The 44,415-nt window shown below is 31.2% G+C and carries 39 protein-coding genes and 4 tRNA genes (1 of these 43 cut by a window edge); 22 read left to right on the top strand and 21 right to left on the bottom strand.

Translation table 11 applies throughout. The features are described 5' to 3' along the window. The 4 genes in view from M9Q43_RS11405 to miaB are tightly spaced (at most 45 nt apart) and all read right to left on the bottom strand, a layout consistent with a single transcriptional unit that may run on beyond the window. Positions 1 to 241, bottom strand: partial view of an LptE family protein gene (locus tag M9Q43_RS11405; RefSeq protein ID WP_262319024.1) — the beginning only. Its footprint begins 263 nt before the window's first position; only the first 241 of its 504 coding nucleotides appear in the window; it begins with the start codon at positions 239 to 241; its stop codon lies beyond the left edge, outside the window. After that, positions 241 to 1,500, bottom strand: a complete 1,260-nt coding sequence (locus M9Q43_RS11410) for a sigma-54 interaction domain-containing protein (RefSeq protein ID WP_262319025.1) — start codon at positions 1,498 to 1,500, stop codon at positions 241 to 243. Before M9Q43_RS11410 ends, M9Q43_RS11405 begins: the two co-directional genes overlap by 1 nt. Before the next feature lie 45 nt (positions 1,501 to 1,545). Next, complete coding sequence (locus M9Q43_RS11415) at positions 1,546 to 1,917, bottom strand: GxxExxY protein (RefSeq protein WP_262319026.1); 372 nt, start codon at positions 1,915 to 1,917, stop codon at positions 1,546 to 1,548. Between the two features lie 41 nt (positions 1,918 to 1,958). Continuing rightward, positions 1,959 to 3,407 (bottom strand): tRNA (N6-isopentenyl adenosine(37)-C2)-methylthiotransferase MiaB, encoded by a 1,449-nt coding sequence (miaB, locus tag M9Q43_RS11420; protein WP_262319027.1) that lies wholly within the window; start codon positions 3,405 to 3,407, stop codon positions 1,959 to 1,961. A gap of 253 nt (positions 3,408 to 3,660) precedes the next feature. Here miaB and topA point away from each other — a divergent pair, with 253 nt between their 5' ends. The 7 genes from topA to M9Q43_RS11455 all read left to right on the top strand — a co-directional run bounded on the left by topA (position 3,661) and on the right by M9Q43_RS11455 (position 13,197). Further along, positions 3,661 to 6,162: a type I DNA topoisomerase gene (gene topA, locus M9Q43_RS11425; RefSeq protein ID WP_262319028.1), complete on the top strand. Its 2,502-nt coding sequence runs from the start codon at positions 3,661 to 3,663 to the stop codon at positions 6,160 to 6,162. Positions 6,163 to 6,165: 3 nt separating this feature from the next. Continuing rightward, complete coding sequence (locus tag M9Q43_RS11430; RefSeq protein WP_262319029.1) at positions 6,166 to 7,314, top strand: formimidoylglutamase; 1,149 nt, start codon at positions 6,166 to 6,168, stop codon at positions 7,312 to 7,314. 155 nt (positions 7,315 to 7,469) lie between these two features. Beyond that, positions 7,470 to 8,834 carry a T9SS ring complex lipoprotein PorK/GldK gene (gene porK, locus M9Q43_RS11435; RefSeq protein WP_262319030.1) on the top strand — a complete coding sequence of 455 codons (1,365 nt, stop codon included), beginning with the start codon at positions 7,470 to 7,472 and terminating at the stop codon, positions 8,832 to 8,834. 51 nt (positions 8,835 to 8,885) lie between these two features. After that, positions 8,886 to 9,530, top strand: a complete 645-nt coding sequence (gene porL, locus M9Q43_RS11440) for a type IX secretion system motor protein PorL/GldL (protein WP_262319031.1) — start codon at positions 8,886 to 8,888, stop codon at positions 9,528 to 9,530. A gap of 50 nt (positions 9,531 to 9,580) precedes the next feature. Further along, complete coding sequence (gene porM, locus M9Q43_RS11445; protein WP_262319032.1) at positions 9,581 to 11,107, top strand: type IX secretion system motor protein PorM/GldM; 1,527 nt, start codon at positions 9,581 to 9,583, stop codon at positions 11,105 to 11,107. A gap of 39 nt (positions 11,108 to 11,146) precedes the next feature. After that, entirely contained in the window at positions 11,147 to 12,079 is a 933-nt protein-coding gene (gene porN / locus M9Q43_RS11450; protein ID WP_262319033.1) for a type IX secretion system ring subunit PorN/GldN, read from the top strand. A 65-nt stretch (positions 12,080 to 12,144) separates the two neighbouring features. Further along, the gene (locus tag M9Q43_RS11455) at positions 12,145 to 13,197 is read left to right on the top strand and encodes an NAD(P)/FAD-dependent oxidoreductase (RefSeq protein ID WP_262319034.1); all 1,053 of its coding nucleotides are present in this window, start codon (positions 12,145 to 12,147) and stop codon (positions 13,195 to 13,197) included. A gap of 18 nt (positions 13,198 to 13,215) precedes the next feature. On the opposite strand, the gene M9Q43_RS11460 is transcribed toward M9Q43_RS11455, so the two are convergent. Next, on the bottom strand, positions 13,216 to 13,629 hold the full coding sequence (locus M9Q43_RS11460) for a DUF983 domain-containing protein (RefSeq protein WP_133608096.1): 414 nt from the start codon (positions 13,627 to 13,629) through the stop codon (positions 13,216 to 13,218). A 67-nt stretch (positions 13,630 to 13,696) separates the two neighbouring features. Between M9Q43_RS11460 and M9Q43_RS11465 the strand changes: the two genes are divergently transcribed. Next, positions 13,697 to 15,613: an ABC-F family ATP-binding cassette domain-containing protein gene (locus M9Q43_RS11465; protein ID WP_262319035.1), complete on the top strand. Its 1,917-nt coding sequence runs from the start codon at positions 13,697 to 13,699 to the stop codon at positions 15,611 to 15,613. Positions 15,614 to 15,792: 179 nt separating this feature from the next. On the opposite strand, the gene M9Q43_RS11470 is transcribed toward M9Q43_RS11465, so the two are convergent. The 7 genes from M9Q43_RS11470 to alaS all read right to left on the bottom strand — a co-directional run bounded on the left by M9Q43_RS11470 (position 15,793) and on the right by alaS (position 25,394). Continuing rightward, positions 15,793 to 16,449 carry a response regulator gene (locus M9Q43_RS11470; RefSeq protein WP_262319036.1) on the bottom strand — a complete coding sequence of 219 codons (657 nt, stop codon included), beginning with the start codon at positions 16,447 to 16,449 and terminating at the stop codon, positions 15,793 to 15,795. A gap of 3 nt (positions 16,450 to 16,452) precedes the next feature. After that, a complete protein-coding gene (locus M9Q43_RS11475; RefSeq protein ID WP_262319037.1) occupies positions 16,453 to 18,531 on the bottom strand; it encodes an OmpA family protein in 2,079 nt (692 codons plus the stop codon). Between the two features lie 77 nt (positions 18,532 to 18,608). Beyond that, the gene (locus M9Q43_RS11480) at positions 18,609 to 20,525 is read right to left on the bottom strand and encodes a tetratricopeptide repeat-containing sensor histidine kinase (protein WP_262319038.1); all 1,917 of its coding nucleotides are present in this window, start codon (positions 20,523 to 20,525) and stop codon (positions 18,609 to 18,611) included. A 155-nt stretch (positions 20,526 to 20,680) separates the two neighbouring features. Continuing rightward, on the bottom strand, positions 20,681 to 21,157 hold the full coding sequence (locus tag M9Q43_RS11485; RefSeq protein ID WP_262319039.1) for a YbjN domain-containing protein: 477 nt from the start codon (positions 21,155 to 21,157) through the stop codon (positions 20,681 to 20,683). Positions 21,158 to 21,238: 81 nt separating this feature from the next. Beyond that, positions 21,239 to 22,189 (bottom strand): GSCFA domain-containing protein, encoded by a 951-nt coding sequence (locus M9Q43_RS11490; protein ID WP_262319040.1) that lies wholly within the window; start codon positions 22,187 to 22,189, stop codon positions 21,239 to 21,241. A gap of 78 nt (positions 22,190 to 22,267) precedes the next feature. Continuing rightward, positions 22,268 to 22,753, bottom strand: a complete 486-nt coding sequence (locus M9Q43_RS11495; RefSeq protein WP_262319041.1) for a hypothetical protein — start codon at positions 22,751 to 22,753, stop codon at positions 22,268 to 22,270. Positions 22,754 to 22,757: 4 nt separating this feature from the next. Continuing rightward, positions 22,758 to 25,394: an alanine--tRNA ligase gene (gene alaS / locus M9Q43_RS11500; protein ID WP_262319042.1), complete on the bottom strand. Its 2,637-nt coding sequence runs from the start codon at positions 25,392 to 25,394 to the stop codon at positions 22,758 to 22,760. 176 nt (positions 25,395 to 25,570) lie between these two features. Here alaS and M9Q43_RS11505 point away from each other — a divergent pair, with 176 nt between their 5' ends. The 5 genes from M9Q43_RS11505 to M9Q43_RS11525 all read left to right on the top strand — a co-directional run bounded on the left by M9Q43_RS11505 (position 25,571) and on the right by M9Q43_RS11525 (position 28,785). Then, positions 25,571 to 26,548 (top strand): M23 family metallopeptidase, encoded by a 978-nt coding sequence (locus M9Q43_RS11505; RefSeq protein ID WP_262319043.1) that lies wholly within the window; start codon positions 25,571 to 25,573, stop codon positions 26,546 to 26,548. A gap of 65 nt (positions 26,549 to 26,613) precedes the next feature. After that, the gene (locus M9Q43_RS11510) at positions 26,614 to 26,946 is read left to right on the top strand and encodes a MerR family transcriptional regulator (RefSeq protein ID WP_133608073.1); all 333 of its coding nucleotides are present in this window, start codon (positions 26,614 to 26,616) and stop codon (positions 26,944 to 26,946) included. Positions 26,947 to 26,979: 33 nt separating this feature from the next. After that, positions 26,980 to 27,582, top strand: a complete 603-nt coding sequence (locus tag M9Q43_RS11515) for a LemA family protein (RefSeq protein ID WP_133609426.1) — start codon at positions 26,980 to 26,982, stop codon at positions 27,580 to 27,582. Continuing rightward, positions 27,582 to 28,019, top strand: a complete 438-nt coding sequence (locus M9Q43_RS11520) for a TPM domain-containing protein (RefSeq protein WP_262319044.1) — start codon at positions 27,582 to 27,584, stop codon at positions 28,017 to 28,019. Before M9Q43_RS11515 ends, M9Q43_RS11520 begins: the two co-directional genes overlap by 1 nt. Position 28,020: 1 nt before the next feature. Beyond that, entirely contained in the window at positions 28,021 to 28,785 is a 765-nt protein-coding gene (locus M9Q43_RS11525) for a TPM domain-containing protein (RefSeq protein WP_262319045.1), read from the top strand. A gap of 63 nt (positions 28,786 to 28,848) precedes the next feature. Here the strand turns inward: M9Q43_RS11525 and der are convergent, their stop codons facing one another. After that, positions 28,849 to 30,159: a ribosome biogenesis GTPase Der gene (gene der / locus M9Q43_RS11530; RefSeq protein ID WP_262319046.1), complete on the bottom strand. Its 1,311-nt coding sequence runs from the start codon at positions 30,157 to 30,159 to the stop codon at positions 28,849 to 28,851. A 242-nt stretch (positions 30,160 to 30,401) separates the two neighbouring features. Between der and M9Q43_RS11535 the strand changes: the two genes are divergently transcribed. Beyond that, the gene (locus M9Q43_RS11535) at positions 30,402 to 30,896 is read left to right on the top strand and encodes a hypothetical protein (protein WP_262319047.1); all 495 of its coding nucleotides are present in this window, start codon (positions 30,402 to 30,404) and stop codon (positions 30,894 to 30,896) included. A 50-nt stretch (positions 30,897 to 30,946) separates the two neighbouring features. On the opposite strand, the gene era is transcribed toward M9Q43_RS11535, so the two are convergent. After that, positions 30,947 to 31,831 carry a GTPase Era gene (gene era, locus M9Q43_RS11540; RefSeq protein WP_133608057.1) on the bottom strand — a complete coding sequence of 295 codons (885 nt, stop codon included), beginning with the start codon at positions 31,829 to 31,831 and terminating at the stop codon, positions 30,947 to 30,949. Positions 31,832 to 31,948: 117 nt separating this feature from the next. Here era and M9Q43_RS11545 point away from each other — a divergent pair. From M9Q43_RS11545 to M9Q43_RS11580, 8 genes are all read left to right on the top strand, one after another. After that, positions 31,949 to 32,021, top strand: a tRNA-Met gene (locus M9Q43_RS11545). Positions 32,022 to 32,050: 29 nt separating this feature from the next. Further along, a tRNA-Met gene (locus M9Q43_RS11550) sits at positions 32,051 to 32,123 on the top strand. A gap of 29 nt (positions 32,124 to 32,152) precedes the next feature. Further along, a tRNA-Met gene (locus tag M9Q43_RS11555) sits at positions 32,153 to 32,225 on the top strand. Between the two features lie 29 nt (positions 32,226 to 32,254). After that, positions 32,255 to 32,327 (top strand) — tRNA-Met (locus tag M9Q43_RS11560). Between the two features lie 204 nt (positions 32,328 to 32,531). Further along, positions 32,532 to 33,737, top strand: coding sequence for a site-specific integrase (locus M9Q43_RS11565; protein WP_262319048.1), 1,206 nt, complete (start codon positions 32,532 to 32,534; stop codon positions 33,735 to 33,737). A 53-nt stretch (positions 33,738 to 33,790) separates the two neighbouring features. Next, a complete protein-coding gene (locus M9Q43_RS11570; protein WP_262319049.1) occupies positions 33,791 to 36,292 on the top strand; it encodes a DEAD/DEAH box helicase family protein in 2,502 nt (833 codons plus the stop codon). A 198-nt stretch (positions 36,293 to 36,490) separates the two neighbouring features. Next, the gene (locus M9Q43_RS11575; protein ID WP_316044636.1) at positions 36,491 to 37,537 is read left to right on the top strand and encodes an AAA family ATPase; all 1,047 of its coding nucleotides are present in this window, start codon (positions 36,491 to 36,493) and stop codon (positions 37,535 to 37,537) included. Continuing rightward, a complete protein-coding gene (locus M9Q43_RS11580; RefSeq protein ID WP_262319050.1) occupies positions 37,515 to 38,663 on the top strand; it encodes a DUF3871 family protein in 1,149 nt (382 codons plus the stop codon). Before M9Q43_RS11575 ends, M9Q43_RS11580 begins: the two co-directional genes overlap by 23 nt. 31 nt (positions 38,664 to 38,694) lie before the next feature. Here M9Q43_RS11580 and M9Q43_RS11585 read toward each other — a convergent pair whose 3' ends face one another. The 7 genes from M9Q43_RS11585 to M9Q43_RS11615 all read right to left on the bottom strand — a co-directional run bounded on the left by M9Q43_RS11585 (position 38,695) and on the right by M9Q43_RS11615 (position 44,182). Continuing rightward, positions 38,695 to 38,949 carry a hypothetical protein gene (locus M9Q43_RS11585; protein ID WP_262319051.1) on the bottom strand — a complete coding sequence of 85 codons (255 nt, stop codon included), beginning with the start codon at positions 38,947 to 38,949 and terminating at the stop codon, positions 38,695 to 38,697. Between the two features lie 11 nt (positions 38,950 to 38,960). Then, the gene (locus tag M9Q43_RS11590) at positions 38,961 to 39,347 is read right to left on the bottom strand and encodes a hypothetical protein (protein ID WP_262319052.1); all 387 of its coding nucleotides are present in this window, start codon (positions 39,345 to 39,347) and stop codon (positions 38,961 to 38,963) included. 15 nt (positions 39,348 to 39,362) lie between these two features. Next, positions 39,363 to 39,824, bottom strand: a complete 462-nt coding sequence (locus M9Q43_RS11595) for a hypothetical protein (RefSeq protein ID WP_262319053.1) — start codon at positions 39,822 to 39,824, stop codon at positions 39,363 to 39,365. 171 nt (positions 39,825 to 39,995) lie between these two features. Then, positions 39,996 to 40,736 (bottom strand): DUF5131 family protein, encoded by a 741-nt coding sequence (locus M9Q43_RS11600; protein WP_262319054.1) that lies wholly within the window; start codon positions 40,734 to 40,736, stop codon positions 39,996 to 39,998. Position 40,737: 1 nt separating this feature from the next. Next, positions 40,738 to 41,835 (bottom strand): three-Cys-motif partner protein TcmP, encoded by a 1,098-nt coding sequence (gene tcmP, locus M9Q43_RS11605; protein ID WP_262319055.1) that lies wholly within the window; start codon positions 41,833 to 41,835, stop codon positions 40,738 to 40,740. A gap of 39 nt (positions 41,836 to 41,874) precedes the next feature. Beyond that, a complete protein-coding gene (locus tag M9Q43_RS11610) occupies positions 41,875 to 43,767 on the bottom strand; it encodes an AAA family ATPase (protein ID WP_262319056.1) in 1,893 nt (630 codons plus the stop codon). A 4-nt stretch (positions 43,768 to 43,771) separates the two neighbouring features. After that, the gene (locus M9Q43_RS11615) at positions 43,772 to 44,182 is read right to left on the bottom strand and encodes a hypothetical protein (RefSeq protein WP_262319057.1); all 411 of its coding nucleotides are present in this window, start codon (positions 44,180 to 44,182) and stop codon (positions 43,772 to 43,774) included. Between the last annotated feature and the right edge of the window lie 233 nt (positions 44,183 to 44,415).

The following is a 44,415-nucleotide window of genomic DNA, read 5'->3' on the forward strand; positions in this document are numbered from 1 at the left end:
CATAAAGCAAATCACCTCCTTGTGAAGTTAGATTTAAATTAGTCTGGTTTTGAATGATGTCTTGTAATTCTAAAGTGAATGTTCTTTCAATTCCTGGTTCAATTAATTCAGCATTATTTTGAAAATAATTTACTTGAAAAGTTTCGGCATCTATTTTTCCAGTTCCAGTGAAATTATAAACTCCGCAACCATTCAATAGAAAGGAAAAAGTTACAGTTATTGCTATGATGAAATATCTCATTATAAGTCGTATTGTTTTATTTTTCTATAAAGTGTTCGTTCCGAAATCCCTAATTCGTCTGCTGCTGCTTTTCTTTTTCCTTTGTTTCGGTCTAAAGATTTTTTGATTAACTCAATTTCTTTTGCTTCTAAACTCAAGGTTTCTTCTTCGTCAACTGTTTCAGCAAATAGATAATTCTCATCGTCATCGTCTTCAAACTCTTCTTGCATTAGATTATTTTGATTCGGAAGCATTTCAACTCTTGGTTCTTCTTCAAAAATAGCATTTTCTTCGGGTTTACCGTAAATTTTCTGAATTAATCCTTTGTTCGCTTCTTGTACTTTTGAACTTCCGTTTTGCATTAATTCCATCGTAAGCTTTTTCAAATCATTCAAATCGCTTTTCATATCAAAAAGGACTTTGTACAAAATTTCTCTTTCGTTGCTAAAATCACTCTCCGATTTTTTACTTCCAATTACCGAAGGTAAATTTGCATTTTCTTGAGGTAAATAGGAGTGAAGCGTTTGCAAAGAAATCTCACGTTTGGTTTCTAGAACTGAAATTTGTTCAGCAACATTTCGTAACTGACGAATATTTCCGCTCCATCTGTATTTTATCAACAATTGAATGGCATCGTCATCCAATTTAATAGGAGGCATTTTGTATTTATGCGCAAAATCGGCAGCAAATTTTCTAAACAACAAATGAATGTCGTCTTTGCGTTCGCGAAGTGGTGGCAACATAATGTCAACCGTACTCAATCGATAAAATAAATCTTCACGGAATTTGCCTTTTTCAATCGCATCAAACATATTCACGTTGGTAGCAGCTACAATTCTCACATTTGTTTTTTGTACTTGCGAAGAACCCACTTTGATGAATTCTCCATTTTCCAAAACACGTAATAAACGCACTTGAGTCGTTAAAGGTAATTCGCCTACTTCATCTAAGAAAATAGTTCCACCATCAGCTACTTCAAAGTAACCTTCACGCGTATTGGTTGCTCCGGTAAACGAGCCTTTTTCGTGACCAAAAAGTTCACTATCAATTGTTCCTTCTGGAATTGCACCACAGTTTACAGCAATGTATTTTCCATGTTTTCTGTGCGAAAGTGAGTGAATAATTTTTGGAATACTTTCTTTTCCAACACCACTTTCACCTGTTACCAATACCGAAATATCCGTTGGAGCAACCTGAATGGCTTTCTCCACGGCACGATTGAGTTTTGGGTCGTTCCCAATAATTTCAAATCGTTGTTTTATAGCTTGTACTGATTCCATTTTTTTTATTTTTTTGCCACGGATTAAAGGATTTTCACTGATTAATTAAAATACTAATCTTTTATGTTGTAATGATTTGTTTTGAAAATTTACCAATAAGCCAATTTCTGAATCTGAAAGTTTCATATAATTCAATACTTGTGCAGTATGTTCCCCTGAAAATTCTTTTATAGCTTTTACCTCTAAAACAATATCTTCATTTACTATGAAATCAGCATAAAATTTATGCGGTAATATTACTCCTTTATATTCGATTGAAAATTCTTTTTCTCTCTCAAAAGGAATATTATTTGCTTTAAATTCTATCTCTAACGCATCTTTATATACTACTTCAAGTAATCCTGGACCAAGATTCCTGTGAACTTCCATACAAATCCCAATAATTTTAAAAGTTTCTTCTTCCCTATAAAGTCCCATATCGAAATCCGTGTTAATCCTTTAATCCGTGGCTTATATTTTTAGTTCATTATTTCAGAATATCCAACCGCTTCTCCAATTAAAGTTGCAGCGGTACAATCTGTGATTTTTACTAGTACGAATTCGCCTACTTTGTAATTTTCTTTTGGAAAAACTACTACTGTATTTTGAGAATTTCTTCCGCTCCAATGAACGTCAGAACGTTTTGATTCTTTTTCAATCAATACTTCTACCTCTTGTCCAATGAAGCGTTGCGTTCTTTCTAATCCGTGTTTTTGTTGTAAATCTACAATTTCGGTTAATCTACGTTTTTTAACTTCTTCTGGAACGTCATCTTCCATTTTTCTGGCAGCTAATGTTCCAGGACGTTCTGAATACGCAAACATAAATCCGAAATCGTATTTTACATATTCCATCAAACTCAAAGTATCTTGATGGTCTTCTTCTGTTTCTGTTGGAAAACCAGCAATCATATCTTGTGACAATGAAATATCTGGAATAATCGAGTATATTTTATCAATCAACGCCATGTATTCTTCACGGGTGTGTTGACGATTCATTTCTTTTAGAATTCTAGTACTTCCACTTTGAACCGGTAAGTGAATGTAGTTACAAATATTATGGTGTTTCGCAATAACATGCAATACTTCTTCATGCATATCTTGCGGATTCGAAGTAGAAAATCTAAAACGCATTTTCGGAAACAACATCGCACATTTGTCTAACAATTGCGCAAAATCCATAGCCGTAGCTTTTTGCATTTCAGTGGCTTTGTCGTAGTCTTTTTTCAAACCACCACCATACCAAAGGTAACTGTCAACATTTTGTCCTAACAAGGTTACTTCTTTGAAACCTCTATCGTATAAATCTTGAATTTCGTCAATAATACTTTGTGGTTCACGACTACGCTCACGACCACGTGTAAAAGGAACAACGCAAAACGTACACATATTATCGCAACCTCTTGTAATTGAAACGAAAGCATTCACTCCATTACTATTTAAACGAACAGGTGAAATGTCTCCATAAGTTTCTTCTTTAGAAAGAATTACGTTGATAGCATCTCTTCCTTCTTCAACTTCAGCTAATAAATTCGGTAAATCCTTGTAAGCATCTGGTCCAACCACCATGTCTACAATTTTTTCTTCCTCTAAAAACTGACTTTTCAAACGTTCCGCCATACAACCTAAAACCCCAACTTTCATGGTTGGATTGATTTTCTTTACAGCGTTGTATTTTTCTAAACGTTTACGAATGGTTTGCTCCGCTTTATCGCGAATAGAACAAGTGTTTACCAAAACTAAATCGGCATCTTCTAAGTTTTGAGTTGTATTATATCCGTTTTCATAAAGAATAGACGCCACAATTTCGCTGTCCGAAAAGTTCATTTGGCAACCATAACTCTCTATAAAAAGTTTTTTTGTATTTCCTTCTTTTTGGTCAAGCACTAAACTTTGACCTTGTTTTTTCTCGTCAATTTCCTTTTCCATATAAAGATTTCCTTTAAATCAGTCTGCAAAGATAATACTAAATTATAAAATCTGACAAGATGGCAGAAAAGGTTTAACATGAAATTTTTAAATTATTTTTTGTTCTAATTCTAAGTAGCCGTTTTTCGTGGTTTTTACACCTATATATATAGGAGTAATTTGACTGATATTTTGGTTAATTGTAGGTAAAAAAATACTCGGGATGTTAAAATTTAAAAAAAACCTATACTTTTGCGATTCAAAAAAATGTGAAATGGCAAAGAATTTAGTAATCGTTGAGTCACCAGCTAAGGCAAAAACCATCGAGAAATTTCTAGGAAGTGAGTATCAAGTAGAGTCAAGTTATGGACATATTGCCGACTTGCCTTCGAGAGAAATTGGTGTAGATGTAGAAAATGGTTTTAAACCTAAATATGAAGTTTCGGCGGATAAAAAAGCATTAGTGACCAAATTAAAAGGATTAGCTAAAAATGCCGAAATGGTTTGGTTGGCTTCCGATGAGGACCGTGAGGGAGAAGCAATTTCTTGGCACTTATCTGAAGAATTAAATTTAAAGCCAGAAAAAACAAAACGTATCGTTTTTCACGAAATTACGAAAACAGCAATTCAAAAAGCAATCGAAAATCCAAGAGGAATTGATTACAATTTAGTAAATGCACAACAAGCTCGTAGAGTTTTAGATAGATTAGTAGGTTATGAATTGTCGCCAGTACTTTGGAAAAAAGTAAAAGGTGGATTATCAGCTGGTCGTGTGCAATCAGTTTCTGTTCGTTTGATTGTTGAGAGAGAAAGAGAAATTCAAAATTTCAATCCAGAAGCTTCTTATAGTATTACAGCTGAATTCACTAATGAAGCTGGAAAAACATTCAAAGCAAAATTGCCTAAGAACTTCGCTACTAAAAAAGAAGCTGAAGATTTCTTAACTAAAAATATTGGTTCGTCTTACAAAGTTGGAGATTTAGAAACCAAACCCACAAAAAAATCACCAGCAGCACCTTTTACCACTTCAACGTTGCAACAAGAAGCAGCAAGAAAATTGTATTTGCCTGTTGGAATTACCATGCAAATTGCACAACGCTTGTACGAAGCCGGACTTATAACTTATATGAGAACGGATAGTGTAAACTTATCGCAAGAAGCAATGGCAGCCGCTCAAGCTGAAATTACAAGTTACTACGGAAAAGAATTTTCTAAACCGAGAAATTTCAATACCAAATCAAAAGGAGCTCAAGAAGCGCATGAGGCAATTCGTCCAACGGATATGTCACGTCATACGGTTGATATTGATAGAGACCAAGCACGTTTGTATGATTTAATTTGGAAAAGAACATTAGCGTCTCAAATGAGTGATGCTGAATTAGAAAGGACCAATGTAAAAATCGAAGCGAGCAATCATTCAGAAACCTTTACAGCAACTGGAGAAGTTATCAAATTTGAAGGTTTCTTAAAAGTGTATTTAGAAGGAAACGATGACGATGATGAAGAACAAGAAGGAATGTTACCAGCGTTAAAAGTAAACGAAAAACTTACTAATAATTATATTACGGCTACGGAGCGTTTTTCGCGTCCGCCAAGTCGTTATACCGAAGCTTCTTTGGTGAAAAAATTAGAAGAATTAGGAATTGGTCGTCCGTCTACGTATGCACCAACTATTTCTACGATTATTGCCAGAACCTATGTAGAAAAAGGAAGTTTCGAAGGGCAAGAACGAAAATACACGCAAATAGTATTAAAAAATAGCGAAGTAAAAGCGCAAGTTTTAACCGAAAATGTAGGTTCAGACAAAGGGAAGTTAGTTCCAACAGATATCGGAATTATTGTAAATGATTTCTTAGTAAAAAACTTCGGAACTATTTTAGATTATAATTTCACAGCAAAAGTAGAGCAAGATTTTGACGAAATTGCAGAAGGAAAAGTGGATTGGGCTAAAATGATGAATGATTTCTATAAGCATTTCCATCCAAATGTAGTTGATGTTGAAAAAAATGCGGATAGAGAAAGCGGTGAACGTATTTTAGGAGTGCATCCTGTTTCTGGAAAACAAGTTTCGGTTCGTTTAGGGAAATATGGAGCAATGGCTCAAATTGGAGATATTGACGAAGAAAATAAGCAATTTGCAAGTTTACGTCAAGACCAAAACATCGGAAACATCACGTTAGAAGAAGTATTGAATTTATTTTTACTTCCAAAACAATTAGGAACATACAAAGGAGAAGAAATAGAGGTAAATAATGGTCGTTTTGGTCCTTATGTGAAATTTGGTTCACAGTTTATTTCGTTGCCAAAAGGGATGGATCCGATGGATGTAACCATGGAAACTGCTCAAGGTTTAATTAATGAGAAAGTTCAGGCTGATGCACCAATTGGAACTTATGATGGCTTGCCAATTCAAAAAGGTGTTGGTCGTTTTGGTCCTTTTATCAAATGGAACGGTATGTTTATCAATGTGAATAAAAAGTATAATTTCGATAATTTATCTCAGTCAGATTTAAATGAGTTAATCGAAGAAAAACAACAAAAAGATATTGATAAAGTACTTCACGATTGGAAAGAAGAAGGTATCAAGGTAGAAAAAGCACGTTGGGGTCGTTCTGTAATTACAAAAGGAAAAATCAAAATTGAATTAAGTAAAGATGTTGATGCTTCTAAATTAACATTGGCGCAAGTTCAAGAAATGATTGAGAAGAAAGCTCCAGCTAAAAAAACGGCAGCTAAAAAAGCATCTGCAAAGAAAACAACTGCAAAAAAGAAATAGTAAATGGTTTTTGATTTTTTACAACCCGTTTCAGCTTCAGTTGAAGAATTTATTTCAAAATTATCTAATCAAACATTAGGTAAAAAAGTTGCGTTGCATACTCAAACGGATTTCCCTGTTTTAGAAAATGTTTCATTGGCTATTATTACGGTTAACGAAAATAGAGGAGCAAATAAAGTAAATGAAGATTTTGCTTTTGAAAATTTTAGAAAACAATTATATAGTTTATATCCAGGTAATTGGAATGTTTCTATTGCAGATTTAGGAAATATTGAAGCTGGAGCAAGTATTGAAGATACTTATTTTGTTGTAAAAAAACTTGTTGAAGAACTTGTTAAGAAAAAAATTACACCTATTATAATAGGAGGAAGCCAAGATTTAACATATGCAATGTATCGTGCGTATGATAATTTAGATCAAATGGTAAATTTAGTTGCTGTTGATAATCAATTTGATTTTGCCAAAGAAGATTCATTGGTTTCTAATTCGTATTTGTCAAAAATTATTGTTGAAGAACCAAATAATCTTTTCAATTACTCCAATTTAGGATATCAAACCTACTATAATTCACAAGAAGAGATTGATTTAATCGAAAAATTATATTTTGAAGCGTATCGTTTAGGAGAAGTTTCAAATAATATTGCAGTAGCTGAACCCGTTCTAAGAGATGCGGATTTAGTAATTATAGATGTCTCGGCTGTACAATCAGCTTTTTCTGGAAATTTCTTACAATTTAGTCCAAATGGCTTCAATGGAAAAGAAATTTGTGCTTTAACACGTTATGCTGGAATCAGTGATAAAGTTTCATCATTAGGAATTTTTAATTTTAACGAAACTGTTCAAGAGAATATTTTAATTGCACAAATGATTTGGTACTTTATAGAAGGCTATAGCTTTCGTTCTAATGAATATCCATTTGGAACAAAAGACAGTTATATTAAATATATTGTGCCAATTGAAGATGAAGAATTAGTATTTTATAAGAGCGATAAAACAGCTCGTTGGTGGATAGAAATACCTTTTTTGACAAATGTTAATAATAAATTAAAAAGAAATACGTTATTACCTTGCACAAATGAAGATTATTTAGCAGCTTGCGAGCAAGAAATACCCGAAAGATGGTGGAAAGCTCAAAGACGAAATGTATTGTAAATCAGTTTGTTTTCAAGTGCTAAAGCGTTTAATTGTGTAGGAGTAATATTAAATTTCAATATTTTTTGTACGTTTTTTAAAAAAAAATTGTTTTTTTCAAAATTATTGAATAGGTTTACGCCCTTAAAAAGAAGTTACATTTAACCCAAATTTATATGAAGAAGTTTGTTGCATTTTCAGCAATTTTGTCATTATTTATCAGTTGTGGTAAAGGCGATAAAGGAGAAGTAGTAGGAGTTAAAGGAAGAAAATGGCACCCAGAGAAGCCTTATGGGATGACATTAGTTCCTGGAGGAGCCTTTATTATGGGTAAATCAGATGATGATTTAGCTAATATTCAGGACGCACCTACTAAAACAGTTACTGTTCGTTCATTTTATATGGATGAAACAGAAATCACGAACAGTGAGTATCGTCAATTTGTTGAATGGGTAAAAGACTCAACAATAATGACTCGTTTAGCTATTTTAGCAGACGAACAAGGTAAAAAACCTGGTGATGGTATTGGTGATTTTGCCTTTGCTGATGTTGATCCAGCAAAAATGACTCCTTATGATAAATATATGTATGAAAATTATTACAGTCTTGGTACTGATGATGATATTTATGCAGGGAGAAAATTGAACAGAAAAGTAAAATTGATAAAAGAACCTTCTAAATATCCTGATGAGTTTTATGTAGAAGTAATGGATTCAATGTATTTACCTGAATCTGAATCATATAATGGTTTAAAGACTATCGATGCTTCTAAATTAAAATTCAAATACAATCAAGTTGATTTAAATAAAGCAGTAAAGAAAAAAGGTCGTAAAAACTTCTATGAAGATGCGCCGCCAATTGAAATTTATCCTGATACAACAGCTTGGATTAAAGATTTCGCATACTCTTACAATGAGCCAATGCATAATGATTATTTTTGGCATCAAGCTTATGGAGATTATCCAGTAGTGGGTGTGTCTTGGAATCAAGCTAAAGCATTTTGTGCTTGGAGAACAATGTATAAAAACGCATACGTTAAAAAGAAAAAAGGAAGAGACCAAGTAAATTCATTCCGTTTACCTACTGAAGCAGAATGGGAATATGCTGCAAGAGGTGGTATTTCTGGAGCAACTTATCCATGGGGAGGTCCTTATGCTAAAAATGACAGGGGTTGTTTCATGGCTAACTTTAAACCTAATAGAGGAGATTATGCAGCAGATGGTGCTTTATATACTGTAGAAGCAAAATCATATGAGCCTAATGAGTATAACCTATACAATATGGCGGGTAACGTTTCTGAGTGGACAGAGTCATCTTACTTCGCAGAAGCTTATGAATTCGTTTCAACTATGAATCCTCATGTAGCAGACAAATCAAACCAACGTAAAGTTGTTCGTGGAGGTTCTTGGAAAGATGTAGGTTACATGTTACAAGTTTCAACGCGTGATTTCGAATATGCTGATTCAGCTAGAAGTTACATTGGATTCAGAACTGTTCAAGATTATATGGGAACAGCTTCAACTGGAAACAGACCAAAATAGTATTTAACCAATTTTTATATAATTAACTTAACTAACTAAAATTTATTTATTATGGCATTATTATCACCAAAAGTTATGAACTTCGCCTATGGTATGGGAGCAGCGATTGTTATTATTGGAGCATTATTTAAAATTGCTCACTTTGAAATTGGACCTTTAACAGGTACTGTGATGTTAACTATTGGGCTTGTAACGGAAGCATTAATTTTTGCAATTTCTGCTTTTGAAGAACCAGCTAAAGAATTAGATTGGGCATTGGTTTATCCTGAATTAGCAGGTGGTGAAGCTACACCAAAAAAAGCTAAAGCTGAAAACCCAGCTGAAGCACAAGGATTATTATCTCAAAAATTAGATAATATGTTAAAAGAAGCTAAAATTGATGGAGAATTAATGGCTAGCTTAGGAAATAGTATTAAAAACTTCGAAGGTGCTGCTAAATCAATTTCTCCAACTGTTGATGCTATGGCCGGTCAAAAGAAATATGCTGAAGAAATGTCTACAGCTGCAGCGCAAATGGAAGCTTTAAATAACTTATATAAATTACAATTAGATAGCGCTTCTAGAAACGCAGCTGCAAATCAAGAAATTGCTGACAATGCGGCTAAATTGAAAGAGCAAATGCAATCTATGACTTCTAATATTGCATCTTTAAATGCGGTTTATGGAGGTATGCTTTCTGCTATGAGTAACAGATAATTAGTTTTATCAAATAAAGAATTATTAATTAAAACTAATTTAAAGAAAAAATGGCAGGAGGAAAATTAACCCCTAGACAGAAGATGATCAACCTAATGTATTTGGTTTTCATCGCAATGTTGGCAATGAATATGTCAAAAGAAGTGCTTTCGGCTTTCGGATTGATGAACGAAAAGTTTGAGGCATCAAACTCTTCTTCAGCTAAATCTAATGAGCAAAGTTTGGCTGCTTTGGATTTAAAAGCAGCAGAATCAAAAGGAGAATTTATTAAAGCTTCTGAAACTGCTCATAAAGTTTTTGATGCAAGTAAAAAGTTCTATAATTTCCTTGAAACATTAAAAGCTGAGAATTTAAAAGGGACAGAGCCTGAAGATGGTAAATTACCATATGAAGCGATGGATAAAGCTGATAATTTAGATCACAGTTGGTTTACTGGAGATGGTTATACCAAGAGAGGTAATGATGTTATGGCTGCAATCGAGGCATATAAATCTGAAATGAAAGTTGCCTTAAGTGACCCTAAATATGCTACTATTTTGAAGCAAGTTAATGATGCTTTTAATACAGCTGATGTTAAAAATAAGGAAGGTGTAAGTGTTAAATTTTTAGATTATCATTTTAAAGGTTTTCCTCAAATTGCTTCTCTTGCAAAATTGTCAGCATGGCAGAGCGATGTTAGAAAAATAGAAACAGATGTAATAAACTCAGCATTAGGTAAAGCGGCCGTTGATGAATCTTCTTACAGTAAATTTGAAGCGATTGTAGTTTTAGAAAAAAATGCTTATTTTTCTGGAGAGCAAGTTAAAGGTAAAGTTGTTTTAGGAAAGTATGATCCTAATGCTAAATTCGAAGGTTTTGTTGGGCCTGGTAGACTTGAAAATGGTCAAGCTGTAATTTCTACTACTGCAGGTGGTATTGGTGAACAGAACTTATCAGGTTCTTTTAATTTTAAAGAAAATGGAAAACCTATTAATCTACCTTTTAAAGGTTCTTATGTAGTTGTTCCACGTCCTAACCAAGCAATTATTTCTGCTGATAAAATGAATGTTGTTTATCGTGGAGTTCCTAACCCTATTTCAATTTCTGTTCCTGGTATTGCTTCTAACAAAGTTAATGCAAGTGCTCCAGGAATGTCAAAAGTAGGTGATGGTAAATTCATGCTAAAACCAGGTTCAGGTAGTGAAGTAAAAATTAATGTGACTGCTACAATGCCTGATGGTAAAGCAATGTCAAGTGCTCAAGTATTTAGAATTAAAGGTTTACCTGCTCCAACTGGTAAGGTTGGTGGTTCTGAAAAGAATTCTGGACCTAAAAATAACCTTGAGGTTTGTACAGTTACTGCAACGATGGAAGATTTCGATTTTCCAGTAAACGTAAATGTAACACAATTCAACATTAAAGTACCTGGTCAACCTACAATTGTTGTGTCTGGTAATAAAATGGACTCAAGAGCTAGAGCCGCTATAGCAAAAGCTTCAAGAGGTGATATTGTTATCATTTCTGAGATCAAAGCAAGTTTCCAAGGTATTGATCAGGTTGCAAAACGTGTATCGCCTTGTACTTACGAAATAAAATAAAAAATTATATTTTGCGTTTATAAAGTAAACCAAATTAAAATGAATAAGATGAATTGGAGAAATAGTATTGCAATTTTAGCATTAGGTTTAAGTTCAACTTTTACTTTTGCTCAGTCTAATCTTTTAAATGCTAAAACGCCTGATCAAATCGGGAAGAAAACGGAAGCAGAATTAAGTGCAGACAATGACAAACCTTTACCTTACGGTTATGTTCATGATAGAGATATCTTGATGGGTAAGCGTATGTGGGAAATCATCGATTTAGATGAAAGAGTTAACTTTCCACTTTATTTTCCTGTAGATGGTGATGTTATGTCTTCTCCAGATAGAAGACCATTGTACAATGTTTTGGTTTCTGCTATCAAAGAAGGTAAGATTTCTGAGGTATACGATTCAAGTTATTTTACAACTAAAAAGACTTTGAAAGATATTGAAGCTTCTTTATTCAAAATTGACACTTCAGATGTTGGTAGAGAACAAATGAATGAGGATATTGATGCTTACAGAAAGGGAACTAAAAAGATTTCTGAAGAGTATATCAGAAAAACTGAAATTCAAGCTTATGATGTAGATGCCTATAAGGTTGTTGGATATTGGTATTTTGATAAACGCCAAGGAGAGTTAAAATATCGTATGTTAGGAATTTGCCCTGTTGTACCAGACGTTTATACGATGGGTGATGATAGTGCACAAAAAGAATACATTGAATTATTTTGGGTTTATTTTCCATCTTCAAGAGATGTTCTTCATGCTGCAAAAGCATTCAACAACAGAAACTCTGCAATGTCATTTACATTTGATCATTTGTTAAATGCAAGACGTTTCAGTGGTGTAGTTTATTTAGAAGAAAATGTGTATGGAGATCGTTTAATCAAAGATTATATGAAAGAAAATGCACAAATGCAATTACTAGAATCTGAGCGCGTAAAAGAAAAAATTCGTGACTTCGAACAAGATATGTGGAATTATTAATAATATTTCTCCAATTTCATTTAAAAAAACTCTTACCATTGGTAAGAGTTTTTTAATTTTACAGCATGATAGATTTTATAATCGTAGGAAATGGTTTAGCCGGTATTTCATTTGCGGAAATAGCTTTGCAAAGCAATAAATCAATTTTTGTTTTTGATAATAATTCGCAACCTTCATCACGTGTGGCCGGAGGATTATATAATCCTGTGGTGTTAAAACGTTTCAGTGAAGTTTGGAAAGCAAAGGAACAAATTGATTTTGCTTTTCCTTTGTATCATAAAATTCAATCAAAGTTGAATGTCGTTTTCGATTTTGAATTGCCAATACTTCGTAAATTATATTCATTTGAAGAACAAAACAATTGGTTCCAAGCTGCTGATAAACCAAATTTAGCCCCTTTTTTAGATGCTAAATTAGTTAAAAGTTCTTATGAAAGCATTCAATCTCCATTTCACTATGGAAAAGTGAATAATACCGGTTATTTAGAAATTTCAACTTTGATTGAAGCCTATTCTAATTATCTGAAATCACTAAATAGTTTTTCAAATGAAGGTTTCAATTATAATGAAATTGAATTTTTAGATAATGGTATCCAATATAAAAACATTAAAGCTAAGCACATCATCTTTGCCGAAGGTTTTGGATTACACGCTAATCCTTATTTTAATGATTTGCCATTAGATGGTACAAAAGGCGAATTGCTAATCATCAAAGCTCCTAATTTAGATTTGGATGTCGTGATAAAGTCAAGTGTGTTTATACTTCCAATTGGTAACGATTTGTATAAAGTAGGAGCTACTTATGATTGGAAAGACAAAACAAATACTCCAACTGAGGAAGGAAAACAAGAGTTGGTTGACAAGTTAAAAGAAATTATTTCTTGTGATTTTGAAATTGTAAAGCACTTTGGTGGCGTGAGACCTACAGTTAAGGACAGAAGACCATTAGTTGGAACGCATCCTGAGTTCAAACAGCTACATGTATTAAATGGCTTAGGAACACGAGGTGTAATGCTTGGGCCCTATTTGGCCAATCAATTATTTCAGCATATTGAAAACAATATTCCCTTGGAAAAAGAAATAGATATAATAAGATGTTATAAAAAAAACCGAAACTAATTTGTTTCGGTTTTTTGTTTATCTAAGTGTGGCTTTCTTTTCGCCTTTATGTTGTTTCCAATCCTTGTCGTAACTCATAAACATATTGATCCATATGTTTCTTGATAATCTCATGATTACGGGCATAAAAACAATTAGAGTAATGATTATAGCAATAAAATTGTTTACCAAATTCTTTTCTCCAACAAAGAAATAGGTGATGATAAAAGCCGCTACGCCAAATGCAATTCCTAAGGCATAACTCACATACATAGCGCCATAAAAAAATGAAGGTTCAATTTTATATTTGGTTCCACAATGGCTACAATTTTCGTGCATTTTGTACACATTTAGAACATTATACGGATTTTTGTCTAAATACATGCTTTCTTCATTGCAAGTTGGACAACTTCCTGTTAAAATGCTATTTAATTTGGATCCTTTTTTTAACATTTGCAAAATATTTTACACAAAGGTACAATAACTAACTATTCCTAGTGTAACAATTGTAACATTCAATATGCTAAACATACATAATTTATCGGTTTCATTTGGTGGAACATATCTTTTTGAAGAAGTAACTTTTAGATTGGGTTCTGGCGATAGAGTTGGACTTGTCGGAAAAAATGGTGCTGGAAAATCAACCATGTTGAAAATTTTAGCCAAAGATTTTGCTCCAGATTTAGGTCAAATTGCGACAGAAAAGGAAGTGAAAATGGGTTTTCTTCGTCAGGATATCGATTTTGTAAAAGGAAGAACCGTTTTGGAAGAAGCATACCAAGCTTTTGAAGAAATCAAACGTGCTGAATTCCGAATTGATGAAATCAATCATCAATTAGTTACTAGAACCGATTATGAAAGTCAAGAATATTCGGATTTGATTGAAGAATTGAGTGATGTTACGCATCATTATGAAGTTCTTGGAGGATATAACTATGTTGGAGATACTGAGAAAATCCTTTTAGGTCTTGGATTTAAAAGAGAAGATTTTGACAATCAAACTGATACTTTTTCAGGAGGATGGAGAATGCGTATTGAATTAGCAAAATTATTATTGCAATCCAATGATATTTTACTTTTAGATGAGCCTACGAATCACTTGGATATTGAAAGTATCATTTGGTTAGAAGGTTTTCTACGAAATTTCCCAGGCGTAGTCGTAATTGTTTCTCACGATAAAATGTTTTTAGATAATGTGACGAATCGTACTATCGAAATTTCATTAGGTAAAGCTTACGATTTCAACAAACCATATTCTGAATATTTAGTATTGCGTCAGGAAATTCGCGAAAAGCAATTGGCAACGCAAAAAAATCAAGCTAAGAAAATTGAAGAGACTGAAAAGTTAATTGAAAAGTTTAGAGCAAAAGCTTCTAAAGCATCGATGGCGCAATCTTTGATTAAAAAATTAGATAAAGTAGAACGAATTGAAGTGGATGAAGACGACAATTCGGTAATGAACATTTCGTTTCCAGTTTCGCAAACTCCAGGAAGAGTAGTTATAGAAGCAGAACATGTTACCAAAGCCTATGGTGATAAAACCATTTTAAAAGACATTTCACTTTTAGTAGAAAGAGGAAGTAAAGTAGCTTTCGTTGGTCAAAATGGCCAAGGAAAATCAACGTTTATGAAAGCAATCGTAAACGAATTTGAGTACGAAGGTTCTATTAAATTAGGTCATAACGTGCAATTGGGATATTTTGCTCAAAATCAAGCGGAATATTTAGATGGCGAAATTACGCTACTACAAACTATGGAAGAAGCTGCAACAGATACTAACCGTTCTAAAGTTCGCGATATGTTGGGTTCGTTTTTATTCCGTGGTGATGATGTGGAGAAAAAAGTAAAAGTACTTTCGGGTGGTGAAAGAAATCGTTTGGCACTTTGTAAATTGCTTTTACAACCGATAAACGTTTTGGTAATGGACGAACCAACCAATCACTTGGATATTAAGTCTAAAAACGTTTTAAAAGCCGCTTTAAAGCAGTTTGAAGGAACTTTGTTGTTGGTATCTCACGACCGTGATTTCTTGCAAGGGATGTCAAATATTGTGTACGAATTCAAAGATCAGAAAATCAGAGAATATTTAGGCGATATCAATTTCTTCTTAGAGCAAAAAAATGCCATGAATATGCGTGAAATTGAAAAGAAAGAGGTGGTTTCCAATGCAAACACAAATAAAGCAGTTAAAAACATTTCTTACGAAGACCAAAAGAAAGCCAAATCATTACAGAACAGATTGAGCAAAATTGAAAGTCAAATTCAGCAATTAGAAAAAGATATTCAATTAGACGATAAAGCATTAGCATCAAATTACGACAAACATATTGAAGATGCTACGTTTTTTGCAGCATACGAAAAAAAGAAAAAAGAGTTGGAACAATTATTAGAAGATTGGGAAAACGTGCAATTAGAAATTGAAGAGTTAAATAGTTAATTACAAAATAATAAATTATAACAATTCAAAAACAAGCAAGCAATCGCAATGATTATTATGATTATTGCGATTTTATTTTTTCTAAAATATTTTAAGTAGACTAACTTCATATTTTGAATTATTTATTGGGTAAATATCAAGTTATTTAGTTTTTGTTGAAATACGCTTTTTGTCGTATTCTATATTAGATTGTTTCTTTTGGCTTTTTGGACAGCCTCTAATTTATTGTGAACTTGTAGTTTGGTATAAATGTTTTCGATATGCTTTCTTACAGTTGAAGGTGATAAAAATAAATTTTCGGCAATAATGGTATAACTTAAACCTTGTGCTAATTGTTCTAATACGTCAATCTCTCTTGGAGATAATTTAATAATTTCTTCTTCTTTTTTGTTGTTTAAATCAATAGGGTTTCGAAGTAATTTAAGTGTTTTAAGCGCTATTGAAGGATTCATTGCCGCTCCACCATTTAATGTTTCAATTATTCCATTATATAGGTTTTTTGGTTCTACTTCTTTTAATAAATAACCATCAGCACCAGCTTTTATAGCACTAAAAATATTTTCATCGTTATCAAAAACCGTTAACATTATTACTTTTATATGTGGATATTTTTGTTTTACAATTTCTGTTGCTTCAATGCCGTTTAAAATAGGCATGTCAATATCCATTAAAATAACGTCTATGTTGTGATTTGTGTCAATTTTTGTTAATAATTCAGCACCATTTAAAGCAGTAGACTTGATTTTTATATCTTCAAAAAAAGATAGTTTTTCTTGTATTGCTTTAATGAGAAATGTATTGTCGTCTACTATTATGGTGTTGATTTTTTTTGACATTTTTTACATTTCTAAAATTATAAATTCAACTCTTCTGTTTTGTTGCTTGCCTTCTTCGGTGTCATTTTTTGCAATAAATTTTGATTCACCATAACCTTTTGCAGATAATCGATTTTGATTAATTCCTTTTTTAATCAAATAATTCATTACTGCATTTGCTCTATTGTTTGATAAAGTTACGTTATTTTCGTCAGAACCCACTGCATCTGTATGTCCTCCAATTTCAATAACTGTGTTTTTGTTTTCTGATAAGATAGTATAAAGCCTGTCTAATTCAGCAAAAGATTCGTTTAATAAGGTGTATTTTCCAGAATCAAAGAAAATATTATTTAATCGAATTGTTTGTCCTTTTTCGATTGGGTTTAGGTACAAATCCACCGTAATTTCTTTATATTCTTTTAAGTTTGATAAGTCTACATTTTCTGTTACTGCATAATACCCTTTTTTTTCGGACATAAAACTATAAGTTGTTCCATAAGGTAAAACAATTTTATAGCTCCCAGTTTTAGGATCAGAAATGGCAGTTCCTAATTCTTTGTTTGTTTTTAAATCGTTATAGATAACAGGAGCACTTAAAGTAGTTTTTGTTTTAGCATCATAAATTTTTCCTTTTACAAGTACAACAGGATCTTGTTTTACAGTATTTGCAATTTCCCAAATGTCTTTGTCTCTTGAGATAAAGGCTTTATCACCTTTTGCAGCAAGAAAAATACTTAACTCAGTTCCTGGTGTGTTGATGACTTTTCCTAAATTTTGTGGTGTTGTCCAATTGGTCCACGTATCGTCTAAACGTTTTGAAACAAATAAGTCAAAACCACCATATCCGTTATGTCCTCTACTTGCAAAATAAAGCGTTTTTCCGTCAGCAGCTAAAAAAGGATTCGCTTCTTCGTCAAAAGTATTGATAACATTTCCTAAGTTTTTTGCTTTGGTCCAAGTATTGTCTTCTTTTAGAAAACTAACATAAAGATCTTTTACACCATAACCTTCTGGTCTTTCAACAGATTGTAACAAGTGTTTGTTGTCTGAAGCCAAATAAAAACCTACAAATTCGTTGGTGTTTACAAAATCTTCAATTATAACGTCTGTTGGAATTTCCCAGCCATTTGAAGTTTTTATGGATAGCGAAACTCCGTTTCCATTTGTTGACCCATCATTTTTTTTGTAACGATTTCCTAATAATACAGAATTATTATCTGGCGAAGTTGAAATTACAAAGTTATAGCCATCATTGTTAATTGGTTTTCCCATGTTTTTTAATGGAGTCCAATTGCCATTAGCATCTTTTGTAGTATACCAAACATCATCTTTAGGGCTATCAACGTTTTGTGGGCAGTTTTTTCTATCTACATATAAAATTGTTCCGTCAGCAGAAATTACTGGATTAGTTTCTTCATATTCTTTAGATGAAACAAATTCTGGGAGTTTTGTAATTGTTAAATTGGGATCAAATGTTTCAACTACATTGATTGTTTTTTCAAATTTTGTAACTTTTATATTCTCAATTTCAATTTTCATTTTTGCATCAAGAATAAACCCAAATTTTGAACCAAAATAACTATGATCTCCGCTTTGATTTACAAGAACATCGTTGATGTAGAATTTTACAATATTTGCTCTTTTTATGATTTTTAATTTGTTTGAACCGTTATAGCCTTTAATTGATTTTTCAACTTTCCATTTTTTATTGTATGTAAAATTGCTGTTATAATATTCATACAATTGGTTTTGTTTATCGGGAGTAATTTGTGCAACTCTGTAGTATGAATTATCGTTATAGCAAGACCAAACTAATCCATAAGAATTAAAATCTTTTTCTGATTTTAATACAGACATTGTTGTTTCAATATCGAAATCATTTTGGTCGGCATTAAAATTCAAATTATACAAATGCCATTTTGTTTTTGTTGGATCATTATTTTCAATTATTAGCTTTCCGTTTTTTAGGTAGGAAACATAATTTTCGTTGTTTGATGTCCATTTGTTTTTATCATCATCAAAATTATCTTCAAAAATAATTTCTTGAGAAACAGCAGTTGTAGTAATAAGTAAAATACTTAAAAAATGTAAAAATTTTATCATCGGGAATGTTTTTATACTAATGTCAAAATTGCTTTTTATTTTGTTATGAAACTATACGTCAAATGCCGTATTTAACATTAAAATGTTACTTTTATTTTTGTGCCTTGTTCTAAAGATTCGATTTTTAGTTCGCCTTTTAGATCAAAAGCTCTTTTTTTGATAGAGTTTAAACCATTTCCAATTTCTATTTTTTCCATTGAAAATCCTGTTCCGTTATCAACTATTTCTAATATGATTTTGTTGTTTTTTTCTTCAAATGACACATAAATTTGTGATGCTTTTGCATGTTTTATGGCGTTATTTATTGCTTCTTGTGTAATTCTATAAATATTCATTCCAGCTTTTGAACTAAATGATTTATCTAAACTACAATTGAATTTAAAACTAAAGTTGATTCCATTTTGTGAAATCTGAGCATTTTCAATAAAGTTAGAAATTCGCGTTTTTAGATCTTCAATAGTAATTTCTTCTTTATTCATTGCCCAAATCGTATCTCTAAGTTCATAGATTGTTTCTTTAGTAAATGCACTAATTTTATTTAGTTTGCTTTCTAAAATGGTATTGTTTTCGGCAAAAGCATACTTTAACGAATCTATAGAAGAAATTATAAATGTGAGTTGAGCACCAATATTGTCATGCAAATCTCTTGAAATTTCAAGACGTTGTTCTTGCAATCTATTTTGAGTTTCAATTTTTAATAACGCATCTTTAAGTTCATTTTCTTTTTTAAGTTGAATCGTTTTGTTTTTTTGTGAATTATAGAAAATGTAACCAATTAGTATACTTAATAATAGTAATGAAATTATACTGATGATGATAGTGTTTTTTTCTGCGAGTTTTGCTTTTTGTAATAAAATTTCGCGTTCTTTTTTTTCTGTTTGATATTTTACTTCAATTTCTTGAGATGCTTTTAAAGTTTCAGATTTATATATTGAAGATAGTATTTCGTTATACTTTTTTTGATAAAAATTTAGACTGTCTTTGTTTTTTTCTGCGGCATAAATGTAGGATAAACCTAAGTAAATATCCTTTAGTTTTTCTTTTGCGATAATTTTTTCAAATACTTTTTTTACATTTAAGTATCTTCTTTTTGCTCCAGAAAAATCTCCAATTTTTAATTGATTGTTTGCTAACGATAATTTTGAGCTTTCTAAGTCGGCATCTAAACCTAATTTTTCTCTTATTGAGATAGATTGCTCAATTGATTTTACCGCTAAATCGAATTTGTTTTGAGCAGTATAAATACTTCCAATATTATTATAGCCTGAAGCAAGAGTTGAAAGATTGTTAGCTTGCAAAGCATATTCGATGGTTTTGTTATACGAATTAATTGCTCCAGTAGTATCTTTCAAAGCTAACTGCACATTTCCTAAGTTTAAAGTTGTGTTTGAAAGTTGAAAAAAATCTTTTTGCTTTTTGTAATACGATATCGCTTTTTCAAAATATTTCAGGGCTTTTTTGTGATTTCCCATTAAAAAATAAGTTGAACCAATATTAGATTCTAGGTTAATAAAAACGGCACTATCATTTACTTTTTCATAATATTTGTGTGATTTGGTATAATAATACATCGTACTATCATATTTACCTTGCTTATTGAACGCATTCCCTTTTTTAAAATATAGGGAAGCTACTCCTTTTTCATCTTTATTTTTTTGTCTAATTTTTAAAGATTGATTACAATACTCTAGTGATTTTGTGTAATTTCCTTTTACAAAAGTTGCTGTAGCCAAATCGTTTAAAGCTTGTGCAATCAAAGTTTCATCTTTAGATTTTTTTGCTAATTGCAATGCTATTTCTCCATAATGTAAAGAAGAATCAATTTCAATTTGTGCATAATACCAAGACAAATCTGCCGAAAGTTTTGATTTTAATTTTATATTTTTCTCCTTATTAAATTTTGCTTTGGTTTCTAGTATTAATGAGTTAATATCTTGTGAATAGCCTAATATACTTATACTTATTAATAACAGAGAAAATAGCTGCTTTTTCATATTTGATTAATTATAGTTATATGAAATGGATTGATTGTTTGAAAAATATTTCGATATTTCAAATATAATAATAATCCCCTAAATTATTGTAAACTATGAATCTGCATCGTAATTGTAACAGATTCATAGTTAAATTCACTATAATTTAAAAAAAATTACATGATTAGTTTTGCTGTATCCACTTGTAGTGATAAATCAAGTGCTAATTTATAAAGGCGTAATGAACCAATTAATGATTTTTGTGTAAATCCACCTTCCGTCCAGAAGTAATAGTAAAATGTGATTGTATTTGAACTTTCTGTATAAAAAGTTTTAACTAATGCAACATCGGTATTTAATTTGTTAATCAATTCTAAAGCATCTTTTTTAGAAGTTCCATTTACAAGTTTATATGTATTGCTGATTAAAATATATCTTTTGTCTTTGTCTATATCCAAATACGTTTTATACGTATTTTTGATTACGATATAATTTTCGGTTGTTTCTAATACATCAATAAATGCATTATTAAAAGTTTCTTTTAACAAATTAGTGTTTAATTCATTTGTTTCAATTATTCTTTGCGCAGTTGAATGTAAACTAAAGAATAAGATAAAAAGATAAAATAGTTTTGATGGTTTTAAATTTTTCATGATTTTGATTTTTAGGTTTTACAATGAAACAAAATTGAAAAATTTATGATTTTTATGAAATAAGGCAATTGCCCTATTTTACTAAAATTTAATAAAAGGATATTGATTTTTAATTAATTGCATTTTTTGAGTTAGACCATCTATAAACTTTTGATGGCTCTCCGTGTTTGGATTAAAAGGTCGATGATTTAACCCTTTTTGAATCGTACAAATTTCATTCATCAAACCAAATTCTGATTCCGAAATGTAATTTTGAAAGAATTGGATCCAAATATAATCAATAGCAGTTTGATTCGGATGCAACATGTCTTCACCATAAAAACGATAATCACGCAATTCATCCATCATTATTTCATATGCTGGAAAATAGGTATTGGGTAATGGGTGATGATTAATTATTTTGTGTATTGCTGAAATCAAATGCGCTTTACTCAGCGTATTTTCAATAAATCCATCTTTAATATGACGAACAGGAGAAACAGTAAAAATAAATTTGCAATTTGGGTTAACTGAATGTACTAAAGAAATAATATTTTCTATACTTTCATCAATCTGATGAATCGTTAATAATTCTTTTATAAACTGCTTTTGCGACACTTTATGACAATTGGCAACAATTTCGTTTGATTCTATATTTCGATACACCCACGACGTTCCTAATGTGATGATGATGTGAGTTGAATCGTTTAATTGTTGGTGTGTTACATCGATTAATTCGTTTAAAGAATTCAGAAAAGTGTTTTTATCCAAATTTGAGAGTTCAGAATGCACTTCAAAACAATGCCACAACTCGTTATGAAAGAAAATATCGTTTTCTGTAAATTGTCTATTTTCAACACAACGACGAATTAATTTTTCTAATGAAACCGGATTAAAAATAACTCCAAACGGATTTACTATCGTTTGAAACTTAAAATAGTCAAACTTCTCACCCATATTTTCAGCAAAACAGGAACCTAATAAAACTATATTAGAAGAATAGTCTATCGGGAAATTATTTTTTTGAATTGGAATTTTAGTGGTAAAGTTCATCTTTAATATTTCAATGATATTCAAAGGTAGTAATAAAAAAGAAATCCCGATAAGTTTTAAGCTTATCGGGATTTGAATTTATTTTTTCTTTTCTTCCTCTTTTTTCTTTTTTTCTTCGAGCTCCTTTTTAGAGGCTTCAACTCTTTTTTCGAGGTTTTCTATTTTCTTTTTAGAAATTTCTATTTTTTTGGAGTTTAAATTAATTTTAGATTGAGTGGCACTGATTTCCTTTTTAATTTTTGCGGTTTTTTTTGATTTTTCATCATTAGAAAGGTTTGAATCATTTTCAATCGTAGCTAATTCGTCATTAAGTTGATTTAATTTTGAATTTAACTCTTCATTATTTTTTATTGCACTTTCTTTTTTATTCGTTTCAGTAACTAATGTTTCTTCGTCTGCGGCTACTTTGTTTTGCAAAGTTTTCATCAAATGTTGATGTTGCATCAATTGGTTTTGTTGACTAAATAACTTATTGCTTACATTTACATTGTTTCTTGGTGGTGAAAATCCTTGTGATTGTCCTAAAAAAGGGAAAATCAATAATACAGTTATTATAAATTTCATTTTTTTATTTTAAAAATTCCACAACTTTCTCAATCGCCTCTTTAATTCCACCTACATTTTTTCCTTTTCCTGATGCAAAGAATGGTTGTCCACCACCATTTCCATCTATGAATTTTCCTAATTCTCTGATGACGTTTCCAGCGTTTAGTCCTTTTTCAGCAACCAATTCTTTAGAAATGTAGCAGTGAATATTTGGTGCATTATCTTCAATCGAAGCTAAGAATACAAATGCATTTGGTTTTGAAGTTCCAATAGCTTGAGCTAAATCTTTAGTCGAACTCATAGATAAATCCACTTGTTTGGCTAAAAATTGGATTCCGTTGATTTCTTGGAAATCGGCAACCAACGTATTTTTTAATCCTTCGATTTTTTCTTTTACTAATTGCTCTAATTGTTTTTTCAATTTTGCATTGTCATCTTGTAATGAAGCCACAGATTTTAAAACATCTTGTGGGTTTTTCAATACTTCTTTGATTTCCGCCAACGTATTTTCTTGGTTTTTGTAGAAATCCTTCACAGCATCACCAGTAATCGCCTCAATACGTCGAATTCCTGCGGCAACAGCTCCTTCTGAAACAATTTTGAAATGCCATATATCAGCGGTGTTTTTCACGTGAATTCCACCACATAATTCTTTGCTGTCTCCAAATTCAATCATACGAACATTATCGCCATATTTCTCTCCAAACAATGCCATCGCACCTTTGTCTAATGCTTCTTTGATTGGGATATTTCTGTGTTCTACTAATTGTAATTGTGCTTCAATTTGTTGATTTACACTTGCTTCAACTTGACGTAATTCATCCTCTGAAACTTTAGAGAAATGCGAAAAGTCAAAACGTAAGTAATTTGGATTTACTAACGAACCTTTTTGTTCTACATGTGTTCCTAAAATGCTTCTCAAAGCCAAATGCATCAAATGCGTAGCTGAGTGATTTTTAGAAGTCGAAGTTCTTAAATCAGTATTTACTTTAGCTACAAATCCAGCTTCAATATTTTCTGGAAGTTGTTTTGCGAAATGTAATATTAAGTTGTTCTCTTTTTTAGTATCAATAATTTCAATGGTTTCATTTGCCGAAACTAGTGTTCCTTTATCACCCACTTGTCCACCACCTTCTGGATAGAACGGCGTGTTGTCTAAAACAATTTGGTATAAAACACCATCTTTTTTAGAATCTACTTTACGAATACGCGTGATTTTTACTTCATTTTCGGTTTTATCATAACCCACAAACGTTTCCACATTTCCTGGAATTAAAACATTCCAATCTTCAGTAGAAACCTCAGAAGCGGCACGCGAACGCGCTTTTTGTTCTTGCATTGCCACATTGAAACCTGCTTCGTCTAAATCGTATCCTTTTTCACGAAGAATTAAAGCCGTTAAGTCAATTGGAAAACCAAAAGTATCATACAATTCAAATGCTTTTGCACCAGAAACTTTTTTTCCGGAGGTTTCAGCCATTACGTTTTCTAATAATTGTAATCCTTGTTCTAAAGTTCTTAAGAAAGACGATTCTTCTTCACGAATTACATTGGTAACCAATTGTTGTTGCGACTTAATCTCAGGGAAAAATTCGCCCATTTGATTCGCTAAAACTTCTACCAATTTATTAATGAAAGGTTCTTTTGTGCCTAAAAATGTAAATCCGTAACGAATCGCACGACGTAAAATTCTACGAATTACGTAACCTGCACCAGTATTCGAAGGTAATTGTCCATCAGCAATTGCAAAAGCTACCGCACGAACGTGGTCTACAATTACACGAATCGCAATGTTGGTTTTGTTTTGTTCTTCTGAAATGTTTTTAACTTCGTTAGAAGTGTATTTTAATCCTGTAATTTGTTCTACTTTTTCAATAAGCGGTGTAAAAACATCGGTATCATAGTTTGATGTTTTTCCTTGTAATGCCATACACAAACGCTCAAATCCCATTCCGGTATCTACGTGTTGTGCTGGTAATTTTTCTAACGAACCATCAGCTTTTCGGTTGAATTCCATGAATACGTTGTTCCAAATTTCCACTACTTGTGGATGGTCGTTATTCACTAAACTTTTTCCAGAAACTAAAGCCTTTTCAGCTTCCGTACGTAAATCAACGTGGATTTCAGAACAAGGTCCACATGGTCCTTGGTCACCCATTTCCCAGAAATTATCTTTTTTGTTTCCTAAAATAATGCGGTCTTCGCTAATTAATTCCTTCCAAATATCCCATGCTTCTTGATCAAACGGCACATTCTCATCAGGATTTCCTTCAAAAACAGAAACATATAGATTTTCTTTTGGAATTTTATAGACTTCCGTTAATAATTGCCAAGCCCAGTTGATGGCTTCTTTTTTGAAATAATCGCCAAAAGACCAGTTGCCCAACATTTCGAACATGGTGTGATGATAAGTATCAAAACCTACATCTTCTAAATCATTATGCTTTCCTGAAACACGAAGACATTTTTGCGTATCGGCTATTCTTGGGCTTTTTGGAGTTCCATTGCCTAAGAAATATTCTTTGAATTGGGCCATCCCCGAGTTGTTAAACATCAAAGTTGGGTCGTCTTTTAAAACGATTGGCGCAGAAGGAACAATTAAGTGCCCATTAGATTCGAAGAATTGTAAAAACTGTTTACGAATGTCTTGTGATTTCATTATCAATTATTTAGTTCTGGTTTTAATTATTGATTTTGATAAGAATATGAAATTAGATTTTCGAAAAACATCCCAACTAAAAAATAAAATAGCTTTAGAATGAAACATTTCTTAAATTTGTTCGTATAACCTATGTCAATCAATAAATTTGGCACAAAAATAGTATATTTTCATTTATGTCGAAGGTAAAATATTATTACGATTCAGAAAATTTAGCCTACAAGCGTATTCAGACTAAAAAAAGGAAGAAGTTTGGCTATATTGTATTGTTTTTAGTGTCTTCGGCTTTGTTTGGATTCTTGATTTTTTTGCTATTGATTAACACGAGTTATTTCGAAACACCAAAAGATAAAATTCAAGCAAGAGAAATTGAAGCTTTGGCTTTAAATTATAAGGTTTTGAATAAGAAATTGGATTTGATGAATGAAGTTTTAGAAGCGATTGAAAATAGAGATAACAATATTTATAGAATATATTTTAATACAACTCCTATTTCAGAAGAAGAACGAAAAGCAGGTTTTGGAGGTGTAAATAGATACAAAGATTTGCAAGGGTTTAATAATTCGGAGTTAATGGAAAACACGACAAAACGTGTGGATGTTTTAACGAAAGAATTGGTAATTCAATCGAAATCATTAGACGAAATTGTCGCATTGGCGAAACAGAAAGAAAAGTTGTTAGCGGCAATTCCGGCGATTCAACCAGTTAAGAATGAAGATTTAAAGCAAATGGCTTCGGGTTATGGTTATCGAAGTGATCCATTTACGAAAATTAGAAAGTTTCATTACGGAATGGATTTTACTGCTCGAACAGGAACGCCAATTTACGCTACTGGAGATGGAGTTGTTTACAAAGCAGATGCTTCGTTATCAGGATACGGAAATCATATAGAAGTGAATCATGGTTTTGGTTATAAAACGTTGTATGCGCATTTAAGTAAATACAATTGTCGTCCAGGACAGCGCGTAAAACGTGGCGATATTATTGGATATGTGGGAAGCACAGGAAGAAGTCAGGCACCACATTTACATTACGAAGTATTTAAAAATGGAGAACGTGTAAATCCGCTGAATTTCTATTACGGAAGTATTTCGGCAAAAGAATATATAGAGATTTCAAAATTAGCGAATCAAGAAAATCAATCGTTGGATTAACGATTTAAGATTGATGATTTTAGAAGTTTTGAACTTGTAATTGAATTTGAATTTGAACTTGAAAAATGCATTTAGAATTAGCACCAGACAAAAGATATTACAGCATTGGTGAAATAGCCAAAGCTTTTAACGTAAATGCCTCCTTAATTCGTTTTTGGGATAAAGAATTTGATATTCTAAAACCAAAGAAAAACGCCAAAGGAAATCGCATGTTTACACCAGAAGACGTGAAGAATTTGCAATTGATTTATCATTTGGTAAAAGAGCGCGGATTTACATTAGAAGGCGCCAAAACACATTTGAAAGAAGGTCAGAAAAAAACCTTAGATAAATTTGAAATTATCAGCAAATTAGAAACAATTAAAGCTCAATTGAACACAATTAAAAATCAACTATAAACAATTAATTAAACTTTTAAACTTAAAAAAATGATGAGAAAATTTTTGCCTTTTATTATCGGTGGTGGATTATTATTAATCCTTGTATTTTGGTTCTTCAGTATCAAAAACGGAGCCGTTCGTGTAAATCAAGAAGTAAATAAAGAATGGGGAAATGTAGAAACGTCGTACCAAAGAAGAAATGATCTTATTGGAAATTTAGTTAAAACCGTTCAAGGTTCGGCTGATTTTGAGAAATCTACTTTAGAAGCAGTAATCAAAGCACGTTCTGAAGCGACTTCTGTAAAAATTGACCCAACGAATATGACGCCAGAACAATTAACACAATTCAATCAAGCGCAAGGAAATTTAAATAGTTCTTTGTCAAGATTATTGGTAACTGTTGAGCAATATCCAGATTTAAAAGCAAATCAAAACTTCTTGAAATTACAAGATGAGTTAGCTAGTACAGAAAACCAAATCTTAACAGCAAGAACACGTTTCAACGAATCGGTTCAAAAATACAACAACTACATTTTAGTTTTCCCTAATTCTATTTTCTTAGGAAACTACAAAGAAAAACCATATTTCGATGCAGTTGCAGGTGCTGAAAAACCAGTTGATGTAGAATTTGATTTCAATAAAGAGAAAAAATAATGTCAAAAACCGAAGATTTCTTATCAAAAGCAGAAGAGCAAGAAATTGTTCTAGCTATTGTTGAAGCCGAAAAAAACACTTCGGGAGAAATTCGTGTGCACATTGAAGAACATACAGAAAAATCACCTCTTGACAGAGCTCAGGAGGTTTTTTTTGAATTGAAAATGGACGAAACACAAGATCGAAATGGCGTTTTGTTTTATGTGTGCGTTTCGGATAAAAAGTTTGCTATTATTGGCGATAAAGGAATCAACGAAGCTGTAGAATCTGATTTTTGGGATTGTACAAAAGATATAGTAATTGCTAATTTTAAGGAAGGCAACTTCAAGAAAGGCTTGGTAGAAGGAATTCTCAGAGCAGGCGAAAGATTGAAAAAATATTTCCCATATCAATCAGATGATACTAACGAATTGTCTAACGAAATCTCAAGAAGTTAATATGAAAAAGTTATTTTTATTTGTATTAGCTTTAAGCGGAATGATTGCTCATGCGCAGTTTGATATTCCAAAAAAACCTGGTTTTCAAACGAGTGTTTACGATTATGCCGATGTCTTAAATCCACAAGAAGAAAAAGAGTTAGAGAATAAATTGGTTCGTTATTCTGATTCTACTTCTACTCAAATTGTAGTAATTTCAGTTGAAGATTTAAAAGGAGAAGATATCGGGATTTTAACTCCAAAATGGGGACATGAATGGGGAATAGGTCAAGAAAAAGAAGACAACGGAATTTTAATTTTATTATCTAAAAACGATAGAAAAATTTGGATTGCGCCAGGTTATGGAGTAGAAGATAGGTTAACCGCTGGAATCAACGGAGAACTTATACGAAACATCATTATTCCAGAATTCAAAGCCGGAAGTTATTACAATGGTTTAGATAAGGGAGCCGATGCTATTTTTGATGTTTTAAAAGGAAAGTACAAAGGTTCTAGAAAAGAATCTAGTAATCCTTTACCATTTATCTTGATTGTTATTTTTATTATTATTCTGTTAGTTTTAGCTTCCAGAGGAAATAAAGGAGGTGGAAATTTTAGAGGTGGCGGCGGCTTAGATTTAGGCGACATTATTATTTTAAGCAGCCTAGGTAGAAGCGGTGGCGGTTTTGGTGGTGGCGGAAGCTTTGGCGGTGGCTCATCAGGAGGATTTGGCGGCGGCTTTGGCGGCGGTGGCTTCTCAGGTGGTGGCGCTGGCGGAAGTTGGTAAATTAAATCACGAAGTAATCATAAAAAAACTCGTTAGTGTTTGCTAACGAGTTTTTTATTTTTATTATTTCTGTCTGAAATAAATATCTATTGGAACACCACTAAAATTGTATTGTTCTCTTAATTTATTTTCAATAAAACGTTTGTATGGATCTTTTACATATTGTGGTAAGTTGGCAAAAAAGACAAACTGAGGTGTTGGTGTTGGCAACTGCATACAATATTTAATTTTCACATATTTTCCTTTTAAAGCAGGTGGTGGCGTTGCTTCAATAATTGGCAACATCAACTCATTGAATTTTGAAGTCGAAATACGTTGTTTTCTGTTTTCAAACACTTCAACTGCTGTTTCTAATGCTTTTAGTAAACGTTGTTTCGTTAAAGCCGAGATAAAAAGAATAGGCACATCGGTAAATGGTTGTAATTCTTCTCTAATCTTACGTTCGTAATCACGAGTACTCATGGTGTCTTTTTCAACCAAATCCCATTTGTTTACTAAAATGACAACTCCTTTACGGTTTTTCTCAGCCAACCAAAAAATACTTTGGTCTTGTCCTTCAAATCCACGAGTCGCATCAATTACTAACAAACAAACATCACTGTGCTCAATAGCTCTTACCGAACGCATTACCGAGTAAAATTCTAAATCTTCTTTTACTTTCGCTTTACGTCTAATACCAGCAGTATCGACCAAGTTGAATTCAAATCCAAAACGGTTGTATTTCGTATCAATTGCATCACGAGTAGTTCCTGCAATGTCGGTTACCACAAATCTATCTTCGCCAATTAATGCGTTAATGAATGATGATTTACCTGCGTTTGGTCTTCCTACAACACAAAATCTTGGTAATGGTTCTACTTCTTCTGTAACTTCTGGCATTTCAGGTAATACTTCGACTAATTTGTCTAAAAGTTCACCCGTTCCGCTTCCGCTCATTCCCGAAATCGTGTAATATTCTCCTAATCCTAAGTTGTAAAATTCAACAGCGTCTTTTTCACGCATGGCGTTATCAACTTTATTTACAACTAAAATAACTGGTTTTTTAACTTTACGAAGTAATTTCGCCACTTCGTCATCCATTGGTGTAATGCCTTCTTCCACATCAACCACAAAAACAATAGCATCTGCCTCGTCAATAGCTAATTCCACTTGTTTACGAATCTCTGCTTCAAAAATATCGTCCGAACCTTTGATATAACCTCCAGTATCAATTACAGAAAATTCCTTTCCGTTCCACTCACTTTTTCCATAATTTCTATCACGCGTAACACCGCTTACCGAGTCAACAATAGCTTCTCTTCGCTGAATTAAACGGTTAAAAAATGTGGATTTTCCAACATTTGGTCTTCCTACAATGGCAACAATATTATTCATAATCTTATTTTGAATCGGCAAAAGTACGATTTTTTTTGGAGCTTTTTCCAGCTATCCACTACAACTCCACAATTTTAGCTCTTTTTTTCTAATTTTATTAAGTCAGCTTCTAAGGTCGCTGCCCAAATAAAAAGAAAAAATAGATCAAAAATTTGCGGGGTTTCCGTTTTTATCTGGGCTAGAGCGTGAAATTTGTTCAACATTTGTTAAAAATTTATATATTAGCTTTAAAATCAGAACAAATGGATATTGAAAACAGCATTGTATTGCGTCCCAGATTTCAAAAAGATGTGTCAAAATCTATGGATGCCATTTTAGAAAATGCCAATAAACTAAAATCAGAAGTAAAAGAGGATTATCGAATAAAAGTTTCTGATCATCATATTTTCTTTTTCATCACATTGGCTAAACGAAAATATTATTCCCCACATTTACATGTTGAATTAATTGAAAACGAAGATAAAACCACACATGTAAAAGGGCTATTTGGCCCCGATCAAACGGTATGGACATTTTTTATGTTTATGCACTTTTTGGTTGGTGGTGTATTTTTGATTTTTATGATGATGGCTTATTCGCATTGGAGTTTAAAACAACCTTTTGTAATTGATTTAGCTGTAATGGGTTTTATGGTTATACTGTGGTTTTTGTTGTATTTTCAAGCCCGAATTAACCGAAAAAAATGTGCTCCACAAATGTATAAGTTAGAAGATTTAATGAATCGTGTTTTGGAATAAAAAAACCTGATGAATATTCACCAGGCATCTTTTATTTTTTTTCTTTCTTCTTACTTCTGGTTATACCCAAAACGTTTTAATTGGTAAGCACTGCTTCTCCAATCTTTGTTTACTTTAACGTAAGTTGCTAAGTGAATTTGTTTACCAAAGAACTTTTCTAAATCTTCTCTTGCTTGAATACCTACACGCTTTAAAGCTGCACCTTTGTGACCAATGATAATTCCTTTTTGCGTATCGCGTTCTACCATAATTACGGCACGAATTCTAATAATGTTATCGTCTTCAATGAATTCTTCCGTTTCAATTTCTACGGCATACGGAATTTCTTTGTCGTAATTCAATAAGATTTTCTCACGAATGGTTTCGTTTACAAAGAAACGCTCAGGTTTATCGGTTAACGCATCTTTAGGATAAAATGCTGGAGAAACTGGAAGTAATTCAATAATTCTATCAAAAACAGTTTGCACATTAAAGTTCTCTAAAGCCGAAATAGGAAAAAGTTCTGCATTAGGTACTTTTTCTTTCCAAGCTTGTACTTGTTCTTCTAATTGTTCTTGGTTCGATTTGTCAATTTTGTTCAATAATAACAAAACTGGGATTTTAGAATGGATAATTTTATTAAAAAACGCTTCGTCTTTTAACTCTTTTTCGCCAATCTCAACCATATACACTAAAATGTCAGCATCTTCAAAAGCCGATTTTACAAAATCCATCATCGAATTTTGCAATTCATACGCAGGTTTAATAATTCCTGGCGTATCTGAAAATAATACTTGAAAATCATCTCCATTTACAATTCCCAAAATACGGTGTCTTGTAGTTTGTGCTTTTGATGTGATAATAGAAAGACGCTCGCCTACAAACGCATTCATAAGTGTTGATTTTCCTACATTCGGATTTCCAATAATATTTACATAACCTGCTCTGTGCTCCATTTCAATATATTTATGGGTACAAAGGTAGTGATAACGCCTGAAATAGTAGAAAGAAAACATTATTTTTAAAAAAGTCTTGTAATTTTAAATAAAGATTGTACCTTTGCACTCACAAATCGCGGGATAGAGCAGTAGGCAGCTCGTCGGGCTCATAACCCGAAGGTCACAGGTACGAGTCCTGTTCCCGCTACTAAGAATTATTGAATTACAACCGTACATCGCGGGATAGAGCGGTAGGCAGCTCGTCGGGCTCATAACCCGAAGGTCACAGGTTCGAGTCCTGTTCCCGCTACTAAGAATTATTGAATTACAACCGTACATCGCGGGATAGAGCAGTAGGCAGCTCGTCGGGCTCATAACCCGAAGGCCACAGGTTCGAGTCCTGTTCCCGCTACTAAGAATTATTGAATTACAACCGTACATCGCGGGATAGAGCGGTAGGCAGCTCGTCGGGCTCATAACCCGAAGGTCACAGGTTCGAGTCCTGTTCCCGCTACTAAGAAGCTTCACAGAAATGTGGAGCTTTTTTTATGTCCAATACTCAAGGCTTTACAATACTGCAAAAAATTATTTATTTTAAAAATTAGAAAAATTAGGTACACATATAGGTACACATATTTTTTGTTTAGGTACACACTTGGGTACACATTTAGGTACACATTTTAATAATTCTAGGTACACATTAAAATATCTTCATTTTATGAATTCAAACATTTTAAAAATTTTATTCTTGTTGAATAAAACAAGAATAAATACAAGGGCAAAAGCTCCTATTAGATGTAGAATTACATTTAATGGGATAAGGAAAGTTTTTTCTACTGGATTATTTATTAATCCAGATAATTGGAACAGCACCCTACAAAAAGCTTATCCCCCTGATGTAGAAAACACTCAAATAAACACTCAACTGAGCCTGATTAAACAAGAAATTAATCAGGCTTTTTTATTTCTACAAGTTCAGAATGATGATTTTGATGTAGATGATATTTACCTAAAGTATAAGGGTGAAGATGTAAAACCAGCCAAGTCTTTGATGGAAGTTTTTGAATTACATAATTCAAGAATGGAAAAGTTGATAGGTAAAGAGTATTCAAAATCTACACATTCAAAATTTATTGAAGCCAAACAGCACACTGAGGATTTTCTGTATTACACAACTAAAAAGCGTAATATACAGCTAGAGGATATAAGTTTAAAGTTTTTACAGGATTTTGATTTTTATCTTAAAACACAAAAAAACTTCAAACAAATAACCATCAACAAAAGCATACAGAGAATATCTAAAATTATTAAACTTGCTTTAGCTGAGGGGTTTTTAGTAACAAATCCCTTTATTTTGTATAAGCCAAAAAAGGTAATCAATAACATTACTTATCTTACCCCTGAAGAATTATCTAGCTTAGAAAATCACAAGTTTTCACAAAAGAGATTAGAACAAGTGAGAGATATGTTTGTGTTTTGTTGTTATACAGGTTTACCCTATCAAGAAATGGCTAGTTTAAAAGCTAAGCATATTGTAAAGAAGTTTGATAATAAACTTTGGATTGATATGTACAGGCAAAAAACAAAGAAACAATTTGCTTTGCCATTACTCCCAAAAGCATTAGAGATTCTTGATAAATACAAATCAGATAAAGAGCTGTTACCAATAATTTCTAATCAAAAATTTAACTCTTACATTAAAGAAGTAGCTGAGATAATTGGTATCGAAAAGAAGCTTACTCATCATATAGCCCGTAAGACATTTGCAACAACTGTACTACTCTATAATGATGTCCCAATGGAAATTGTAAGTGAACTACTAGGGCATTCAAAGCTATCTACTACACAAGAGCATTATGCTAAAGTGGTTCAGAGAAAAGTTAGTGAACAAGTAGCAAACCTGTCTGATAGACTAAACAAATAGATTTGATAAATAATTGTGTTGTAGTATATTTACAGCACAATTATTTATTACTGATGGCTTTACCAAACATACACTTTCAAGATTTCCCAATAGAATTTAAAGAAATAAATCCTCAAGATTTTCCTTTATTTAATGTTGATGATAAAATAATTATTGAACCTAATAGATTAGGTTGGATTAATGAGCAATTACAATCTAACATAATTCTAGAAGAGAAAAATACTGTTGTTGTAAATGCAGCAGTAGGTCAAGGTAAAACCTATTCAATTATTGAGATTGCTAAAAGGTATTATTTTGATAAGAAGCAAGAATACCTAATCTTTATAGCTTCTCCATTTGTAAGTCTTGTTGAACAGTATTTTAATGAGATTTCATGTGAACAAATTCCAGAAAATAAAATTTACAGATATGAGTATATTGGTCAAGAAAACAGTATAACTTATATTGATAAAAAAATACATATTATCACAGTAAATGGTTTGTTAGGTAATCCGGGAGAAGATGCTTTTATTAATTCCCAAGCTAAAAGAAAATACCTTAATGATTTAGCTAGGCATTGTAAAGCAAAAAACAAAAAGGTAGTTTTTATTTATGATGAAATTCATGATGCAATTCACAACTTTAAAGAAGAGTTCATTTTCAATCTATGGAAATGGAAAGAAGTAATACACAAGAATTTTATCATAAGTGCTACATTCAATGAAGCTTCAAAGATTGTAATAGAATATCTAGCTGAATTAACAGATAAAAATATACAAATCATTGAGTCAAAAAGAACAAGGATTCCAAAAAATCAAAGTGCTTTGTATTTGCATTATAACCCTGCCAAATATTTTAAAAATGACAATGAGCAAATTGTAGCAGTTGTACAAGACGCATTGGAGAGAGGTAAAAAAGTTGATATTTTGTCATATTCAAAAAATCTAGCTGATGAAATGACCAATCCAAAAAATGATGGGGTTAGCAAAGAACTTTATAAATACAATACTAGAATTCAAAATTGTACTTCTGATTTAAACTCAAATCAAAGAATGGGTAAGCTAGAAGTAACAAATAGGTTTAGTAAGACAGATTGTAATGTTGGAACAAATTTCAAAACAGGTGTAAGTATAGAAAAAACCAATCATGCTTATATTATCATCATGCCTCACAGAGGAGAGGGAATGCCATTTAAAAATCTTAATGGAATTTTTAGTAATGGTATAATATCTGTAGTTCAAGCTTTAGCAAGACAAAGAAAAAGAGGTGGAGAAATACATATTATATTGCCTCCTCCAGAGAGTTTTGATTATCTTACATTACCATTTGATGATGAATTAAAACTTGAATTTGCCAAATTCTATGAAATTATTAAAGACCACTCAGCTACAAAAGAACTAGTAAAGTATGTCCCATTAAATACTCAAAATGAAATACTACATAAATTTTATGAAGAGGAGTACAGAGGGAATCTTCTTAATGAAATTGAAGAAGTAAAAAATTCAGAAAGAGATGAACTAGTTAGATTAATCTTCCCTGAGTTTAAATTATTCCAACTAGAATACGGAGAGGATTACCTTGCTAACAATTTTAAGTTTTTTGGTAAAGATTTATCTGCATATATTACCTATTGTGCTATTACTAATCAGTTTATTAATTGCAATTTAAAGGGAGTTACCTACAAACCCCTCATAATATTTGAGGAAAATAAAATCCAAAACAGGTTACAACATTTCTATAAAATGTATATGGATTCAGAAACTTATCAAATGACATATAGAGATAGTTCTGATTTATGGTTTTATCATGAATTTAGAAACAACTTATTCAAAAGCTATAGGTTAAAACTGAAAGTTAATGATGAAAGGTTTGATACAATAAAAGAGTATAAGAATAGAAAATTTGAAGTACAATTAATTGGTTTTATACAGAGGATTATTTATCCAAATGCTTATTTTTCTGCAATGAACTACACATCTTTAAGAGGATTTAGAGATTATGAATTTTCAAGAAAAGATTACTTTTCTTTTGGTATTGTACATGCAGAGAGATTAAATTTAAATGATTATATTTCAGATGAATTTACAACTAAAAGAATATATGCTTTTAGAACACTTAATCATTACAGAAATAAAATAATTCAAAGTATTCAAACAAGTTCTTCCTCAACTAGAGGAGATTACAGATATGTTTTAGCTACACCACCAAGAGGATTTGTTAATGAGCAAGAACAAGCTAGATTTGAGAGTATGATTGACTATTTTGTTACTCAGGATAGATTTATAAGAAATAATATTTTTGAATTTAAGCAGAGATTTAAACCAACACATACATTTAAACAAAAAGTAAAATCTTTTTATACTAAACTAATTGAAGATTTTTTTGAAACTGAAAATTACAAAAAATCAACTCCACCTAGAAGGATTGTAAAAGTAATTAACTCTATCTATGAATTGCCAAATTTTGAAGAGGTACTAGACTTTGTAAGTCCCGCAGATATTTCATTTTCTGATGAGTATTTGAACTATATCAATTATGAAATTGTTGATGGAAAATTAATACACACTCCATTATAATTTTAACTCGTCCAATTTTGATATTTATCTATATAGGATTGTGTCAAAAGTGGACGTAATTAAACTTTCCTAAAAACCTGTCATTGGTAATAGACCTATAGAATACTCTATGGGTTTAGTACCAACTTTACAACTAATAGGGTTTCTTTTCAAATCTTCCCACCCTAGAAAAATCTTTGGATTTAACAACGCACGAACTTGGAGGAGGAAGCCTGCAAAGGACTTAGCTTTGACCCTACAAAGGTAAGGCTTTTTTCTGACATATTCCACTATTTCAACCCATTACAAAACATTTTAAAGCTAATAGCCAAAAGTAATTTTTGGCTATTTTTTTATATACAAATTAATCAACTTAAACATTTTATTACTATGCAATTAAAGCAATCAGAGAGAAAACAAGTTAAGCTTCGTTTAGGGATAAGTGGAGCAAGTGGCTTTGGTAAAACCAAGTCAGCATTATTATTAGCCTATGGAATGACTAATGATTGGAGTAAAATAGCAGTTATTGATACTGAAAATTCCTCTGCATCATTGTATTCAGATTTAGGAAATTTCTATGTTATAGATATTTCTGCTCCTTACACACCTGAGAGGTATATTGAAGCAATTACACTATGTGAGAATTCGAATATATCAGTTATAATTATTGATTCTATTACCCATGAGTGGAATGGTTCAGGTGGATGTTTAGATATTCATGAAAAACTAGGTGGTAGATTTCAAGATTGGGCAATTGTGACACCAAGACACCAAGCTTTCATTGATAAAATTCTACAATCAAGTTGCCATGTTATTACTACAGCTAGGAGAAAAATTGAGTATGACATTGACAAAGATGCTAATGGTAGATTGAAAGTACAAAAATTTGGCACTAAAGAAATTACTAGAGAAGGCTTTGAATATGAGCTTACAGTCAATTTCGAGTTAATCAATGACAATCATTTAGCTAGAGCAAGTAAGGACAGAACAGGGCTATTTATGAATAAACCTGAATTTGTCATTAATTCTGCAACAGGTAAAAGGATTTTAGAATGGTGCAATTCTGGTACTAACTTACAAGATGCTAGAGAGAAAATTAAAGCTACTAAAACAGTTGAGGAATTGAAAGTCTTATACAATCAATACAGCAATTGGAGAGAGCTTTTAGAGTATGATTTTAAAATTCAAAAAGACACTATCAACTCAAAAGAATTATTGTTAAACCCTAAATCATTTTCTACAAATGGACACACAACTCATCACTGACAAATCTACTACCATAATAGAGAATAATGGTAGTACTACAGAAGGAACATTGGTATTACAAAGAGTAAATCCAAATGGTAGTAAAACTATATTGAATTATCCTAAAAGTGAAAATATTGATATAGATAATGAAGTTATGCTACCTAGCAAGATTAATGAGCTTATTGCTGTAGAAACCACTTCAAAACCTACAGAAACAAGCTTATTTATACCCAAACCATTTATTGAAGCTAACACTTCAGAAATTAGTTTGCATACCTTAAAAAGTGATTGTATTATACCAGTTTTTAGCAAGGATAATGAACGTACAATTTCTCATAATGAGTTTATTGAAATAGCTGAAAATTGTATTTCAAAAGTATTTCCACATCATCAAGTAGATGTTCCAGAAGTGCGTGTAAGCCATCAAATTAAGGGCAGGGTCCCAAGTGCCATAAATAAACAAGCTAAAGATTTGCTTGACCACGAAAGAACACAATACTTTGAAAGAATGGCATTCATAATTAGAATACCTAGTATTGTTGATACAATTAATGGTAATGAAATTGCTTTATGTATTGGTGGAGTAAGAAGCTATAATTTAGAGAACTTATACAACAAGAAGACTATTGAAAAGTTCAAGTTTTTTATTGGCTTCCAAGTGAAAGTATGTTGTAACCTAGCTGTATCAAGTGATGGATTTGTGGAAGAAATGCGTGTTAGTTCGTATCAAGAGTTACAAAGCAAGATTTTAGAAGTGTTGTACAATTTTAATGCAGAAAAGCAATTAGCTCAAATGAAGCAACTCTCTGAATACTCACTTACAGAACATCAGTTTGCTCAATTATTGGGTAGAACAAGACTATATCAGCACTTACCTAAAAAAGACAAGCTAAATATTCCTACACTAAACTTCAATGATGGACAGCTAAACTGCATAGCAAAAGACTATTACGAGGATGCTAGTTTTAGCAGAAATGAAAATGGGGATATTAACCTATGGAATGTATATAACCTCTTTACTCAAGCTAATAAATCAAGCTATATTGACACTTTTCTTGATAGAAATGTAAATGCCTTTGATTTCTCAAATGGCTTGTTAAAAACACTAAATGGTAGCTCTAACTATCATTGGTTTTTGAGTTGAGAAGAACCCAATCCCAATCAAGGGGTTGGGTTTATTTTTTTACAGTATAAAAATCTACAACTTCTTTTTCTGTTAAGAATCTTATTCTTTCAGCTGTTAATTGATATAACTCTCCTGTTTTTAAATCTTCAACTAATCCAATGAAATAATCACTACCATAATTTTTTTGTTGTACTCTCCATAAATGGAAATATCCAATTTTATTATTAGGATGATTTTTTAATACTTTCTCTGTATAATCAGCATTAGTTACATACTCAACTAATCTTAAATCTGGTTTTGTCATACTGAAATAAATTAAACAGGTTGTTCAGATATGTGTCCTATTATGTTTCCATCAAAATCAATAATATTACCATTTTTATCTGTAGCAGTTTTAAAATCATCACTTACATTAAATGGTAAATCATCATTATCATCTTCAAATATGAAATCTGATGACTCATTGACTTTAGAAACATTTTTTGAGATTGAATTTGGTATTAAATTTTCAACAACCTCTTTTGTAAATGAAAAGTTGGCTATTTGAATTTCTAATAAATTTCCTGTCTTTTCATCTTCTATAATCCCTAATACAATTTCAGAACCATTTTCAGCAATATTCTTTTTGAAAATATGGAAAAATCCAACTTTTGAAGTTTTGGAATTTTCTAACTTGTACTTTACTTTTCTTAATTGTGTCATTTTACTTCAAATTATTTAATACAACCATTCTTTAATCTTTTCTATCAGTTCTGACTTACTTATAGGTGCTACTTCATTAAAGAATTTCAATTTAATACCATTGTATTTTTCCCCAACTGAATCACCATTTAAGTAATTTCTGAGTATTGAATTATCTACAAACCAATAATTCTCACTATCCTCATTTCCTAATATCCAACGTAAATTTTTTTCAAAATAATCAGTCCTATCTTTTAATAATTCAGGTTGAAATCCACCACCTTTGCCATGACCAAAACCAAGTCTTCCATGACTTTTTTTGTGATACTTAATTTCTAAAAAATATAACTCTGGGTTAGCTCCATTTTTTGCAATCAATACATCAACTGCTTTTTTAAAATTGAAGAGTTTATAGCTTTGGTTTTCAGAAATAATATCATTCAAAATGTCTTTTCTGATATGATTTTCAAAAGCTGTTTCATTAATTATATCTCTCATCCAACTACTTCAGTTTTTTGTATTAATCTGTTTAATATGAAAATATAAATTAATTAAATCACAAATAATTGACCATATTCTTAAAAAATGACAAATGGTAATTTGATAATTTGAATTGTAATAAAGAGGTTGATTAAGTATTTTTATTAAAATGATATATTGTAATTTAGATTACATTATTAATTCAACCTCTGGCTCTTCATTCCATTCTTTACCTAATAGAATTCTTCCATTAGCTTTTTTACTTCTTTTAACACCATCTTCTCCCCAAGTTCCCCATTGTTTGAAGAAAAATGCAACACCTTGTTCATCGCATTGTCTTTGAATATCAATTGCCCATTCGGGTTTCATAGGTCTAGCTTTATGACCACTCTCACCACCAACTATTACCCAATGAATATTTTCTAAATTTAATTTACCAACATTTCCAATTAGAGGTTCAATGGATAAAAATCTAATCTCAGCATCAATATTTCTTAAAGCATCAATTCTGTTTTTAGTCTTTGAATTTTCCACTGTAACACCTAACCAAACATTTTTAGGGACTTTTCTAGTTCTAAAATATTCTTCTAAAATATTTTCTCTTTTAGTTAAAATTTGATATTGATGTATTGGTGTTTGTTCTATTGTTTGAAAAACTTCATCGAGAAAATCAAATGGCATTTTTTCATGAAATAAATCACTCATAGAGTTAACAAAAAATTTTGTTGGCTTTTTTATTTTTTTTGGTAGTTCCAACCTATCAGGCATTATTGTAAACTCAAAACCATTTTCATAGCCTGGTGTACCCATAGCTTGAAGTCTTTTAGCCATAGTTTCAGCATAACAATTTTTGCAACCTGATGTTACTTTGTTACAACCTGTGGAAGGATTCCATGTTGCATCAGTCCATTCTATCTTTGAATATTTCACTTTATTTGATTGTTATTTTAAAATCTTTTGGTGGTGCTAAGTTATGGATTTTTTCAGTTTTAGTTTTAACAGGTAGAATTTTATTTTCTTTTTCAAGTTTTCGTAACACTTCATTACAATGTTTTGGAAGACAACCAAATTCTAGTGTTTTTAGATAAACTTTGTATAATGAAGTTTCTTTATCGGATAAAATTTGACTTCTAATTTCAGAATCTAACAATCCTAATTTTTTTATTGTGTTATCTTCTTCAAATAATGATGGCTGCCCCTCTATTATCTTTTCTTCATCAATATTATAATTTGCATCACCCGTATGTGGATTTATTTTCCAACCTACTTTCAAAAACTTTTCTATTCCTAGAGTATGATTTGACCCAAAAATTAATCCATAAATATTAATCCCTTTTTTAATTGAAAAAGGAGCTAACATATAATTTGTATCAACCATTGATTTGTAATATTCGAATACAACTTTGTGTGAATGAAAGGGTTTTGTATCTTCAAAATTCTCCTTTGTAATTGATAAATAACTTTTAAACTCAGGTAATTCATTAAATCTTCTAACAAATGAAGAGGAGATAAAGAATATAAAGTCTGTTCTTTCAAAACTTATCAATTTCTTAAAAATCTCTGTTGTTATTTCCTTAATCCCAAATTGGTCAAGAATCATTAACCTTGGTAATTTAGAATTTTTAATCATCTTCGGATATATTTCTTTGAAAAAATCCTGAAATGATAAATTAAATAATTTGATTGCTACTTTTTCTTTGTTATAGTTAAATTCATTAATGTGATTTGATAATATATTAAATGTTTTTTCATCTTTTTCATTATAGATAACATTAATTTTAACTCTAGTAGTTGATACCAAATCACTGAACTCATTCAAGACATCTAAGATAATTAATGAGCTTCCTAATGTCCCATTTACATCTTTCCCTTCACCAGCAAAAAAATCATAAATAAAGATATTATCCCAATGTGTTTTTTCATAATTTGAAATAAAAACAGGAAGCCACTCTTTTAAATAATTTCTAAAAATCTCTAGTTTAGCTTTTGTGCCATCATCAAAAGGTGTATTAAAATGATTTTTTGCCATGTTATTGCTGTATTACATGATGATTCATTATATAAAATATTATATTATAGTTCTAAGAGGATTACTATCTTTTTTGAAGACAACTCCATCCCAAAAATCAGCAGGTAATGTCCCTGTTGATTTTTTATGCCAATTATCATAATCAGTTTTAAAAGAAATTAATTCATTCCCTTTTTTAAAAAATTCCCCATTTTTATAAATTGTAAAATTTACAATTCCCTTAGATAAATATACATCTCCATTTGGTGTTCTAATCAATCTAAAATCATCTTGAATTTCATACTCTTTAAGCCAAGTATTACCTTCATCATTATCAACCATTTCAAATAGTAAAATATCATCTTTTTCAAATACATTTTTTTTGAAGTCAAATAATTTAAGTTGTTTTAATGTACTCAAACATTCATAAACTTCACTATTAAATTTCGGAACATCATAACTATCATGACTAGTTGAATTTAAAACAAATTTTCTATGCTTATCAAGTTCCTCAAATAACGGAATATTAATCCCGCAATTCTTCATGTAATTTATAGATTGTTGTATTAATCCATTCAAATCCTGAATTGTAAAATCAGGTTTAAATTGTAAACGTAATGGTAAAAAATCTTTACAAAATGATTCTGCTTCCTTTCTTAGAAAATTCCCAGCTACCTCATACTCTTTTAAGACAAGATATTTTTCAGCCTTTTCAATGTAACTTAATGATTTGGTAATAAATGGTAATGGAATATCATTTTCAATATTAGAATACATTTCAAAATACTCCCAATTGTTTTGTTTTAATGATTTTATTTTATGCTTCGCCATTTCAAAAAACAACTTATCATGAGTCAGTATTATAAGTTGAAAATCTGTAGTTTTTTTCAAAATAATATCTAACACAATATTCCTGTGGCTCATATCAAGACTTAATAATAAATCATCTAGTACTAAAATGTTAGAAGTATCAGGAAATGTTGGTCTAGAGTCAAGCATTGCTAATCTAATAGCTAAAGCAATTGCAGTTAATCTAGCTTCATTTAAAAATGTATGTGGCTTATGTAATAACTTTTTAGGTTCAGGTAATTTGGAATGATTATATCTTAATTCTAATGGAATTCTTGGCTTATGAATTTTCCCATCTTTGGTTCTTTTACTTAAGTTTTTATTGAATTCACATTTAATTGATTCTACATTAAAACTAATAATGTAGTTTTCTTGAAATTCATTTTCCAAATAACTATTTGCAGATTCTGTAATTTCTAGAAGAAATTTTTTTAACAACTCAATGAATCTTGGTATAGTATTATTTTTAAATCTTCTGTACTCATCTGAACCTTCCTTAATGGTGTTCATACCACTATTTTTTGGTAATTTTTTTGGAGCTTCATTTATGAATTCCCACCAGTCAGATGCGTAAGTTTTTCCAGAAAGTGTATTTGACAAGTCATAATATTCTTCTTCAAAATCAATAAACATTAAAACTTCTTTTTCAAATAGTGGAAACAAATCAATAGGCTCACTATTTCTGAAATCATAAATTTTAGAAAGATATTTGTAATTGATAAAGTCACTAGAATCTAATGTTCTTTTAACAAAACTTCCAACACTTGTATTTGATGAATTAAATGAAATTTTTCTAATTTCGGGTACTTCATTATCATCTTCAAAATAAATTTCTACAGAACTATTATCATTATCTTCACAAAACCTATTTCTTAAGTTTTCAGGATGATTTGCTTGGAAGTACTTATTTATAGTGTTATTAGTTTTTAAACAACTCTGTAAAAAAGTATATAATGCCCAATATATGGAACTTTTACCACTACCATTTTCCCCAAAAAACAATACATTATTTTTATTGATTTCTAAGGTGTTTTGAGGATGAGAATTTCTATCTCCATAGAAAAATTTGAAATTTTCAAGGGTAATGGATTTTATTCTTTGCATAAATTTAAGCTGTAAGTATTGGCATTAATAAATCTCTTAACTCTATCTTCATTAACTTAATGTTATTTCTAATTTCATTATTCTTTTCTCTTAATTTTTGATAAGTTTCATGAATAATTTTTATTTGAGATTCTAAGTTACTGTTTTCAATAGATATAATATCTCTCTCTAAAAATTTAAGAAAATCAATTTTTTTTTCTTTAAAATCATTAGGAAAGTAAATTTGAAATATTATTGCATCTAATAACTCTTCGAAAACTTCAATTAAATGATTATTAGGGACATGAATATTTATTAAGTTTTTTTCTTTAGAAATAATTAAAATGTAGTCAATAATTGTTTCAATATATTTAGTGAATTCTTTTGATTCAACAATAGGTATTTCCGAAAGAGGTTTTTGATATAATTCAAGCATATCACCTTTTCTTTTACCTTTATTTAACAACCAATAATAATATAATTTCGAATTCAATAATGCTAAAATATATTTTAGGCTAATATGGAAAAAACGGTCAAATTGACCACCACTTTCCAGTCTAAATTGACCATCGATTTCGGTGCAAACTGACCACCCAATTCCAGTCCAAATTGACCACCTAAATTTTAGGGTAAATTAGACATTAAAAACAGTTACTTTTTTTCATGTTG

It is taken from the genome of Flavobacterium odoriferum (assembly GCF_025499515.1).
In the GTDB taxonomy this organism is placed as follows: Bacteria; Bacteroidota; Bacteroidia; order Flavobacteriales; family Flavobacteriaceae; genus Flavobacterium; species Flavobacterium odoriferum.

What these genes read in the sequence shown, in the direction of transcription:
- M9Q43_RS11410 (WP_262319025.1), bottom strand. Translation starts at nt 1,500, where the DNA reads ATGGAATCAGTACAAGCTATAAAACAACGATTTGAAATTATTGGGAAC.
- M9Q43_RS11415 (WP_262319026.1), bottom strand. Translation starts at nt 1,917, where the DNA reads ATGGGACTTTATAGGGAAGAAGAAACTTTTAAAATTATTGGGATTTGT.
- miaB (WP_262319027.1), bottom strand. Translation starts at nt 3,407, where the DNA reads ATGGAAAAGGAAATTGACGAGAAAAAACAAGGTCAAAGTTTAGTGCTT.
- topA (WP_262319028.1), top strand. Translation starts at nt 3,661, where the DNA reads ATGGCAAAGAATTTAGTAATCGTTGAGTCACCAGCTAAGGCAAAAACC.
- M9Q43_RS11430 (WP_262319029.1), top strand. Translation starts at nt 6,166, where the DNA reads ATGGTTTTTGATTTTTTACAACCCGTTTCAGCTTCAGTTGAAGAATTT.
- porK (WP_262319030.1), top strand. Translation starts at nt 7,470, where the DNA reads ATGAAGAAGTTTGTTGCATTTTCAGCAATTTTGTCATTATTTATCAGT.
- porL (WP_262319031.1), top strand. Translation starts at nt 8,886, where the DNA reads ATGGCATTATTATCACCAAAAGTTATGAACTTCGCCTATGGTATGGGA.
- porM (WP_262319032.1), top strand. Translation starts at nt 9,581, where the DNA reads ATGGCAGGAGGAAAATTAACCCCTAGACAGAAGATGATCAACCTAATG.
- porN (WP_262319033.1), top strand. Translation starts at nt 11,147, where the DNA reads ATGAATAAGATGAATTGGAGAAATAGTATTGCAATTTTAGCATTAGGT.
- M9Q43_RS11455 (WP_262319034.1), top strand. Translation starts at nt 12,145, where the DNA reads ATGATAGATTTTATAATCGTAGGAAATGGTTTAGCCGGTATTTCATTT.
- M9Q43_RS11460 (WP_133608096.1), bottom strand. Translation starts at nt 13,629, where the DNA reads ATGTTAAAAAAAGGATCCAAATTAAATAGCATTTTAACAGGAAGTTGT.
- M9Q43_RS11465 (WP_262319035.1), top strand. Translation starts at nt 13,697, where the DNA reads ATGCTAAACATACATAATTTATCGGTTTCATTTGGTGGAACATATCTT.
- M9Q43_RS11470 (WP_262319036.1), bottom strand. Translation starts at nt 16,449, where the DNA reads ATGTCAAAAAAAATCAACACCATAATAGTAGACGACAATACATTTCTC.
- M9Q43_RS11475 (WP_262319037.1), bottom strand. Translation starts at nt 18,531, where the DNA reads ATGATAAAATTTTTACATTTTTTAAGTATTTTACTTATTACTACAACT.
- M9Q43_RS11480 (WP_262319038.1), bottom strand. Translation starts at nt 20,525, where the DNA reads ATGAAAAAGCAGCTATTTTCTCTGTTATTAATAAGTATAAGTATATTA.
- M9Q43_RS11485 (WP_262319039.1), bottom strand. Translation starts at nt 21,157, where the DNA reads ATGAAAAATTTAAAACCATCAAAACTATTTTATCTTTTTATCTTATTC.
- M9Q43_RS11490 (WP_262319040.1), bottom strand. Translation starts at nt 22,189, where the DNA reads ATGAACTTTACCACTAAAATTCCAATTCAAAAAAATAATTTCCCGATA.
- M9Q43_RS11495 (WP_262319041.1), bottom strand. Translation starts at nt 22,753, where the DNA reads ATGAAATTTATAATAACTGTATTATTGATTTTCCCTTTTTTAGGACAA.
- alaS (WP_262319042.1), bottom strand. Translation starts at nt 25,394, where the DNA reads ATGAAATCACAAGACATTCGTAAACAGTTTTTACAATTCTTCGAATCT.
- M9Q43_RS11505 (WP_262319043.1), top strand. Translation starts at nt 25,571, where the DNA reads ATGTCGAAGGTAAAATATTATTACGATTCAGAAAATTTAGCCTACAAG.
- M9Q43_RS11510 (WP_133608073.1), top strand. Translation starts at nt 26,614, where the DNA reads ATGCATTTAGAATTAGCACCAGACAAAAGATATTACAGCATTGGTGAA.
- M9Q43_RS11515 (WP_133609426.1), top strand. Translation starts at nt 26,980, where the DNA reads ATGAGAAAATTTTTGCCTTTTATTATCGGTGGTGGATTATTATTAATC.
- M9Q43_RS11520 (WP_262319044.1), top strand. Translation starts at nt 27,582, where the DNA reads ATGTCAAAAACCGAAGATTTCTTATCAAAAGCAGAAGAGCAAGAAATT.
- M9Q43_RS11525 (WP_262319045.1), top strand. Translation starts at nt 28,021, where the DNA reads ATGAAAAAGTTATTTTTATTTGTATTAGCTTTAAGCGGAATGATTGCT.
- der (WP_262319046.1), bottom strand. Translation starts at nt 30,159, where the DNA reads ATGAATAATATTGTTGCCATTGTAGGAAGACCAAATGTTGGAAAATCC.
- M9Q43_RS11535 (WP_262319047.1), top strand. Translation starts at nt 30,402, where the DNA reads ATGGATATTGAAAACAGCATTGTATTGCGTCCCAGATTTCAAAAAGAT.
- era (WP_133608057.1), bottom strand. Translation starts at nt 31,831, where the DNA reads ATGGAGCACAGAGCAGGTTATGTAAATATTATTGGAAATCCGAATGTA.
- M9Q43_RS11565 (WP_262319048.1), top strand. Translation starts at nt 32,532, where the DNA reads ATGAATTCAAACATTTTAAAAATTTTATTCTTGTTGAATAAAACAAGA.
- M9Q43_RS11570 (WP_262319049.1), top strand. Translation starts at nt 33,791, where the DNA reads ATGGCTTTACCAAACATACACTTTCAAGATTTCCCAATAGAATTTAAA.
- M9Q43_RS11580 (WP_262319050.1), top strand. Translation starts at nt 37,515, where the DNA reads ATGGACACACAACTCATCACTGACAAATCTACTACCATAATAGAGAAT.
- M9Q43_RS11585 (WP_262319051.1), bottom strand. Translation starts at nt 38,949, where the DNA reads ATGACAAAACCAGATTTAAGATTAGTTGAGTATGTAACTAATGCTGAT.
- M9Q43_RS11590 (WP_262319052.1), bottom strand. Translation starts at nt 39,347, where the DNA reads ATGACACAATTAAGAAAAGTAAAGTACAAGTTAGAAAATTCCAAAACT.
- M9Q43_RS11595 (WP_262319053.1), bottom strand. Translation starts at nt 39,824, where the DNA reads ATGAGAGATATAATTAATGAAACAGCTTTTGAAAATCATATCAGAAAA.
- tcmP (WP_262319055.1), bottom strand. Translation starts at nt 41,835, where the DNA reads ATGGCAAAAAATCATTTTAATACACCTTTTGATGATGGCACAAAAGCT.
- M9Q43_RS11610 (WP_262319056.1), bottom strand. Translation starts at nt 43,767, where the DNA reads ATGCAAAGAATAAAATCCATTACCCTTGAAAATTTCAAATTTTTCTAT.
- M9Q43_RS11615 (WP_262319057.1), bottom strand. Translation starts at nt 44,182, where the DNA reads ATGCTTGAATTATATCAAAAACCTCTTTCGGAAATACCTATTGTTGAA.